Source organism: Delftia sp. WSY_16 (assembly GCF_043104415.1).
In the GTDB taxonomy this organism is placed as follows: domain Bacteria; phylum Pseudomonadota; class Gammaproteobacteria; order Burkholderiales; family Burkholderiaceae_C; genus Comamonas; species Comamonas tsuruhatensis.
In genome coordinates, this window is the sequence record NZ_JBICKS010000006.1 from 1 (window position 1) to 55,933 (window position 55,933).

Annotated in this window: 50 protein-coding genes (1 of these 50 cut by a window edge); 16 read left to right on the plus strand and 34 right to left on the minus strand. The window is 67.7% G+C overall.

Going from position 1 to position 55,933, the window contains the following annotated elements; genetic code table 11:
* The first annotated feature begins 998 nt into the window (after positions 1 to 998).
* The 3 genes from ACF8O7_RS04860 to ACF8O7_RS04870 all read left to right on the plus strand — a co-directional run bounded on the left by ACF8O7_RS04860 (position 999) and on the right by ACF8O7_RS04870 (position 5,662).
* Positions 999 to 3,068 carry an IPTL-CTERM sorting domain-containing protein gene (locus ACF8O7_RS04860; protein WP_392442605.1) on the plus strand — a complete coding sequence of 690 codons (2,070 nt, stop codon included), beginning with the start codon at positions 999 to 1,001 and terminating at the stop codon, positions 3,066 to 3,068.
* 344 nt (positions 3,069 to 3,412) lie between these two features.
* Positions 3,413 to 4,894, plus strand: coding sequence for a tyrosinase family protein (locus ACF8O7_RS04865; RefSeq protein ID WP_212645002.1), 1,482 nt, complete (start codon positions 3,413 to 3,415; stop codon positions 4,892 to 4,894).
* Positions 4,895 to 4,903: 9 nt separating this feature from the next.
* Positions 4,904 to 5,662, plus strand: coding sequence for a DUF2182 domain-containing protein (locus tag ACF8O7_RS04870; protein WP_016453216.1), 759 nt, complete (start codon positions 4,904 to 4,906; stop codon positions 5,660 to 5,662).
* 19 nt (positions 5,663 to 5,681) lie between these two features.
* Here the strand turns inward: ACF8O7_RS04870 and ACF8O7_RS04875 are convergent, their stop codons facing one another.
* Entirely contained in the window at positions 5,682 to 6,254 is a 573-nt protein-coding gene (locus ACF8O7_RS04875) for a helix-turn-helix domain-containing protein (protein ID WP_225971056.1), read from the minus strand.
* Between the two features lie 106 nt (positions 6,255 to 6,360).
* Between ACF8O7_RS04875 and ACF8O7_RS04880 the strand changes: the two genes are divergently transcribed.
* Positions 6,361 to 7,029 (plus strand): hypothetical protein, encoded by a 669-nt coding sequence (locus ACF8O7_RS04880; RefSeq protein ID WP_047326072.1) that lies wholly within the window; start codon positions 6,361 to 6,363, stop codon positions 7,027 to 7,029.
* 12 nt (positions 7,030 to 7,041) lie between these two features.
* Here the strand turns inward: ACF8O7_RS04880 and ACF8O7_RS04885 are convergent, their stop codons facing one another.
* A complete protein-coding gene (locus tag ACF8O7_RS04885; RefSeq protein ID WP_392442610.1) occupies positions 7,042 to 8,379 on the minus strand; it encodes a methyl-accepting chemotaxis protein in 1,338 nt (445 codons plus the stop codon).
* A gap of 813 nt (positions 8,380 to 9,192) precedes the next feature.
* Here ACF8O7_RS04885 and ACF8O7_RS04890 point away from each other — a divergent pair.
* From ACF8O7_RS04890 to ACF8O7_RS04900, 3 genes are all read left to right on the plus strand, one after another.
* Positions 9,193 to 9,531, plus strand: a complete 339-nt coding sequence (locus ACF8O7_RS04890) for a hypothetical protein (RefSeq protein WP_392442709.1) — start codon at positions 9,193 to 9,195, stop codon at positions 9,529 to 9,531.
* A gap of 108 nt (positions 9,532 to 9,639) precedes the next feature.
* On the plus strand, positions 9,640 to 10,263 hold the full coding sequence (gene yfcF / locus ACF8O7_RS04895) for a glutathione transferase (protein ID WP_392442612.1): 624 nt from the start codon (positions 9,640 to 9,642) through the stop codon (positions 10,261 to 10,263).
* A 23-nt stretch (positions 10,264 to 10,286) separates the two neighbouring features.
* Entirely contained in the window at positions 10,287 to 10,511 is a 225-nt protein-coding gene (locus ACF8O7_RS04900; protein ID WP_026062392.1) for a hypothetical protein, read from the plus strand.
* A 32-nt stretch (positions 10,512 to 10,543) separates the two neighbouring features.
* Here the strand turns inward: ACF8O7_RS04900 and ACF8O7_RS04905 are convergent, their stop codons facing one another.
* Complete coding sequence (locus ACF8O7_RS04905) at positions 10,544 to 11,077, minus strand: DUF2939 domain-containing protein (RefSeq protein WP_126312482.1); 534 nt, start codon at positions 11,075 to 11,077, stop codon at positions 10,544 to 10,546.
* A gap of 442 nt (positions 11,078 to 11,519) precedes the next feature.
* Between ACF8O7_RS04905 and ACF8O7_RS04910 the strand changes: the two genes are divergently transcribed.
* Complete coding sequence (locus ACF8O7_RS04910) at positions 11,520 to 13,127, plus strand: methyl-accepting chemotaxis protein (RefSeq protein ID WP_016447912.1); 1,608 nt, start codon at positions 11,520 to 11,522, stop codon at positions 13,125 to 13,127.
* Between the two features lie 100 nt (positions 13,128 to 13,227).
* Here ACF8O7_RS04910 and ACF8O7_RS04915 read toward each other — a convergent pair whose 3' ends face one another.
* The 11 genes from ACF8O7_RS04915 to ACF8O7_RS04965 form a co-directional block, all read right to left on the minus strand.
* A complete protein-coding gene (locus ACF8O7_RS04915; RefSeq protein WP_392442615.1) occupies positions 13,228 to 14,259 on the minus strand; it encodes a sensor domain-containing diguanylate cyclase in 1,032 nt (343 codons plus the stop codon).
* Between the two features lie 168 nt (positions 14,260 to 14,427).
* Positions 14,428 to 15,879 carry an ATP-binding protein gene (locus ACF8O7_RS04920; RefSeq protein WP_392442618.1) on the minus strand — a complete coding sequence of 484 codons (1,452 nt, stop codon included), beginning with the start codon at positions 15,877 to 15,879 and terminating at the stop codon, positions 14,428 to 14,430.
* Positions 15,876 to 16,550 (minus strand): response regulator transcription factor, encoded by a 675-nt coding sequence (locus tag ACF8O7_RS04925; RefSeq protein WP_017405435.1) that lies wholly within the window; start codon positions 16,548 to 16,550, stop codon positions 15,876 to 15,878. The genes ACF8O7_RS04920 and ACF8O7_RS04925 overlap by 4 nt, the downstream gene beginning before the upstream one ends.
* A gap of 197 nt (positions 16,551 to 16,747) precedes the next feature.
* The gene (locus tag ACF8O7_RS04930; protein ID WP_012203525.1) at positions 16,748 to 17,152 is read right to left on the minus strand and encodes a hypothetical protein; all 405 of its coding nucleotides are present in this window, start codon (positions 17,150 to 17,152) and stop codon (positions 16,748 to 16,750) included.
* A gap of 35 nt (positions 17,153 to 17,187) precedes the next feature.
* Positions 17,188 to 18,705, minus strand: a complete 1,518-nt coding sequence (locus ACF8O7_RS04935; RefSeq protein ID WP_392442621.1) for an ATP-binding cassette domain-containing protein — start codon at positions 18,703 to 18,705, stop codon at positions 17,188 to 17,190.
* A gap of 311 nt (positions 18,706 to 19,016) precedes the next feature.
* Complete coding sequence (locus ACF8O7_RS04940; protein ID WP_016447917.1) at positions 19,017 to 20,570, minus strand: Do family serine endopeptidase; 1,554 nt, start codon at positions 20,568 to 20,570, stop codon at positions 19,017 to 19,019.
* A gap of 95 nt (positions 20,571 to 20,665) precedes the next feature.
* Complete coding sequence (gene arsC, locus ACF8O7_RS04945) at positions 20,666 to 21,034, minus strand: arsenate reductase (glutaredoxin) (RefSeq protein WP_016447918.1); 369 nt, start codon at positions 21,032 to 21,034, stop codon at positions 20,666 to 20,668.
* Positions 21,035 to 21,065: 31 nt separating this feature from the next.
* Positions 21,066 to 22,382: a nucleobase:cation symporter-2 family protein gene (locus ACF8O7_RS04950; RefSeq protein ID WP_392442625.1), complete on the minus strand. Its 1,317-nt coding sequence runs from the start codon at positions 22,380 to 22,382 to the stop codon at positions 21,066 to 21,068.
* Between the two features lie 206 nt (positions 22,383 to 22,588).
* Positions 22,589 to 23,974: an 8-oxoguanine deaminase gene (locus tag ACF8O7_RS04955; protein ID WP_016447920.1), complete on the minus strand. Its 1,386-nt coding sequence runs from the start codon at positions 23,972 to 23,974 to the stop codon at positions 22,589 to 22,591.
* Positions 23,975 to 24,086: 112 nt separating this feature from the next.
* A complete protein-coding gene (locus ACF8O7_RS04960) occupies positions 24,087 to 24,995 on the minus strand; it encodes a LysR family transcriptional regulator (protein WP_016447921.1) in 909 nt (302 codons plus the stop codon).
* Positions 24,996 to 25,052: 57 nt separating this feature from the next.
* Positions 25,053 to 26,699: an iron ABC transporter permease gene (locus ACF8O7_RS04965; protein WP_047217489.1), complete on the minus strand. Its 1,647-nt coding sequence runs from the start codon at positions 26,697 to 26,699 to the stop codon at positions 25,053 to 25,055.
* 212 nt (positions 26,700 to 26,911) lie between these two features.
* Between ACF8O7_RS04965 and ACF8O7_RS04970 the strand changes: the two genes are divergently transcribed.
* The 4 genes from ACF8O7_RS04970 to ACF8O7_RS04985 all read left to right on the plus strand — a co-directional run bounded on the left by ACF8O7_RS04970 (position 26,912) and on the right by ACF8O7_RS04985 (position 30,555).
* Positions 26,912 to 28,009 carry an ABC transporter ATP-binding protein gene (locus tag ACF8O7_RS04970; protein ID WP_034347786.1) on the plus strand — a complete coding sequence of 366 codons (1,098 nt, stop codon included), beginning with the start codon at positions 26,912 to 26,914 and terminating at the stop codon, positions 28,007 to 28,009.
* Between the two features lie 97 nt (positions 28,010 to 28,106).
* Positions 28,107 to 29,504 (plus strand): SpoIIE family protein phosphatase, encoded by a 1,398-nt coding sequence (locus ACF8O7_RS04975; protein WP_070080642.1) that lies wholly within the window; start codon positions 28,107 to 28,109, stop codon positions 29,502 to 29,504.
* Positions 29,501 to 30,133: a DUF6272 family protein gene (locus ACF8O7_RS04980; RefSeq protein WP_016453196.1), complete on the plus strand. Its 633-nt coding sequence runs from the start codon at positions 29,501 to 29,503 to the stop codon at positions 30,131 to 30,133. The genes ACF8O7_RS04975 and ACF8O7_RS04980 overlap by 4 nt, the downstream gene beginning before the upstream one ends.
* 35 nt (positions 30,134 to 30,168) lie before the next feature.
* Positions 30,169 to 30,555 carry a DUF1987 domain-containing protein gene (locus ACF8O7_RS04985; protein WP_016447926.1) on the plus strand — a complete coding sequence of 129 codons (387 nt, stop codon included), beginning with the start codon at positions 30,169 to 30,171 and terminating at the stop codon, positions 30,553 to 30,555.
* Between the two features lie 25 nt (positions 30,556 to 30,580).
* Here the strand turns inward: ACF8O7_RS04985 and ACF8O7_RS04990 are convergent, their stop codons facing one another.
* The 7 genes from ACF8O7_RS04990 to ACF8O7_RS05020 form a co-directional block, all read right to left on the minus strand.
* Entirely contained in the window at positions 30,581 to 31,057 is a 477-nt protein-coding gene (locus tag ACF8O7_RS04990; protein ID WP_017406130.1) for a GNAT family N-acetyltransferase, read from the minus strand.
* A 14-nt stretch (positions 31,058 to 31,071) separates the two neighbouring features.
* Positions 31,072 to 31,821, minus strand: a complete 750-nt coding sequence (locus ACF8O7_RS04995) for a 1-acyl-sn-glycerol-3-phosphate acyltransferase (protein ID WP_047474755.1) — start codon at positions 31,819 to 31,821, stop codon at positions 31,072 to 31,074.
* Positions 31,822 to 31,985: 164 nt separating this feature from the next.
* Complete coding sequence (locus tag ACF8O7_RS05000; protein WP_016447929.1) at positions 31,986 to 33,281, minus strand: dihydroorotase; 1,296 nt, start codon at positions 33,279 to 33,281, stop codon at positions 31,986 to 31,988.
* 78 nt (positions 33,282 to 33,359) lie between these two features.
* Positions 33,360 to 34,322 carry an aspartate carbamoyltransferase catalytic subunit gene (locus ACF8O7_RS05005; RefSeq protein ID WP_012203510.1) on the minus strand — a complete coding sequence of 321 codons (963 nt, stop codon included), beginning with the start codon at positions 34,320 to 34,322 and terminating at the stop codon, positions 33,360 to 33,362.
* 2 nt (positions 34,323 to 34,324) lie between these two features.
* Positions 34,325 to 34,843 (minus strand): bifunctional pyr operon transcriptional regulator/uracil phosphoribosyltransferase PyrR, encoded by a 519-nt coding sequence (pyrR, locus tag ACF8O7_RS05010; RefSeq protein ID WP_013804027.1) that lies wholly within the window; start codon positions 34,841 to 34,843, stop codon positions 34,325 to 34,327.
* Entirely contained in the window at positions 34,840 to 35,298 is a 459-nt protein-coding gene (gene ruvX / locus ACF8O7_RS05015) for a Holliday junction resolvase RuvX (protein ID WP_392405929.1), read from the minus strand. The genes pyrR and ruvX overlap by 4 nt, the downstream gene beginning before the upstream one ends.
* Positions 35,295 to 35,894, minus strand: a complete 600-nt coding sequence (locus tag ACF8O7_RS05020) for a YqgE/AlgH family protein (RefSeq protein ID WP_012203507.1) — start codon at positions 35,892 to 35,894, stop codon at positions 35,295 to 35,297. The genes ruvX and ACF8O7_RS05020 overlap by 4 nt, the downstream gene beginning before the upstream one ends.
* A gap of 24 nt (positions 35,895 to 35,918) precedes the next feature.
* Here ACF8O7_RS05020 and ACF8O7_RS05025 point away from each other — a divergent pair, with 24 nt between their 5' ends.
* Positions 35,919 to 37,400: a cryptochrome/photolyase family protein gene (locus ACF8O7_RS05025; RefSeq protein WP_392442630.1), complete on the plus strand. Its 1,482-nt coding sequence runs from the start codon at positions 35,919 to 35,921 to the stop codon at positions 37,398 to 37,400.
* A gap of 89 nt (positions 37,401 to 37,489) precedes the next feature.
* Here the strand turns inward: ACF8O7_RS05025 and ACF8O7_RS05030 are convergent, their stop codons facing one another.
* From ACF8O7_RS05030 to ACF8O7_RS05055, 6 genes are read right to left on the minus strand one after another with little or no spacing between them, the layout of a single operon-like run.
* The gene (locus ACF8O7_RS05030; protein WP_392442632.1) at positions 37,490 to 43,855 is read right to left on the minus strand and encodes an Hpt domain-containing protein; all 6,366 of its coding nucleotides are present in this window, start codon (positions 43,853 to 43,855) and stop codon (positions 37,490 to 37,492) included.
* Between the two features lie 50 nt (positions 43,856 to 43,905).
* Entirely contained in the window at positions 43,906 to 46,158 is a 2,253-nt protein-coding gene (locus ACF8O7_RS05035) for a methyl-accepting chemotaxis protein (protein WP_016447934.1), read from the minus strand.
* Positions 46,159 to 46,176: 18 nt separating this feature from the next.
* Entirely contained in the window at positions 46,177 to 46,704 is a 528-nt protein-coding gene (locus ACF8O7_RS05040; protein WP_016447935.1) for a chemotaxis protein CheW, read from the minus strand.
* Positions 46,705 to 46,719: 15 nt separating this feature from the next.
* Positions 46,720 to 47,085 carry a PleD family two-component system response regulator gene (locus ACF8O7_RS05045; RefSeq protein WP_016447936.1) on the minus strand — a complete coding sequence of 122 codons (366 nt, stop codon included), beginning with the start codon at positions 47,083 to 47,085 and terminating at the stop codon, positions 46,720 to 46,722.
* Entirely contained in the window at positions 47,085 to 47,483 is a 399-nt protein-coding gene (locus tag ACF8O7_RS05050; RefSeq protein WP_016447937.1) for a PleD family two-component system response regulator, read from the minus strand. Before ACF8O7_RS05050 ends, ACF8O7_RS05045 begins: the two co-directional genes overlap by 1 nt.
* A 47-nt stretch (positions 47,484 to 47,530) precedes the next feature.
* Positions 47,531 to 47,683: a rubredoxin gene (locus ACF8O7_RS05055; protein WP_017406135.1), complete on the minus strand. Its 153-nt coding sequence runs from the start codon at positions 47,681 to 47,683 to the stop codon at positions 47,531 to 47,533.
* A gap of 115 nt (positions 47,684 to 47,798) precedes the next feature.
* Here ACF8O7_RS05055 and ACF8O7_RS05060 point away from each other — a divergent pair, with 115 nt between their 5' ends.
* Entirely contained in the window at positions 47,799 to 48,758 is a 960-nt protein-coding gene (locus ACF8O7_RS05060; protein WP_016453190.1) for a bifunctional hydroxymethylpyrimidine kinase/phosphomethylpyrimidine kinase, read from the plus strand.
* A gap of 74 nt (positions 48,759 to 48,832) precedes the next feature.
* On the plus strand, positions 48,833 to 50,149 hold the full coding sequence (gene hemL / locus ACF8O7_RS05065) for a glutamate-1-semialdehyde 2,1-aminomutase (RefSeq protein WP_370690594.1): 1,317 nt from the start codon (positions 48,833 to 48,835) through the stop codon (positions 50,147 to 50,149).
* Positions 50,150 to 50,199: 50 nt separating this feature from the next.
* Here the strand turns inward: hemL and ACF8O7_RS05070 are convergent, their stop codons facing one another.
* The 6 genes from ACF8O7_RS05070 to ACF8O7_RS05095 all read right to left on the minus strand — a co-directional run bounded on the left by ACF8O7_RS05070 (position 50,200) and on the right by ACF8O7_RS05095 (position 54,952).
* Positions 50,200 to 50,799, minus strand: coding sequence for a DNA-3-methyladenine glycosylase I (locus ACF8O7_RS05070; protein ID WP_392442635.1), 600 nt, complete (start codon positions 50,797 to 50,799; stop codon positions 50,200 to 50,202).
* Positions 50,800 to 50,801: 2 nt separating this feature from the next.
* Positions 50,802 to 51,278 carry a c-type cytochrome gene (locus ACF8O7_RS05075; protein WP_209798836.1) on the minus strand — a complete coding sequence of 159 codons (477 nt, stop codon included), beginning with the start codon at positions 51,276 to 51,278 and terminating at the stop codon, positions 50,802 to 50,804.
* Positions 51,278 to 52,876, minus strand: a complete 1,599-nt coding sequence (purH, locus tag ACF8O7_RS05080) for a bifunctional phosphoribosylaminoimidazolecarboxamide formyltransferase/IMP cyclohydrolase (protein ID WP_209798838.1) — start codon at positions 52,874 to 52,876, stop codon at positions 51,278 to 51,280. Before purH ends, ACF8O7_RS05075 begins: the two co-directional genes overlap by 1 nt.
* Positions 52,877 to 52,920: 44 nt before the next feature.
* Entirely contained in the window at positions 52,921 to 53,154 is a 234-nt protein-coding gene (locus ACF8O7_RS05085) for a Fis family transcriptional regulator (protein ID WP_016447943.1), read from the minus strand.
* The gene (dusB, locus tag ACF8O7_RS05090) at positions 53,151 to 54,221 is read right to left on the minus strand and encodes a tRNA dihydrouridine synthase DusB (RefSeq protein WP_392417782.1); all 1,071 of its coding nucleotides are present in this window, start codon (positions 54,219 to 54,221) and stop codon (positions 53,151 to 53,153) included. Before dusB ends, ACF8O7_RS05085 begins: the two co-directional genes overlap by 4 nt.
* A 143-nt stretch (positions 54,222 to 54,364) precedes the next feature.
* Positions 54,365 to 54,952, minus strand: coding sequence for a hypothetical protein (locus tag ACF8O7_RS05095; protein ID WP_392442637.1), 588 nt, complete (start codon positions 54,950 to 54,952; stop codon positions 54,365 to 54,367).
* Between the two features lie 107 nt (positions 54,953 to 55,059).
* Between ACF8O7_RS05095 and ACF8O7_RS05100 the strand changes: the two genes are divergently transcribed.
* Positions 55,060 to 55,581: a YqaA family protein gene (locus ACF8O7_RS05100; RefSeq protein ID WP_016447946.1), complete on the plus strand. Its 522-nt coding sequence runs from the start codon at positions 55,060 to 55,062 to the stop codon at positions 55,579 to 55,581.
* 38 nt (positions 55,582 to 55,619) lie between these two features.
* Here the strand turns inward: ACF8O7_RS05100 and ACF8O7_RS05105 are convergent, their stop codons facing one another.
* On the minus strand, positions 55,620 to 55,933 hold the final stretch of the coding sequence (locus tag ACF8O7_RS05105; protein ID WP_016447947.1) for a LysR family transcriptional regulator. 610 nt of this gene lie beyond the right edge of the window; the window shows 314 of its 924 coding nt (coding positions 611-924); its start codon lies beyond the right edge, outside the window; the stop codon is at positions 55,620 to 55,622.

Here is a 55,933-nt window from a genome sequence, read left to right on the forward strand (position 1 = left end):
AGTTGCTCCTGCGCATGGTGCCGCTGTGGACGTGGATCGTCGAGAATGCAGACCACTTTCGGGAAGCTAGGCAAACGTTTGACACTCTTCACCGCGATGCCGACTCATAGGCTGCTGCGGTGTTGACTAATAAAGCGGTCAGCCAAGCAGTCATTGCCAACGGCAGCTTCTGGCCGACAACTGTCCTTGTGCGAGGGCAAGCCTTTCTACGGAGCGCTAAGCGCCCCTGATGTCTCGCATAAGCCTCCCTGTAGCGGGCGGCATGGTGGCCGCGAAGTCCCCGGGAGCGCGTCACTCAGGCTCGATTTGAGCCATGCAAAAGATGCTCACCCCTCATCGCGCCAGTGAGGCAGGTCGGCCGAGTACTCGAAACCACCCCGCACAGGTCATCGCCAGAGGCTTCGCTCCTCATCCGCGCCCGACCTGGTCAAGCTCCCCTCTAGGGCTGGCCCGCCATCGTGCCACGAAGGCGGAGCTTCCCTCCCTTCGACTCCACAGAGGTCACCAGCCGAGGCTTCGGTCTCGTTCGCGCCTGATCTAGGGCAGTCACTCTGCACGGCTGGCTGATTTTGGGTGCGCTCAGCCCCACGGCCAGGGGCGCCCTCAATGCGACGTTAGGACACAGCCCGCAAGGCTGCATGGTGATTCAGCGCCAGCCTTTCGCCGGAAGTTCTGTGTGCTCCTGCAGGCCTCGCTTCGCCGCTGGGCAGCGCGGGCGCGCCCCGAAAAAACTAAAGATCAGTGGCGGAAGAACTAATGTGTTGTGGCGTTCCGCAACTCTCTCCTACCCCAGCACCTTCTGAAGACGCGCCTGGCAACGCGATCTGCTCAGACTTGCTCAGATTCAGAATGTTTCTTTTTGTTCTAATTTGTAGCAAAAGTCTCACTATGAGACCAAGGCCCAAACCTCCGGTCTAAGCAAGTCTTCTTTCCAGCCTCCCCAATCCTCAAGGCGTGCATTGCAAGCTTTCAGGGGTTTTCCTCAAAGGTGTCCACACATGATTCAGCGCCGTTCTTCGCAGCACGTCCTCGCCGCCGCTTCGCTCTCACTCATTGCCTGTGCCGTAAGCGCCGCCGATTACGCCTACATTCCCAATTCAGGCAGCAGAACAATTTCGGTCATCAATACCGCGACTGGCGAACTTTCCACCACATTAAGTCCAGCAAGCATGGACGCAACGTTAAATAATAACATCTACACTCTTGCATTGCGACCAGGCGCCAACAATGAGTCGTGGTTCGGGCAATATCTATCAAACAACAAACTAGGCGTCATTGACACGACAAACAACACACTGAAGACAGTAATCAATGGTACTGGAGGCTCTGTAGCCATAACTTTTTCTTTAAATGGCGCAATAGCTTATGTCAGTGACTACTCCGGTCAAAAGCTGCATGTCATTGACGCCACCACAAAACAGATAACGAACAGCCTGAGCACCGGATGCCAGACCATCGCCTCTGCACTAAGCGCTGATGGCGCATCGCTTTACGTACGGTGCGATTCTGGGGTAATCCAAAAACTGGACACAGCAACTAACACGTTGTCCACGTTCCCAAATACCACCACTAATGGTTATGGGTTAGCTTATGACCCCACAGGCAGCGGAAAGCTTTACGCTTCCAACAATTCAGCCCCAATTGTTTATCTGCTTAACTTATCGGATAATTCGGTTACTCAGATACCAATAACTGGACTTCAAGGTGCCGCTAGTAAAGTCGCAGTACGCAAAAATGGCAGCAAGCTGTATGTCGGAGGAGGAAATAATGTACTCCACATTGTTGACACTGCTAACACCTCAACGCAAACCTCGATCACACTGAACGGTCCAGCATCTACCATTACAGGGCTTGGTATCTCGGCAAACGATGCGGCGTTGTATGCCATTACATCGAATGGCACAGTCCATGTCATTGATGTCGCCACCGATACGGAAACCAAGACGATATCTGCCGCAGCCGGCGCCTCTTCTTTCTGGATCTGGGGTGACTTCCTCGGCAACGTCGTCGCCAGTGCCACGCCGGGTGGACCCTCGGTGGCATCGATTGCCCCGCAGGGCACACCATCAGCCAGCGCCACAAGCATCAATTTCGCAGTGACCTTCAGCGAAGCGGTCAACGGAGTGGATGGCACCGATTTCGCGCTGACCACTACAGGCACCGCCACCGGCACGATGGGCACGCCATCCAGTGCCGACAACGGCATCACATGGACTGTACCCGTCACTGCCATCAGCGGCACGGGCAGCCTGCGCCTGGACCTCAACAGCAGCGGCACCGGCATCGAGAGCACCGCAGCAGCCAAGCCCATTGCAGGGGGCTTCGCGACAGGAACCGTGCACAACGTTGATGTACAGGTGCCAGTCGCTGGCGCTTGTGGCACGGCGGCGGGCCAAGCCACGGCACTGGCCCCTGCAGCGGGCCTGTGCAGCGCGGGCACGGCTACGGCGATCTCCAGCGCCAGTGGCAAATACACCTGGCAGTGCCAGGGCTTGAACGGCGGCAGCGCCAACAGCTGCGAAGCCCCCTGGTCCACCGCTGGAGGCAGCAAGGCAATGGTCGCACTGCAGACAGCCAACGGTTGGCAGGTGAGCAACGCCAGCTTCAGCACCACGCCACCCGCGACCGCTCCGCAAGGCGTGACTTTCCCCTCTGGACTGCTCTCGCTGAATCTCAGCAGCGGCAACCTGGGCAGCGATGCAACCGTCACCCTGAACTTCAGCACACCGGTGCCTGCAGGCGCGGTATACATGAAGTACGGCCCCAGCCCTGATGGTTTCAACTGCCAAGGCGCAGCATGTGCTCAACCACACTGGTACCAACTGCCTGCCAACCGTGCTGTGCTGGCATCGGACCGGCTGAGCGCCACGTTGACGCTGACCGACGGCGGGCTCGGCGACAACGACGGCATAGCCAACCAATCCATCCAGGATCCGGGAGGCTTTGCACTGCTGGCAGCACCCGCCAGCACTGCGGCGATTCCCACCCTGTCTGAATGGGGCATCATCGCGCTGTCGTCCCTTCTGGCCATGTTCGGCATCGCAAGAATGCGCCGCCGCCAGGGCTGAAAACAAAAGCCACCTTCGGGTGGCTTTTTTCATTTCACCGACCGCGAAGCGAGCAACCGGGCTTACCGCTCTCTGCCGTCCCTCAATGCATTTCCTTGATAGCTCCATGGCAAGAACCCAGAACCCGGCTCCAACACAAAAAATCGTCGCCGTCAGCTGACTCAATGCCTACCATGGGTCAATACTGTAAATCCTCAATTCAATCCCATTGAGATGATCACAATGTGAATGCGATCTCAATATCAATTGGAATGCCCTACCCGACACAATAAAAAAACAATTCCTTGCAAAATAAAATCCGCCTTCATACACTCCAGTCTCCAACTTTCATGGAGGAGAACGCAATGACTGGAATTCGTCGTGATGTCAATCAAGGTGGAACTGTCTGGAATGAAACGCTAATCTGGTATTCCAAAGCCGTGGGGCACCTTTACTCTCTTCCCATTACGGACAGGACCAGCTGGAGATATCTTGCCGCCATTCATGGCATCAACAAGAGCGGCTGGATCAGTGCCGGCGTGCTTTCGGCCAAGGACCCCTTGCCACCCAACTCCGAAACCGAGGAGATGTGGGACCAATGCCAGCATGGCACCTGGTACTTTCTTCCCTGGCATCGCGGCTATCTCGCCGCATTCGAAGCCATTGTGGCGAAGACCGTCAAGGAGCTTGGTGGCCCTGCCGACTGGGCGCTTCCCTATTGGAACTACCTGAATTCCAGCAATCAGGCCGCACGCAACATACCCCAGGCTTTCCTGGAAGAGAAATTGCCGGATGGTTCTCCCAATTTCCTGGCCAAGGCCAGGCGCAATGGGTCAAAGCGCCTGGGACCAACGCCTGACATTCCCCGTGATATCACGCTGGGTTGCCAGGACTACCACCGCTTCACCAGCGCTCCCGGCACCTTGGAATACGGCGGTGGCATCACCGCCTTTTCCCATGACGGCAGCGACACTGGCGCCATTGAATCCAATCCGCACAATCTGGTTCACATCATGGTCGGCGGACTGCAGGAGCCCTATGGATTCATGTCAGACCCCGACTATGCCGCCCTGGACCCGATTTTCTGGGTGCACCATTGCAATGTGGACCGGCTTTGGGCCGCCTGGCTGACCCAGCCCGGCAACATCCAGGACAACAGCGCCGCCTGGAGCAACGGACCTGCCGGCCGCGGCTTCGTCATGCCGGACACCGAAGGAAAGCTGGCCTCCTATGATCCGGGTGAAACCCTGCCTGGCGGTGCGCTGGCCCCTGACTATGACAATCTGACCAGCGGCACGGGCGCCACCACGCTCACGGCCAGCACGGCAGGCCTTACACCGCAGGAGATCGACATGCCCGCAGAATTCTCGACGGTCCCGCCGCCCGCGCCGCGTGTACTGGGCTCCAATGCGGAGCGGGTCATCGTGGGCCGCACGCCGCGGCTGACCACCGTATCGATCGCGGACCCCGGTGCCGCAAAGGTCGAGTTGCTGCAGGCAGGCGCCGCGCTGCCGCGGCCACAGCGCTACTTTCTTCACCTGGAAGGCATTCGCGGCAATGCGCCCAGCGGCGTGCTGACGGTCTCCATCGGCTCGCCCGGGGCGGCAGCGCGGCATGCAGACACCGTCGCCCTGTTCGGATTGGCCAAGGCCTCGGCCAGCGACGGACCGCATGGAGGCAACGGACTGGGCGCCACCATCGACATCACCGATGCCACGCAGGCCATCCTGGACGCAGGCGGCAGTCTGGACCAGTTGAACGTGGCCATCGAACAGCCCGAAGCCGACCCCGGGCGCGAAATCACCGTGGACCGCGTGAGCGTGGTCGCACAGGACGCCACCCGCTAAGGCCCGCGTATGGACGCGCTGCTGAGAGACCTGCGGACCGCTCCCGCGCCAGCACTGATGGCCGTGTCGGGGGCAGGCTTCATCAGCCTGGCCATCAGCCCGCCTGCCACGCCCGGCCTGTCGCTGTGCGGCTCGCTGTCCTCGGTCACGCTGGCCGACCTGTCGCCGCTGGTGCTGGACGGGCACACGCTCGGCATCCTCGGTGTGGCATGGCTGGCCATGGTCCTGGCCATGATGCCGCTGCTGGCACTGCGGCAGGTGCGCCACGCCATGCGATCGAGCGTGGCCCGCCGGCGCCTGCCGGCGGCGGGCCTGCTGCTTGCGGGCTATGCGCTGGTGTGGATGGCAGCCGGGCTGGTCATGGTGCCGCTTGCCGCCCTCTTGCACGCAGCAGCGCATCCCGCGCTCATTCTTGCCTGCATTGCCGTGGCAGTCCTGTGGAGTTCATCGCCCGCAGGAACACGCGCCCACAATGCCTGCCACAGGCTGTACCCCGTGGCCGCCAGCGGCCCCACGGCCAACCGGGACAGCCTGCAGCACGGACTGCGAACCGGCGTGGCATGCGCCACGGCATGCTGGCCGTGGATGCTGGCGCCCTTCGCCTTTCCCGCGGCCTGGCACCTGCCGGCCATGGCTGTTGCTGCCGTTTTGCTCTTTGTGGAGCGCACAGGCCCATCGCTGCGGCCCGCCTGGCGCCTGCCCTATGTCCTGCGGCGCCTTCTGCACGGCAAGCCGCGCACGTCGCTGGGCCGGGCGACAAGACACTGAACCTTGTGGAGGGTGAGCCTCACCCCCGCCCGGCCAGCTCCGCCACCCCTCGCACCAGCGCGCGCCCGGCGTCCGTCGCCTTGCCGTAATGCGCCAGCAGTGCCTGTACATCGGCGTCGGGCGCATGGGAGCGCAGGGACAGCAGCACGTAGCCGATATCGACGCCGGCAAGGTGCAATTGCTGCAGCGCCGTGGCGTCGGGGACGAGGGCGCCGGACTCGAATTGCTGCAGGACCTGTTTGGCTTGGCCGGCCTTGCGGGCGAGTTCGGCTTCGCTGAGGTTCAGGCGCTGGCGTTCCTGTTGCAGGCGGGCGGCAAGGGTGGGTTCGGGGCGCTCATGCTGGATGGCGTTCGGATCAAACGAGCGGAGGCCGGTCAGCACAAAGGAAATGTCCAGGCCATGCGCAGAAATCCGTGCAAGAAACTCGGCGCTGACGGTTGCCACGTCACGCTCCCAGTCCTGATAAGTGCGCATTTTGGTGCCGCCCAGCTTGGCCATGTCCGCTTGAGACAGGCCGAGACGCTCGCGCTCCTGACGAAGGCGTTCACCAAAAATTACACGGATTTCTGCATTCATCTTGTTGACGACCACGGATTTCCGCGCAATAGTCGATGTACCTTGTAGACCTTGACTTCAAATACTACCTGACCCCTCAGGCGGCTCCTTTGCGCGCCTGTACGTTGCACGAAGGAGGTCCATGAAGCACTCCGCCGCCAAACCGTCGCGCAAGAAGCTCGCTGCGGCGTACCGCGCGCTGTTTCAGCAGGCGGCTGAAGCGCTCCGGCAGGCCGCGATGACCGCCGAAGACCACCGGCACGGCGTCGAATCCGACCGCCTGCTGCGCATCGCCAGCGGTGTGGCCCGCAGTGCCGCGCAGGCCGACTCATCGCAGGACCTGCAGGACCCGCAGAACATGGCCTTTGACGTGGCGGCCTGCATCAACGCGGCGCGCCTGGTGCCCGGCCATGCGGAATCCGCCCCGCGCTCCGGCCTACTGGCCGAGGCGGCGCAGGCGCTCTCACAGATCTCTGAAACGCCGGCGGACCACATCGTTTTTCCCCGTGACACGCTGGCCAGGCTGCAGGCGGAGAGCGTTGCCGATCCCGCGCCCGCACAGTGGCGCGAGCTGGCCCGCCAGGCCAACTACGAGGCCCAGCAGCTGGCACAGGCTCTGATGCAGATGGGCCATCGCCAGGACACGGAGACCCATGTCGTTGCGCACGGCATGGCGGCGCGCATTGCGCAGCTGACGGAGATCGTTTTCGTGGCCGCCGCCCTGCATGGCGAGCACCGTGATGGCTGGGGCTCGCCGGTCCTGCGCGACGTGCGCCATATCTTTGAAGGCGGCATGGGCCGCCTGGGATGAGCGGGGCGCGGCTCAGCTCTGGACGACGACGTTCTCCAGCCTCAGCACGGCTTCGCGCACCTCGCCCAGGCGCGTGTCCTGCGCCTGCGAGGCCTGGATGATGGTGTCCATGATGTCGCTGGCATTCACGGCAGCCGCGCGCATCTGCTTCATCATGTCGCCCGATTCATTCACACGCTCGAAGCCCAGCTGCACGCTGGCCGCAGACGCGCCGATGACGGATTTGACCTCCCTGGCCGCCTCGGCGCAGCGCTGGGCCAGGCTGCGCACTTCGCCGGCCACGACACCGAACCCGCGCCCCTGCTCGCCCGCACGCGCGGCTTCGACGGCGGCGTTGAGCGCCAGCAGATTGGTCTGGAAGGCAATGCCATCGATCAGGCCCACCATCTCGCCGATGCGACGGGAGTTGCTGGAGATGCTGGACATGGCGTCGACCGCGCTGTCCAGGGCCACGTCGCCGCGCTGGGCAATGCGCGTCACGTCCCGCGCCTGGGCATGCGCGTCATGCGCCTGGGCAGCGCTGTCGCGCACCAATTGCTGCAGTTGCTCGAAAGCCGATTGCACCAGGCGCGTGGCCTCGTAGCGCTGCGTGATGTCGGTGGCGTACTTCACCACCTTGAAGGGCTGGCCGGACTGGTTGAGCACGGGGCTGTAGTTGGCCTCGATCCAGACATCGTTGCCCAGGCGCCCTATGCGCCGAAACTGGCCCCGGTAGTGCTTGCCCTGCGAAAGGTGCGACCAGAAGGCCGCGTACTCGGCCGAGCTGCGCTCCTGCGGGGCCACGAACATGCTGTGGTGCCGGCCGACCAGCTCGTCTTCGGATGCATAGCCCATGGCCTCCAGAAAATTGCGGTTGCAGCGCAGGATGCTGCCGTCCAGACCGAACTCGATCACAGCCTGGGCCCTGCCTACCGCCGCCAGCTGGCTGCTGGCTTCGGCATCGCGCAGCACTTCGGCCGAGATATCCATGGCGTACTTGACGACCCGCAGCACCTGTCCACGGCTGTCGAGCACGGGGCTGTAGTTGGCCTGCAGCCAGACCTCACGTCCCTGGTGGTCGATGCGCCGGCACCGGCCCACAAAGGCCTGCCCGCGCGCAAGCCGTGCCCAGAAGTCCCGATAGTCCCTGGCCTGCGCATCCGCCGGATCCAGGAAGATGCGGTGGTGCTGCCCGCGCAGCTCGTCCAGCTCATAGCCCATGAGGTCCAGAAACTGCGCGTTGGCGAAGAGGATGTGGCCCTGGGGATCGAGCTCGAGGACGGCCTGGGTGCTGTACAAGGCCTTCAGTTGGGAGCTTGGGGAATCGGAACGCAGGCCGAGCCTGGACAGGATGGAGCGGATGCCGCGCATGGAAGCCCTTGTTATTCAGCGCTGAATGGGTGATTGGCGCCCGACAATGGGCTGGTCTGGCAACGATTGTATCTGTTTGCTATTTTCTGCACTCTTCGCATTGACGTGCACTTTCTGTCAGAAGATGCCTACAGAAATAAAAAAATTGCCCTTCAATTCACAATTGTTTGCATTTTCTCAAGGCATCCAATTCCCTTTTTCCACCCAAGTCTTTCAAGCAGCAAGAAACACATGTAACTAATTGATATAGAGTTCGCAGCATTCCGTCGCCTGGCGGTGTCCTCTGTCTTGTGTGCTTGAAAAATGTCTTGTGGCGTTCGGGTGATCGATTTGACTTCCAGCCTGGGCGGCCGCGCCCTGGCCAAGCTGGGCGTGGCGTACGCCCCCGGCAAGCCGCGGGTTGCCGTGAGGCTGGCGGACTCGGAAAGCGCCCCTGTCATCGACTGGGGCGGACCTCCGGGGAGGGATGAGCCGCTGTGCGAGCCCTCGGCGCCGGGCGCCTTGGTACTGCTGATCGGCCCCGGCGCCGTTCATCAGGCCAGGGAATTGTTTCAGAGAGCATTGAATGAGGCCGTGCGTTGCGTACGCATTTTTCTGATGCCAAGCGCCATCATGGAAGAAATAGCGCTCAAGCAAATGCGGATGCCGCACCATGAATCCATTCAGCTTTACCGATTACCGGACAGCAGTTCAGAAACACTTTGGTTTGTTTTGATCGAAGAGCTGCAAAAGCTCTCAGCCCGATTTTCATCCGGTGACAACACCGATTCCAGAAAAAGAGAAGTTTCAATGTCAAGCAATCTGTCCCAATCCATGCAATCCATTATTTCCATCGAAGGCGCCATGGCGGCGGCCCTGGTGGACCATCAAAGCGGGATGTGCCTGGCCCAGGCGGGCAGCGGCGTGGATCTGGAGCTTGCTGCGGCAGGCAATACCCAGGTGGTGCGGGCCAAGCTCAAGACCATGGAGTCGCTGGGACTGCGCAAGGGCATCGAAGATATCCTGATCACCCTGGGCGACCAATGCCATTTGATCCGCCTCATCCCCAACAGCCCCGGGCTGTTTCTTTACCTGGTGCTGGACAAGGCCCGTGGCAACCTCGCCCTGGCCCGCTACAAGCTGACGGATATCGAGCGGTCACTGAAGGTGTGATCGCGGGACTGCGGGCCTGGGCCTGGGCATGGCCGGCCCGGTCATCCAGCTGCCCACTCGGCTACCATCGGTGCCCCCATCCCCATGCAGTTTCCCTGGAAGGCCCTCATGCTGCTGTACGCCGATTCGCAATTCGCCTCTCCCTATGCCCTGTCCGTGTTCGTGTCGCTGAAGGTCAAGGGGATTGACTTCGAGCTGCGCACGCTGGACCTTTCGGCGGGACAGAACACCGGGGCGGACTATGTGGCCGCGTCACTGACGGCACGGGTGCCTACGCTGGTGGATGGCGATTTCAGCCTGTCGGAGTCTTCGGCGATTTGCGAGTACCTGCAGGACCGCTTTGGCGGCGCCCGGCTCTATCCCGAGGATGCGCAGGCGCGCGCCCGTGTGCGCCAGGTCCAGGCCTGGCTGCGCAGCGATCTGATGGCCTTGCGCTCGGAGCGCAGCACCGAGGTGGTGTTCTACCGCCCCACGCCCACGCCGCTGTCGGATGCGGGCCAGGCGGCGGCGCGCAAGCTGTTTTCGGTGGCCGGAGCCTTCATCCGCTCGGAGGACGACCACATCGCCGGCCCGTGGTCGATTGCCGATGTGGACCTGGCGCTGATGCTCAACCGCCTGGTGCTCAACGGCGACGCCGTGCCTGCGCCGCTGGCCGCCTATGCGCGCCGGCAGTGGCAGCACCCCGCCATCCAGCAGTGGCTGGCCCTGCCGCGCCCGCCGCTGGCAGGCTGAGCCCCCCGGGATATTGGCAGGCCATGGACAGTCTTCTCTACATGGGCGTGCGGATCACGCCAGCATCACTGCCCAGCGATGTCACGCCCGGCGCCTGGCTGCCGCGCGCCACGCTGCTGGAGGTGGCCAGCGGCAAGGCCCTGGGAGCGGTCACCGAAGACCAGGGCTGCGACACGCGGCAGGAGGCCGATGCCCGCGCACTGCGGCTGGGCAAGCGCCATGTGATGAAGGTGCTGCATCAAGGCTGAGGCGCCAGGGTGCTGGCGCCTGCCCGCGCCCCTCAATCCATCTTCACGGCCACCAGCCTCCATCCCATCAGGCCTTCACGCCTGAAGATGAAGCCGCCCGGCTCGCCGCGCGGGTGCACGAAGACCTTGGACCAGCCCTGGTACTCCACGGAGTAGTCCTTGCGCGGCGGCCCGCCCTGGGTGTCCACGCCCACGCCTGCGGCGGCCACGTCCGTGGGTTTGCCGGGCTTGCCTTTTTCCAGCATGAGCATGACGCCGTCGGGCGAGACCAGCGCCTCGGTGAACTGGCTGACCAGGCCCTGGGCCAGTTGCTGGCCAAAGCCGGCCAGGGGGTTGGAGGCGCTGTCGCCCGAGCCGCCCATCTGGGATTGCAGCCTGGCCATCATCTGGCCCTTGATGCTTTCGCGCAGCGCAGGGAAGTCCACGTAGCCGGACAGGGCCTGGGCGTCGCGGCGCTCCACGGCCTTGCCGATCTGGTGCAGGGCGATATAGGGCGATGCATAGAGCAGTCCGGCCGCAGCCACGCAGAGGGCGGCCAGCACGCGGGCAAGGGTTTTGGGTTTCATGGATCTCTTTCGTGAAGGCAGGCCAGGGGCCACGCGCAAACGCGGATTCTAGGCGGGCCCGTCCGGCGCGCGGCGCCGGCCAGGGACGGCCCCGGGCACAGGCCGTCTCTTCCTGCCGCAGCAATGGGCAGAGAACCCCTATCAGGCCAGGGCGAATACCTGAAAAGCTGGTATTGCCTGTCCCATCCGATTCATACTATAGTTTGTAACAAATAGTTTACAAACCAATACAACATGGATCGCCATTGGCCACGCAGGCCATCGGCAAGCCAGCATCGCCGTTTCCGGATGCCTGTGAGCCTTTGTGCAGACCGGGCATTTCCCGTGAATGAAATCTCATTTTCACGACCGAGTTCTTTTTGCGAGAGATGTGAGCCATCACGGGGCGGCCTGACAACGCGAGTACCCACCAACCATCCGCAATGCATGCAAAGGACGCAGTATGAATAATTTCAAGTTATCGACTCGCCTGACCGCCTTGATTGGTTTTCTCTCACTGCTCATGATCGTGATCGGCGCTTTCGGGCTTTATGGAATCAGCGAGTCCAACCGCCGATTCAAGGTGGTCTATGAAGAGCGCCTGGTCGCACTGGGCGATCTGCTGGAAGTGCAGCGCCTGCTGCTGCGCAACCGCAATGCGGTCTCGGGCGCCATTGCCGTGCACCTGCCCGAATACACGCAGCAAAAGCAGCAGGAGATACAGACCAACATCAACGACGTGAACAAGGCCTGGGCCTCGTTCCGGCAGACCCGGATGACAGAGGAAGAGGCGCAGCTGGCCGACCGCTTCGAGGCCGTGCGCGCGCTGTTCCTGCAGGGCTTTCTGAAACCGGCCCAGCAGGCGCTGCTGTCCGGTGACCTGGAGCTGGCCCGGCAGCTGCTGATCGACAAGGACGAGGCGCTGTACGCGCCGCTGCGTGATGTGATCGTGCAGCTGACCGCGCTGCAGACCCGCGTCGCCAAGGAGGAATACGAGGCCGCGCAATCGCTGTACCAGGTGATTTTTGCGGTGGCCGTGGGCTCCATCATCGGGGGCGTGCTGCTGGGAGTGCTGCTGGGCTGGTCCATCATCCGCAACATGGCGCGGTCGCTGCGACAGGCCATCCATACGGCCGATGCCGTGGCGGCGGGAGACCTGACGCGGCACATCGATGTGCGCGGCAAGGACGAGGTGTCCATGCTGCTGCGCGCACTGCAGACCATGCAGGAGGGGCTGCGCGGCGTGGTGCGCCAGGTGCACCAGGGATCGGTCAGCGTGGCGGCGGCCAGCGGACAGATCGCGCAGGCCAACCAGGACCTGTCCTCGCGCACCGAAAGCCAGGCCAGCGCGCTGCAGCAGACGGCAGCCTCCATGGAGCAGCTCAGCTCCACCGTGCGCCAGAACGCCGACAACGCGCAGATGGCCAACCAGCTGGCCCTGGGCGCCTCCACCGTGGCCGAGCAGGGCGGCGAAGTCGTGCGGCAGGTGGTCGATACCATGCGCGGCATCAGCGAATCGAGCCGGCAGATCGCCGACATCATCAACGTGATCGATGGCATTGCCTTCCAGACCAACATCCTGGCGTTGAACGCGGCCGTGGAAGCGGCACGCGCCGGCGAACAGGGCCGAGGCTTTGCCGTGGTGGCCACCGAGGTGCGCGGCCTGGCCAGCCGCAGTGCCGAGGCCGCCAAGCAGATCAAGCAGCTCATCACCGACAGCACCAGCCGCGTGCACAACGGCAGCGCGCTGGCCGACCAGGCCGGCACGACCATGGCCGAGGTGGTGGACGCCATACGCCGCGTGACGGATCTGATGGGCGAGATCAGCGCCGCCAGTTCCGAGCAAAGCTCGGGCGTGGCCCAGATCGGCCAGGCGGTCACGCAGATGGACCAGGCCACCCAGCAGAACTCGGCGCTGGTGGAGGAGATGGCCGCCGCGGCCTCCAGCCTGCGCGGCCAGGCCGGCGACCTGGTGCGCACGGTGGGCGCCTTCAAGCTGGAGGCGGCAAGCGGCCATCAGCATGCCGCCGTGGAGCTGCAGCGCAGGCAGCCCATGCTGGCAGCAGGCTGAGACGGAAAGAAACAAGAAAGAGCGCGCGCGAGAAGCCGCCAGACAGGCCAGAGCAAGGCAGCAACAGGCCCTGGCCGCCGGGCCAGTGCCTGCGGCTGGCTCAATGCAGCGCGGTGCCCCTGGCGCCGCGGCTGCGCGCCATCTTGACGCGGTACATGGCCGCATCGGCCTTTTGCAGCGCGTCGTCGGCGTCAATGGAGTCCGGCCGCAGGCAGACCACGCCCACGCTGGCGCCGCCGTAGTCCAGCGTCTTGCCATCGGGCAGCTCGACCTTCATGACCGAGGCCTCCGACAGGCGCTGCTGCAGGTCGCGCGATACGGCGTCGGCCTCGCTGCCGAACAGCGGGCCCACGCCGATGAAGACGAACTCGTCACCGCCGAAGCGCCCCAGCATGTCGGCGCTGCGCAGATGGGAGGACAGGCGCTCTCCCATGGCGCGCAGCAGTGCGTCGCCGGCCTCGTGGCCGTGCTCGTCGTTCACGTTCTTGAAGCGGTCCAGGTCGATGAAGCCCACCACCACGCATTCCTGGCTGCGTGCGCAGCGCGCAATCAGCCGGCCCAGCTCGTCGGTGAGGCAGCGCCGGTTGGGCAGGCCGGTCAGCGGGTCCAGCAAGGCCAGTGCCGCCAGCTCCTGGTTGGCCTTGCTCAGGCTGGTGATGAGCTGCTCGCGCTCCACGCGCTCGGCGATGAGGTTGGCGAACAGGCGCAGCAGGCCCTGGGCCTCGGTGCTCAACGCCTGGGAGGTCTTGCTGGCCGCGCACAGCGTGCCGTAGAGCTGGCCGTCGGAAAAGCGTACCGGGGCGCTGGCGTAGGTGCGAATGCCCAGTTCACGCGCGGCCTCGGAGTCGCCCCAGCAGGCACCGACATCGGGCGTGTACATGCGGCCTTCGTCCAGGGCGCGCTTGCACAGCGTGTCGCCCCAGGGGACGACCAGGCCTTCGGGAATCTGCATCTCGCTCGCGTTGCGCGCGTACAGCACGCGCTGCTGGCCCTGTTCTTCGTTGATGGTGGTGAGATAGGTGGACTCCAGATGCGTACTCTCTTCGAGCATTTGCAGCAGGGGCCGCGTCAACTCTTCCAGAGAATGCGCCTGGGTCACGGACTGGGACAGGCGCTGGACAAGGGACTCCATGAAATACCTCTCGAAATGACGACGGAAGCAGACTGCCCGCGCGCCTGATGAGGGAATGGGAAGGCAGGCGGGCCGGCACCAATTTGGGGATTGTGACCCGGCCAGACGCAGGCGGGAAGCATCCCGGCCGCGCTGCAGGCCGATAAGCCTGCGCGCCACGCGCCGCTGTCAGCAGGCCGACACAGGCGGCCATATCACCTGCACGCGCAGGCCACCCAGCGTGGGCGAGCGGTCGAGCAGCAGGCGTGCTCCATGCCGCTGGGCAATGGTCTGCACGATGGCCAGGCCCAGTCCGCTGCCCTGCGCCTGCTGGCCCGCAGAAGCCGCTGAAGGCCCGCGCACAAAGCGCCGCAGCACCAGTTCGCGCTCGCTTTCGGCAATGCCGGGGCCCGAGTCCTCGACCACCAGCGCGCGGCCCTGGGCATCGCTGCGCCAGCCGACATCGACGCGGCCGCCTTGCGGAACGTACTTGACGGCGTTGTCCAGCAGGTTGCGCACCAGCATCTGCAAGGACTGTGCGTCGCCCGCCACGGCAAAGGACTGCCGCAGTTGCGGGGACTCGCTCAGGCCCATGTCCAGGCCATGCTGCTGGGCGGCCACGGCCTGGTCGGCCAGGGCCTGCTCCACCACCTCGCGCAGGTCCACGTCGGCAGGTGCGGCCGTGGCAGCGTCGTGCCGGCCCTGCATGCCTTGCACGCCGGGGGCCGTGCCTTGTACCGTGCCTTGGGCTTCCTGCCGCGCCAATGTCAACAATTGTTCGACGAGCCGTGTGGCCCGGTCTATGCCGGCCGAAAGACGCTGCACGGCCTCGTCATGCGCGGCCACATCGGGCGCGCGCTGCAAGGCCACCAGTTGCAGCTTGAGCGCGGCCAGCGGAGAGCGCAGCTCGTGCGCGGCGTCGGCCACGAAGTGCTGCTGCGCTTCGAAGGCCTGGCCCACGCGCTGCAGCAGCGCGTTGAGCTCGGCCACCAGGGGCCGCACCTCGTCGGGCAGGCCCTCGGCCGGCACGGGGGCCAGGTCCTGCGGGCGGCGCGCGGCCAGCTCGCGGCGCACGCGCTGCACGGGCGCCAGCGAACTGCGCACCACCCACCACACGGCCAGCGCCAGCACGGGCGCCAGCAAGGCGATGGGCAGCAGGCTTTGCCAGGCGGCATCGCGCGCCAGCGTGCGGCGCACGCGCATGTCCTGCGCCACCTGGATCACCTGCGAGCGCGTCTGCAGCGAGAACACGCGGTAGACGGTGCCGCGCGCGGGCACATCGGCAAAGCCCAGCACGGCCATCTGCGGCAATGCCGCACCCAGCGCGGACTCGAAAATGCGCAGGCCCTCGTTGGTCCAGACCTGGACGATGAATTCGTGGTTCTCATCCTCGGGCGGCGTGCCCTGGGGCCTGCCGCGCGCATCCACCGGCAGGCCGGCGCGCAGCGCAAAGGCGGTCTGCTGCATCTGGTAGTCGAACAGGGTGTCGGTCTGCAGCAGCGCGTTGCGGTAGGCCAGCAGGCCCTGCAGCAGCGCGGTGAGCACGATGGCCGCCCCCAGGAACAGGAGCAGCCGCGTGCCCAGTGCGCCGGGCAGGCGGCCGCGCAGCCGGGCGATGACAGAGGAAGCCGGCGCCGTCATGGCTTGGGCACCATGTAGCCCACGCCGCGCACATTGAGGATCAGCCCCGCGCCCAGCTTCTTGCGCAGGCCGTGGATGTAGACCTCGATGGCGTTGCTGCTGACCTCGTCGCCCCAGCCGTAGAGCTTGTCCTCGATCTGCTGGCGCGACAGCGTGCTGCCCGGGCGCGCCAGCAGCGTCTCCAGCACCGCCCATTCGCGGCCCGAGAGCACCACGTCGCGCCCCTCGACACTGGCCTCGCGCGTGGCGGGATTGAGCCGCACGCCTTCGCGCTCGTATAGCGGATCCATTGCGCCCGACGCCCGGCGCGCCAGCGCACGCAGCCGCGCGAGCAGCTCGTCCAGGTCATAGGGTTTGACCACGTAGTCGTCGGCCCCCGCATCCAGCCCGGCAATGCGGTCGCGCACGGCATCGCGCGCCGTGGCCACCAGCACCGGCGTGCGGTCGCGGCGCCCGCGCAGGCGGCGCAGCACCTGCAAACCGTCCTGCCCCGGCAGGCCCAGGTCCAGCAGCACCATGTCATAGCCATGGCCGCCACCCGGGCCGGGGCACAGGGCCGCATCGGCCTGCAGGCCGTCACGGACCCAGTCCACCGCATGGCCCTCGCCGCGCAGCAGGGTCTGCACGGCCTCGCCGATCATGGCGTCATCTTCGACAAGCAGTAAGCGCATGGCAGAAGAATAGCTCCCTGGACGGCTGGCTCAGTTCTGAGGCACATGCCGCCCGAAACTGGCGCGCTCAAACGTCGGGGACAGCGAGCAAGGGCCTAAGCCGGCCGCGCCGCCCCGCCGCGAGGCTGTCGTCCCCCTCCTTCGCTAAGCGATTAGAGAGGGGGAAGGCGCGCAGCGACTCAGGGGGTGAGCGGCGATCACACCGCCGCTTCAATCTTCGGCATGGCCATGCGGGCCTTGGTCAGCGCCATGCCCAGGTTGGCCGTGCGCCGGCAGACGAAGACGGCCACGTAGTCGGGCATGAGCTTGCCGCGCAGGAAGACGTGGATGAGGTTGTCGCTGTTGACGATGAGTTCCTGGAAGTAGTGGTGGCCGTCGTCCTTGAGGCCGCGCGACTTCTTAAACAGGCTCTCGATCATCGAGACGTTGGGGCCGTTGAACAGGTCGGCCGTGGCAGCGGCCACGAGATCGATGACTTCGCGCGGATGCGAGTCCACCGTGCGGATGGCCAGCAGCATGCCGGAGGCGGCATCCACATAGCCGATGGCCAGACATTCGGGCACCGAACCGGCCACCTCGCTCAAAACGTTATCCAGGCTCATTGCAGCTTTCCTTTTTTGTGAATGGATGTGATCGGTCAGCCCATCTTCAGCAGCAGTGCCACTTCGTACGCATACAGCAGGTCCTCCTGGGCCTGGGACTGCACGTACTGGGCATCGATGAGGCGCACGCGGCGCAGCGCCTCGTCGGCGGTGAGGCCCTCGCGCACCAGCCATGCGGCCAGCACCGTGCCCGTGCGGCCCAGGCCGGCCAGGCAGTGCACGGCCAGCACCTCGCCCGCGCGCAGCATGGCCGACATGCGCGCCAGCAGCATCTGGATCTGGGCCACCGACGGTGATTCGTGGTCCCGCACCGGCAGGTGCAGGTTGCGCAGGCCATGGCGCTGCAGCGGCTCCTGCGGCAGGTCGTTTTCGGTCAGCGTGATCAGCACGGTGACGCCGCAGCCGCGCAGGGCCTTCAGGTCGAAGTCCATGGACTGCACCACGCCCGGTTGCGGCGCGCCCGCCAGCCGGCCCGGCACCAGCCAGGCAAAGCCGCTGGGGCCACGGCTGGCCGGCACGGCCTGCGGGTCGGCCACCAGCGGCTGCCAGTCCACCAGCACGGAGGGATTGACGGCGCGCGGCCGGGCTGCGGCAGCGGGTGCAGGTGCGGGCGCGGGTGCTGGTACCGGCGCAGGGACGGGTGCAGGCGCGGGTGCAGGCGCGGGCGCAGATGCAGGCATGGGTTCGGATGCAGGCTCGGCGGCCACTGCGTCCGACAGGAATTCGGAGATCGCGGCCACGGCCGCTGCAGGCAGCGGAGGAGGCAGGGGCACGCCCTCCTCCAGGTCTTCGGCCCGCGCATCGGGCGAGGCCACGGCACAGCTGCCGGTGCGCAGGAACTGCTGGCCCGCCAGCGACAGCGGCGCACGCTGGAAGGCTTCCATGGATTGCGCCTCGGCAATGCGGCCGCCGGCCAGCAGCAGCATGCCCTGCGCCACGGCCTGTGCGTGCTGCTGGTGGTGCGTGCTCATCAGCACGGCCGTGCGCTGGGCCACCTGGCGCAGCAGCTCCAGCAGCACGAAGGCCTCGTAGCCCTCAAGCTCTGCCGTGGGCTCGTCCACCATCAACAGGGCCGGCTCGGCCAGCGCTTCGCGCAGGATGGCCACGGCACGCTGCTGCACGGGGGACAGCTGCAGCGCCGGCTGGTCGAACATCAGCGCAAGCTCGGGAAAGCCGAAGGCCTGCACCTGCGCGCGGCACCAGTCGCGCAGCGCATGCGGCACGAGCTTGAGGCGGGGCCGGGCCAGCTCGACGATGGCGTCGAAGGTGCTGGCCATCATCAGCCGGGCCTGCTGCTGCACCAGGCGCGGCGCCTGCATGGCGCCGGTCCATTCCTGGCCCGCGTAGCGCACGCTGCCCCAGCGGCGAAAGCGCGGATTGGCGGCATTGAGATCGGCCAGCGTGCGCAGCAGCGTGGACTTGCCCGAGCCGCTGGGGCCCAGCAGGGCCGTGATGCCGTGGGTGGGCAGCGTGAAGTCCACCTCAGCCAGGATGACGCGCGCGCCGAACGATGCGCCCAAACCCGCCGCCTGCAAGCTGTAGTCCTGCTTCAAAGCATGCCCTTCCTGTTTTGCCATGGGCCCTTGCGGGCGCTTCTTCCTGAAACCAGAACGGTGCACGCCCGCCTGGATGGGCCGGCAGTCTAAGCGTATTCGCTCTATCTCAAATCGTCACAATTTGAAACACCGCTAACGCAAAAGGACGCGAATTCACAGAATACAACCATCACATTGCCGCACGAATGCAGGAATCGCCAGCCACTGGCCGGTTGAATTCCCCATGCAATAAGCCCCGGCACATTCGTGCCGGGGCTGTGCGATCAATTCAGTGTGCAGGTGCTTTTCAGTCCCTTACCTCCTTTCGCTTACCCGAGACGTACGGGAACAAATATCCTGTTGCCATCGCGCCAAATCAGCACGGCCACGGTCTTGCCGGCCTTGGCCATGGCGGCGCGCACGGCCTCGATATCTCCGGCAGGCGAGCCATTGATGGACAGCAGCACATCGCCCTGCGTGATGCCGGCCTCGGCCGCCGGGCCTGCGGCGTCGGCAACGACCAGGCCGTCCTTCACGCCGATCTGCTGCTTTTCCTCGGGCTGCAGCGGGCGCAGGGCCAGGCCCAGCTTGCCCTTGCCGGCGTCGGGCTTGTCCTTGGCCACCTTGGCGGCCTTGTCGCTGGCATCGCCCAGCACGGCGCTGAGCGTGCGGGCCTCGCCGTTGCGCCATATCTCCAGCGTGACCTTCTGGCCCGGCAGCGCCTGGCCCACAAAGGCCGGCAGATCGCCCGAGCCCACGATGGGCTGGCCATCGATCTTGCGCACCACGTCGCCGGGCTCCAGTCCCGCCTTGGCGGCAGGGCCGTTCTTGTCCACGCTGGACACCAGGGCGCCTTCGGGACGGTCGAGCTTGAAGGAATCGGCAAAGGCCTGGTTCACCTCCTGCACGGCCACGCCCAGCCGCGCATGCTGCACCTTGCCCGTGGCCACGATCTGCTGCTGCACGCGCGTGGCCACCTCGATGGGAATGGCGAAGGACACGCCCTGGTAGCCGCCCGAACGCGAGTAGATCTGGCTGTTGATGCCCACCACCTCGCCGCGCGCATTGAACAGCGGGCCGCCCGAGTTGCCGGGGTTGATGGCCACGTCCGTCTGCAGGAAAGGCACGAAGCTGTCGTCCGGCAGGGTGCGGCCCTTGGCGCTGACCACGCCGGCCGTCACGCTGCTCTCGAAGCCGAAGGGCGAGCCGATGGCCAGCACCCAGTCGCCCACGCGCAGATCGGCCGTCTTGCCCAGCGACACCGTGGGCAGGTTCTTCGCCTCGATGCGCAGCACGGCCACGTCGGTCTTGGGATCGGCGCCCAGCACCTTGGCGCTGAACTCGCGCCGGTCGGTCAGCTTGACGGTCACTTCCTTGGCGCCGCGCACCACGTGGGCGTTGGTCAGGATCAGGCCGTCGCTGGAGACGATGAAGCCCGAGCCTTCGCCGCGCGTGGGCACGTCGCGCTGGGGCTGGCCCTGGCCCATGCCCGGCATGCCGGGCACGCCGAAGCGGCGGAAGAATTCAAAGAACGGATCGTTGGGGTCCATGCCCGGCACGCCCTGCTGCCCCTGGCGCGCTGCGGCCTCGTCGCCGTCCTCGCCCATGGCACGCGAGCTGCCGACCACGCTGATGTTGACCACGGCCGCGCCATTGCGCGCCGTGATGTCGGCAAAGTTGGGCGCCGCCACGGCGCCGGCGGGAGAAGCAGGAGAAGCGGCAGAAGCAGGCTGTGCTGCAGGCGCAAACAGCGACGTGGCGGCACGCGCATCGCCATGCACCACACCAACCAGACCGGCGCCCGTGGCGCCCAGGGCGCCGATGGCACCTGCGGCCACCAGGGCCAGCACCAGACGGCGGGGAGTCGACAGAATCTTGTTCATGGCAGACCTTTCCTCAAAAGCAGCGTTCCTTGCTGCGTTGGGGAGAAGTCTGAAGGGGCAGACTTAGGCGAGGCTTAGAAGCCTCGCCGTGCCTCTCAGATCAGCGCCAGCACCTTCTCCGGCGGGCGGCACAGCGCCGCGCCCTTGGGCGTGACGACGATGGGGCGGTTGAGCAGCACCGGGTGCTCGGCCACGGCGGCGAGCAACTGCGCATCGCTGGCCAATGCATCGCCCAGGCCCAGCTCGGCGAAGACGGCTTCCTTGCTGCGCAGCAGCTCGCGCACGGGCATGCCCAGCTGCCGGACCAGGGCCTGCAGTTGCTCAGCGTCCAGGGGCTGGGCGATGTAGTCGACGATGGTCGGCTCTATGCCGTTGTCGCGCAGCAGGGCCAGCGCGCCGCGCGAGTTGCTGCAGCGGTTGTTGTGGTAGATGGTGATGTCGGTGCGGGGGGCGGTGGTGTTCATGGGCCGCAGTGTAGGCCCATGAAAATGCGTCTCAGGCCACGGCTTCCTCGGGATGGGCATCGACCTCGCGGCCGGGCAGCAGCAGGTTCAGCCCCACCGCGACCAGGGCGCCGACGGTAATGCCCGAGCCGAAGACTTCGCGCACGAAGGCAGGCATGCGGGCCAGCAGGTCCGGGCGCACCGTGACCGCCAGGCCGCAGCCCAGCGAGACCGCGATGATCAGGCTGGCGCGCCGCGAGTGCTCGGCGCCGCTGAGCATGCGGATGCCGGCAGAAATGATCATGGCAAACATCATCAGCCCCGCGCCGCCGAGCACGGGCTGCGGAATCGTCACCACCAGTGCGCCCAGCACAGGAAAGAGTCCGGCCAGCAGCAGCATGACGCTCGTCAGCATGACCACGTGGCGGCTGGCCACGCCGGTCAGCGAGACCACGCCCACGTTCTGAGCGAAGGTGGACAGCGGAGGGCTGGACATCACGGCCGCGAAGGCCGAGCCCACGCCGTCGCACAGCATGCCGCTGGACAGGCGCTTGCCGTCGATGCGCGTCTGCGTGGCCGCGCCCAGGGCCATGAAGGTGCCCGTGGTCTCGACGATGGTCACCAGAAAAGCGATGGACATGGCGACGATGCCGGCCACCGGGAACGTCATGCCGAAGGTCAGCGGCTGCGGGATGGCGAAGACCGCGGCCTCGCTCACCTGGGTGAAGTCGATCAGGCCCAGCGCCAGGCACAGCACATAGCCGCAGGCGATGCCCAGCACCACGGCCGAGGCAGAGACGATGCCCCTGCCCCACTGCACGAAGCCGATCACCAGCACCAGTACGAAGCCGGCGATGGCCAGGTGGCCGATCGCGCCGTAGTCGCTGCGGCCCACGCCGCCCGCAGCCCAGTCCACGGCGACGGGGGTCAGCGACAGGCCGATCATGGTCACGACCACGCTGGTCACGGTGTGCGGGAAGAAGCGGCGGATCACGGGCATGAAGTAGCTGCCCACGATCATCACCAGCGACCCTACCAGCGAGGAGCCCAGGATGCCGGCCACGCCATGCTCCAGCCCCACGCTGATGCCCGCGCCCACGAAGGCGAAGCTGGTGCCCATGACGCAGGGCAGCCGTATGCCCACGGGCCCCACCCCCCTGCACTGGACGATGGTGACCACGCCCGAGCCCAGCAGCGCTGCATTCACCAGCGCCACGATCTGGTCGGCCGGCAGCTTGAGCGCCCCGCCGAAGACCAGGGGCACGGCGATGATGCCGCCCAGCGCCGCCAGCAGGTGCTGCAGCGACAGAAGCACCGTGGTGATGAGCATTGGCGGACGGTCTTCCACCTTGTAAAGCAGTTGTTCCATTGTCTTGTCTCCTTGTGTCCTGGCCGTTGGCCTCTTCAGAGGCGCTTGTATGTATGTCGGGGCAGTGGTGCCGGAAAAGGGTGGGGGTCCTGAAAGTGCTGTCCGGGTCTTCGAGCCTCCTGGAGATGCTTCGGGGAAATGGCGCAGCGCGGCAGGTCGGCACCCGCGATGGCCTGGGTGCCGGCCTGCCGCGCTGCAGGGAGATGTCAGTGGCCCGCTGCGCGCTCGAACAGCGTGCGGGCCAGCTCGCGGTGGCGGGTCAGCACGCGCGGCAGGTCGGCGGTGAGCAGCAGCCCGTCGCGGACCACGACACGGCCGTTGATGACGCTGGTGGACACGTCGGTGGGCGTGCAGAACACCAGCGCGGCCACGGGGTCATGGCCTGCGCCCGCGTAGCCCACGCCCGACATGTCGAAGGCCACGAAGTCGGCCGACATGCCCGGCGCCAGCGCGCCGATGTCGTCGCGCCCCAGCACGCGCGCGCCGCCCAGCGTGGCGATCTCCAGCGCCTCGCGCGCGCCCATGGCGGCAGGGCCGTGGCCCACGCGCTGCAGCAGCAGGGCCTGGCGCGCCTCGCCCAGCATGTGGGCGCCGTCGTTGGAGGCGCTGCCGTCCACGCCCAGGCCCACGGGCACGCCCGCATCGCGCATGGTGCGCACGGGTGCGATGCCCGAGGCCAGGCGCATGTTGGAGCACGGGCAATGCGCCACGCCCGTGCCCGTGCGCGCGAACAGCGCAATGCCCTCGGCATCGAGCTTGACGCAGTGGGCATGCCAGACATCGGGGCCGACCCAGCCCAGGCTTTCGGCGTACTGCGCGGGGGTGAGGCCGAATTTCTCGCGAGAGAAGGCGACGTCGTTGTCGTTCTCGGCCAGGTGGGTGTGCAGCGACACGCCATGCGCACGCGCCAGCACGGCGGACTCGCGCATCAGCTCGCGCGTCACCGAGAACGGCGAGCATGGCGCCAGCACCACGCGCAGCATGGAGTGGCGTGCGCTGTCGTGGTACTGCTGGATCAGGCGCAGGCTGTCGCGCAGGATGGCTTCCTCTTCCTCCACCACCGCGTCGGGCGGCAGGCCGCCCTTGCTGCGGCCCAGGCTCATGGAGCCGCGCGCCGCATGAAAGCGCATGCCCATCTGCTGCGCCGCGGCGATGGAGTCGTCCAGCCGAGCGCCATTCGGATACAGGTACAGGTGGTCGCTGGTGGTGGTGCAGCCCGACAGCATCAGCTCGGCCATGGCGGTCTGGGTGGAGACGTGGATCATCTCCGGCGTGAGGTGCGACCACAGCATGTACAGGTTGGTGAGCCACGAGAACAGCTCCGCATCCTGCGCGGCCGGCACGGCGCGCGTGAGGCTCTGGTACATGTGGTGGTGCGTGTTGACCAGGCCCGGCATCACCACGCGGCCGCGCATGTCCAGCACCTGGGCCGTGCCGTCGTCCACCATGCGGCGGTACTGCGGCGGCAGATCGGCCGTGGCGCCCACCCATTGCACGGCCGGGCCGTCGGCCACCAGGGCGCCGTCGCGGATCTCGCGGCGCTGCGCATCCATGGTGACGAGTACATCGGCGTTCAGTGCGATCAAGGTCATGGCGTTCTCTTCTTCGAAATGGAAAAGCCGCCAGTCTAGGAAGGACAAGCCATTGCCGATAGCGCTGAATTCCGCCCGATGTGTCCACAAAAAGTGGACAAGTGCCTAAGACTCACCGCCCCCCGGCAAACAGCCTTGCCAGCGCCTGGCCGATGGACTGGGCCATCAGCTCCCCCGCCGCGCTCAACTGCCCCCTGGCCCGGCCGGTCAGCACCAGCGTCTGCCGCCGCAGATGCGCATCGCGCAAAGGCACGAAGACCAGGGCATTGCGGCTGCGCTCCTCCATCACGTCCAGCGGGTTGAGCAGGGCAATGCCCTCGCCCAGCATGACCAGGCGCTGGATCAGCGCCATGGAGGTGGACTCGGCCACGGGCGTGACCTCGATGGCGTTGCGCGCAAAGGCTTCGTCCAGCAGGCTGCGGATGGACAGCGGCGGCGCGGGCAGGATGAGCGGATGGCCTATGCACTCGCTGAGCAGCACCGACGATTGACGTGCCAGCGCATGCCGGGGCGGCACGATGGCGCCGATCTGCCATTCGCTGATGGCCAGCGCGCGCAGCGCGGGGCGTTCGGACAGGTCGTAGGCCAGGCCCAGGTCGGCGTCGCCGCCTTCCACGGCAGCCGCGATGTCGCTCAGGGGCAGGTCGATGATGCGCACCACGATGCCCGGGTGGCGCTGGCGGAATTCATGCACCAGCGAGGGCAGCAGCGAGCCGGCCAGCCCCGTGGTCGCGGCCACGGTGATCTCGCCGCTGCGCGCGCCCTGCAGTTCGGCAATGCGCTCGCGCAGCGCCGCATGCTCGCGCAGCGTGGCGCGCACATGGGCCAGCACCATCTCGCCCGTCGGGGTGAGGCGCAGGCGCTTGTGGATGCGCTCGAACAGGGGCGTGCCCAGCTCGGCCTCCAGGTCGAGGATCTGGCGGTTGACGGCCGTGGGGGCCACGTGCAGATGTTCGGCCGCCTTGCGGATGGAACCGCGGCGGACTACTTCGTCGAGATAGCGCAGGACTCTGGCGTGCATGGCGCGAGCGTAGCGGGGTTTGCCGGGCCGCGCTTTGCAGCGCCCGGCAGCCCAGGCTCAGCGGGCCGTGCCCGGGCGCTCGGCGCGCAGCGTGCGGCTGAGCATGATCACGGGGATCAGGCCCACCAGCACCAGGGCCAGCGACGGCAGGGCGGCCTCGCCCAGGCGTTCGTCGCGCGCGAGCTGGTAGGCCACGACGGCCAGGGTGTCGCTGTTGAAGGGGCGCAGCACCATGGTGGCGGGCAGCTCCTTCATCACATCGACGAAGACCAGCAGCGCCGCCGCCGCCGTGGAGCGCCTGAGCAGCGGCCAGTGCACGCGCGACAGCATGCCCCAGGCGCCCGTGCCCAGCATGCGGGCCGAGTCGTCCAGGCTGGGCGCGATGCGCGCATAGCCGCTTTGCATGGACTGCAGGGCCACAGCGCAAAAGCGCACCAGGTAGGCCCAGACAATGCCCACGGCGGTGGCCGTGACCAGGCCGGCAAAACCCCATTCGGGCCGCACCTGCTGCACCCAGCCCACGGGCAGCAGCAGGCCGACGACGACGACGGCGCCCGGCACCGCATAGCCCAGGCTGGCCAGTTGCACCACGCCGCGCGTGACGGCCGACTCCTTGTGGCGGCGCACGGCAAACGCCAGGGCCACGGCGATGATGACGGCCAGCACCGAGGTGATGGCGCCCAGGCGCACGCTGTTGAGCGCCCAGTCGAGGAAGCGGTCCCAGGGCAGCACCGACCAGTCGGCCGCCAGCGGGCGCAGCATGAAGAACACGGGCGCCACAAAGCCCATGAGCACGGGCAGCAGGCACACCAGCCAGGCCAGCGCGCAGCGCCAGCCGCGCAGGCGCAGCGGCTGCGCCTCGGCCGAGCCGGCACGGCCCGCGCCGCCGGTGACGAAGCGCATGCGCCGCTGCGCGCGCAGCTCCAGCTGCAGCAGCAGCACCACCAGCACCAGCAGGAAGGTGGCCAGCTGCGCAGCGGCAATGCGGTTGTCCATGGACAGCCAGGCCTTGTAGATGCCCGTGGTGAAGGTCTGTATGCCGAAATAGCTGACCACGCCGAAGTCGGCCAGCGTCTCCATCACCACCAGGGCCACGCCAGCGGCCACGGCCGGGCGCGCCAGCGGCAGCGCCACCGACCAGATGCGCCGCGACAGCGGCGCGCCCATCAGGCGCGCGGCCTCCATCAGGTGCGCGGCGCGCTCGCCCAGCGCGGTGCGCGCCAGCAGGTAGACATACGGGTAGAGCGAGAAGATGAAGACCCAGACCGCGCCGCCGAGGCTGCGCACCTCGGGCAGGAGCCGGCCTTCCAGGCCATAGGTGTCGCGCAGCCAGGTCTGCAGCGGGCCGCTGAACTGCAGGAAGTCGGTATAGGCATAGGCCGTGACATAGGCCGGCATGGCCAGCGGCAGCAGCAGCAGCCATTCCAGTTGGCGCCGGCCGCGGAAGTCGAACAGCGTCACGGCCGCCGCCGTGCCCGTGCCCACGATGGCCGCGCCCAGCGCCACCAGCAGGCCCAGCCAGACCGTGGTCCACAGGTAGCCGGGCAGCACGGTGGCGGCCATCTCGCGCAGGATGGAGCCGGCCAGGGCATCGCCCTGCCCCAGAGGCAGCCAGGAGCCGAGCACGGCCAGCACGGGCAGCATCAGCACCAGGGCCAGCAGGAGCAGGGGAAGGGAGCGGAGTACGGACGACAGACGGCGCAAAGCGGAGGTCTCGGCTAGAGGATGAGGGGGAGGATCTGGCTGCCGGGCTATGGAACGGGCCGGGATCCGCGGCAGCCACCGGCCTGTGGGCCGAGGTGCCGCCGAGACCGGACGTGCCTGCGGGCTGCTGGAGTCGGCGGGCTCCGGGCATGCCCCAGGCCCGCCAATGCAAATGCGAATTCTATTCATTTGCGCGGTTCTACAATCGCCGCATGTTTTTGACCGTCTCCCAACTCGAGGTGCGCTACCCGGGCCGCGACAGGCCTGCCGTGCAGGGCGTCACGCTGAATCTGGCCGCTGGCGACATCGGCGTGCTCATCGGCCCCTCGGGCTGCGGCAAGACCACGCTGCTGCGTGCCGTGGCGGGCCTGGAGCCCGTGAGCGGCGGCGAGATCCGCATCGACGGCCAGCTCGTGGGCAGCGCGGATTTCTCGCTCCCTCCCGAGCAGCGGCGCATCGGCATGGTGTTCCAGGACTATGCGCTGTTCCCCCATCTGAACGTGGGCCGCAACGTGGCCTTCGGCATCCACCATCTGCCCAAGGCCCGCCAGGCCGAGCGCGTGGCCGAGGTGCTGGAGCTGGTGGGCCTGGCCGGCAGTGCAGGAAGGTTTCCGCACGAGCTGTCAGGCGGCCAGCAGCAGCGCGTGGCGCTGGCCCGCGCGCTGGCGCCCAGCCCGCAGCTGATGCTGCTGGACGAGCCGTTTTCCAACCTCGACGTGGACCTGCGCGAGCGCCTGGCGCATGAGGTGCGCGGCATCCTCAAGGCAGCAGGCGCCACGGCCCTGTTCGTCACGCACGACCAGCTGGAGGCGTTTGCCATCGGCGACATGATCGGTGTGGTCCACCAGGGGCAGCTGCAGCAGTGGGACGACGCCTATTCGCTGTACCACCGGCCGGCCACGCGCTTCGTGGCGGACTTCATCGGCCACGGCGTCTTCGTGCCGGCCACGCTGGCCCACAGCGGTGCCGGCGGCGTGGTGGCGCGCACGGCGCTGGGCGATCTGGTCGATCCGGCCACCTGCCCGCTGCCTGCGCAGTTTGCGGACGGCGAGTGCGATGTGCTGCTGCGCGCCGACGATGTGGTGCACGACGATGCCTCGCCCGTGCAGGCGCGCATCCTGCGCAAGGCGTTTCGCGGCTCGGAGTTCCTCTACACGCTGGAGCTGGCCAGCGGCCACAGCGTGCTGGCCCATGTGCCCAGCCACCACGACCATGCGGTGGGCGAGTGGGTGGGCATACGGCTGGACATGAATCACGTGGTCGCCTTCCCGCGCGAGAGACAGGGCACTGCGCAGACCGCAGCGGCCTGAGCAGGCGGCCGCCGCCGCGCCGTCCAGGCCTTTGTCATCCGACGGTCATGGGTGAAACCCAGAATCTGTCACATCTTGTGACAATTCAAGGCCACCCATGTTTGCTCTGGACCCCTCCTCCACGCAGCACGCTGCATCTGCTCCGACACCGGTTCCGGCGCTTGCCCCTGCGCCCGCCGCGCCACGCCTGCTGGCCCGCGCAGGCCAGCTCAGCCAGCCCACGGCGCCGATTCCCCCCGACACCAGCAACGAGGACGTGCACCGGCTGTTCAGCGAGCAGCCCCTGCTCGAAACCCTGGCCGTGGTGGCCGACGATCGGCCGCTGGGCCTGATCAACCGCCAGCGCTTCATGGAGCAGTACGCGCGGCCCTTTGCGCGCGACGTGTTCGGCCGCCGCAGCTGCCTGGTATTCACCGACACCGCGCCCATGGTGGTGGCGGCCGGCCTGCCCATCGACCAGTTGGTGCAGCAGGCGCTGGCCAGCGGCAGCCGCGTGCTCAAGGACGGCTTCATCACCGTCGAGGAAGGCCGCTATGCAGGCATAGGCACGGGCCACGCGCTGATGGCCGCCATGTCCGACATCGAGGCCGACAAGACGCGCCAGCTCATGGCCAGCATCGACTACGCCAGCCTGATCCAGCGCTCGCACCTGGTCGAGTCCGACCGCGTGCTGGCCAGCCAGCTGGCCGACCACGGCCTGCTGTGGGAGCCGCGCGACGTGGTGGGCGGCGATGCGTATTTCTTCCGTGCCACACCGCAGGGCCTGCTGGGCTGCATGTTCGACTGCACGGGCCACGGCGTGCCGGGCGCCTTCATGACGCTGATTGCGCTGTCCTTCCTCGAACAGGCCGTGGCGCCTGCAGGTATCGGCACCAGTACCGGCACCGGCGCCGCCATCGACCCCGGCGCCCTGCTGGGCCAGATGAACCGCTACATCAAGCGCGTGCTGCAGCAGCGCACCCGCGACGCCCAGCCGGCCTGGGGCGCACCAGCGGCCCCCGCCGACGGCCTGCCGGCGGAGAAGACCTCCAGCGACGGCCTGGACGCCGCGCTGTTCCTGCAGTCGCCCTGCGGCACGCAACTGCGCTTTGCATCGGCCCGGCTGGACCTGCTGGTGGCGCCACCCGGCGTGCAGGAGGCGGCCCAGGTGCAGATCCATGCCGGCGACAAGCTGGGCATAGGCTATGCGACCACGCCCGACGACGCGGCCTGGAGCACGCAGGTGCTGGAGGTCGCGCCTGGCTCGCTGCTGATGGTGGCCACCGATGGCGTCATCGACCAGTTGGGCGGCCCGCGCCAGATCGCCCACGGCAGAAAGCGCCTGGCGCGCTTCCTGCACGAGCAGCAGGACCGCCCCGCCGCCCAGGCCTGCGCCGAATTCCGGCAGGCCTTCGCCCAGTGGCAGGGCACGCAGCGCCGGCGCGACGATGTGTCTCTGCTGGTCTGGCGCAACCAGGCCCTGCAGCCCGCCACCTGCGTGCAAGGCCAGCCATGAGCCCGGCCGAATTCGCTCAGCTGCGCGCCCAGGCCGAGCACAACGGCCTGCTGCTGTACTACGCGGGCACCTTCAACCCCCACGTGATCCAGGCGGCGGCCGACACGCTCAAGAGCCGCCTGGCCAGCGAGGACGGATCGAGCAGCGCCAAGCGCAAGCTGTTTTCCACCTTCATCGAGATGGCGCAGAACGTGCTGCACTACGCAGCGCCCCTGCCTGCGGCCGACACCGGCCCCCGCCAGGCGCTCAGCGCGCCCGTGCCACAGGGCGCCATCGGCGTGGGCCGCATCGATGCGCTGGCCTGCGCCCAGGAGGCGGGCGCCGAGCCGGCGCCGGCCCGCTTCTGGATCGCCTGCAGCAATGCCGTGCGCAGCGAGCATGTGCCGCGCCTGGCCGCCAAGCTGGATGCCGTGCGCGCCATGAGCCACCCCGAGATCAAGGCCGCCTACAAGGCCCAGCTGCACAACACGGACCACGGCACCAGCGACGACATCAGCCGGGGCGCGGGCCTGGGCTGGCTGACCATTGCGCGCGATGCCTCGGCACCGCTGCAGTACCACATCGCCACGGGAGAGGACGCCGCCGAGACCGCGCCCCATGCCGTATTCCACGTCAAGGCGCTGATCTGAACGCCGGGCGTCCTTCAACGAACCGACCTGCCGCCATGCAAGCATTGAAATCCGAACGCACCTCCGTCACGCCCGAAGTGGTCTTCTCGCCGGCCGAGCAGCTTCTGCGCATCGAAGGCGAGTGCTATCCCGAAAACCCCCTGCCCTTCTTCAACCCCATCCTGTCCATGCTGGGCCGGTATTTCGAGGCGAGCCAGCCCCCTCGCTTCGTGGCCGAGATGAAGCTGCAGTACATCAACAGCGCCTCCACCATGGGCCTGCGCTCGCTGTTCGCGCTGCTGGACCAGGCCGGGCAAAAGGGCACGGACATCCGCGTGGTCTGGGCCTTTGACGAGGAGGACGACGCCATCGAGGAACTGGGCGCCGACCTGGTGGAGGACTTCGCCAACCTGGTGCTGGAGCGACAGCCCTACAGCAACTGAGGGCAGGCCTGCTCCGCCCTGGCCTTCAGGCCAGCGGCTTGCCCATGAGCACCGTGGTCAGGCCGCAGTCCCATTCCTCGTCGGGATAGGTGTCCAGCGTGGCATATCCCTGCGCCGTGTAAAAGCCCAGGGCCTGGGTGTTGAAGCTGTCGGTCTCCAGCCGCACCTGGGCGTGGCCGTCGGCGCGCATGGCCTGCTCCGCGTGGGCCAGCAGCGCACGGCCCACGCCGCGCCCCTGCCAGGCCGGCAGCACATGCAGGGCGCCGATGAAGTCATCCACGCGGTCCACGAAGCCGGCCACCACGCCATCGCACTCGGCCACCCAGAACAGGTGGCCGCGCGACTGCACGTACTGCGCGGTGCGGCCCGAGGCGCGGAACCGCGCATCCTTGTCCGCCGTCAGCTGGGGCTTCCAGGTGCTCTCGTAGGTGGCCCAGAGAACGGCGTTCAGGGCAGCGGTGTCATCAGGCCGCGCGGGCCGGAGCGTGAGAGTGTCAGTCATGTCGCTGGCAAGGTTCAGGCCTGGCGCAGCCGGTCCACCTCGGCATGCAGGTCCTGGGCCCAGACGCGGCGGTCGCGGCCATCGGCCGTCTGCGGCTGGCCATAGTGGACGGCGGCGACCAGATCGTCGGCACACAGCGTGCGCCAGATGGAGCCCAGCAGGGTTTCATCGCCCTCGTAGCTGGGCGCGTGGCTGATCTGCCCGGTGGCGCCGTCGATGAAGCGCAGGCCCACGGGCAGCACGGGCGCACCGATCTGCACGGCCGCCTGCAGCAAATTGGCATGGAAGGGCAGCAGCTTGCGGCCATCGCCCGTCGTGCCTTCCGGGAAGATGGCCAGGATCTCGCGGCGCTGCAGGGATTCCTCCATGCTCTGCACCATGCGCCGCGCATCGCGGCGCGAGGTGCGCTCGATGTACAGCGTGCCCGCCGCCGTGGCCAGCGTGCCGATCAGCGGCCAGCCCTTGACGTCGGACTTGGAGATGAAGCGGCAATGCCGCGCCGCATGCAGCACGGGAATGTCGAGCCAGGAAATATGGTTGCTGACCATGAGCATGGGGCCCTGGCTCGGCGGCTCGCCCTGGATCTCCAGGCGCACGCCCGCATGGGCCAGCAACTGCAGGGCCCAGGCCTGCACATGGGCGTGCTGGCGCTCCTCGGGCAGCTGCGGAAAGCGCAGGGCCACGATCCACAGCCCCTTGCACACATGGCCGAACAGGCGCGCTGCGCGCAGCGTGGCGCGCCCTCCATTACGCAAGCGTTTCATTTCAGCCATTCAGAGCGTTTGGCAACGCCCATGCCCGTGAAACAGGCACGCTCCATCTCAGGGACACCGAGGAAGGGCCGCCCCGCACCGAGGGTGTCGTCCCCCTCCCTCGCGTAGCGAGTAGAGAGGGGGAAGTCGCGAAGCGGCTCAGGGGGCGCTTCATTTCAGCGGCGTTCGTAAGCGATATGGCCGTCGACCAGCGTGCAGCGCACGCGGGCCGGCAGTTCGTAGCCGCCGAAGGGCGTGCTCTTGCCCTGGCTGGCCAGCTCCTGGGGCTTGACCGTCCAGGCCGCCTGCGGATCGACGATGCACAGGTCGGCCACGCCGCCCTCGGCCAGCCGGCCCAGCTGCCCCTGCAGCTCGCCCAGAGACGAGCCCAGCACCTGCACGGGCGATGCCGTGATGGCGGCCAGCGCACGGTTCAAAGGCACGCCACCGTCCTGCGACCACTTGACGGCCAGCGACAGCAGCAGCTCCACGCCCGTGGCGCCGGGCTCGGCCTCGGCAAAGGGCAGGACCTTGGCATCCTCATCGACGGGCGTGTGGTCGGAGACCAGGGCGTCGATGGTGCCATCGGCCAGCGCGGCAGACAGCGCATCGCGGTCGCGCTGCTGGCGCAGCGGCGGCGTGACGCGGGCGCTGCTGTCGAAGTAGCCGATATCGGTATCGGTCAGGTGCAGCGAGTTGATGGACACGTCGGCCGTGACCTGCAGGCCTTCGGCCTTGGCACGGCGCACCAGTTCCACGCCTGCGGCGCTGGACAGGCGGCACAGGTGCACGCGCGCCTGGGTGCCGCGCATCAGCTCGAAGATGGTGTGCAGGGCAATCGTCTCGGCCGCCACGGGCACGCCGGACAGGCCCATGCGCGTGGCCAGCGGGCCGCTGGCGGCCACGCCCTTGCCCAGGTACAGCTCCTGCGGGCGCAGCCACACGGTGTAGCCGTAGGTGGCCGCATACGCCAGGGCGCGCTGCAGAGTCTGGGTGCTGGTCATGGGCACCTCGGCCTGGCCGAAGCCGATGCAGCCGGACTCGGTCAGCTCGGCCATTTCGGTCAGCACCTCGCCCTTGAGGCCCAGCGTCAGCGCGCCCAGCGGGAACAGGCGCGACTGGTGCAGCTTCTCGGCGCGGAACTTGAGCATCTCCACCAGGCCCTGCTCGTCGAGCACGGGATCGGTATCAGGCGGGCAGACCAGGCTGGTCACGCCACCGGCCACCGAGGCGGCCATCTCGGACTGCAGCATGCCTTCGTGCTCGTGGCCGGGCTCGCGCAGGCGCACGGCCAGATCGACCAGGCCCGGCAGCACCCAGCAGCCGGCGGCATCGATCTCGCGTTCTGCGGCAAATCCCTCGGGCGCCTTGCCGATGGCCAGCACCTTGCCGCCGTCGATGGCCACGTCGGCCTGCTGGTCCAGGCCCCGTGCCGGGTCCATCACTCGGCCGTTGCGGATGAGTATCTTCATGGTTTGCTACCCCGTAGACCGCAGGCGGCGCATGGGCTGCGGCCTGCGGCGATCAAAAACATATGCGTGTGTGGAGGCTCAAGCCTCGTTGCCGGCGACGATGGACATGACGGCCATGCGGACCGCGATGCCGAAGGACACCTGCGACAGGATCACGGCCTGCGGGCCATCGACCACTTCGGAGTCGATCTCCACGCCGCGGTTGATGGGTCCCGGGTGCATGACGATGGCGTCCGGCTTGGCCAGGCGCAGCTTCTCGGCCGTGAGGCCGAAGCTCTTGAAGTATTCCTGGCTGGACGGCAGCAGGGCGCCGCTCATGCGCTCGTTCTGCAGGCGCAGCATGATGATCACGTCGCAGTCCCGGATGCCCTCTTCCAGCGTGTGGAAGACGCGCACGCCCATCTGCGCCAGGTCCGGCGGCACCAGGGTGCGCGGGCCGACGACGCGCACTTCGGCCGCGCCCAGCGTGGTCAGCGCATGGATGTCGGAGCGCGCCACGCGCGAATGCAGCACATCGCCCACGATGGCCACGCGCAGGTTGGCGAAGTCCTTCTTGTAGTGGCGGATGGTGTACATGTCCAGCAGCCCCTGCGTGGGGTGGGCGTGGCGGCCGTCGCCGGCATTGACCACGTGGACATGGGGCGCCACATGCTGGGCGATGAGGTAGGGCGCGCCCGACTCGCTGTGGCGCACGACGAAGATGTCGGCGGCCATGGCCGAGAGGTTGGCGATGGTGTCCAGCAGCGACTCGCCCTTGCTGGCCGAGCTGCGCGCGATGTCCAGGTTGAACACGTCGGCCGACAGGCGCTTGGCCGCGATCTCGAACGTGGTGCGCGTGCGCGTGCTGTTCTCGAAGAACAGGTTGAACACGCTCTTGCCGCGCAGCAGCGGCACCTTCTTGACCTCGCGGTCATTGACGCTGACGAAGTTGGCCGCCGTGTCCAGGATGTGGGTGAGGATGTCCTTGGACAGTCCTTCGGTGGACAGCAGGTGGATCAGTTCGCCGTTCTTGTTGAGCTGGGGATTGCGCTTGTACAGCACGGTCAGGCCTCTTGGATGCGGAATTGGAAGACGCCGGCGTCATCGCGCGCCAGCGACAGCAGGCGGTCGGCCGGCAGCGCGATGCGCGCGGCGGCAAAGTCGGCCTGGAAGGGCAGCTCGCGCCCGCCCCGGTCCACCAGCACCGCCAGGCGCACGCAGGCCGGGCGGCCGTAGTCATAGAGTTCGTTGAGCACGGCGCGCACGGTGCGGCCGGTGTAGAGCACGTCGTCCAGCACCAGGATGTCGGCGCCGTTGACGTCAAAGTCGATCTGCGTCTGGGCGCTGGTGGCCATGCCGCGCTGCGCGAAGTCGTCGCGGTGCAGGGCCGAGGACAGCACGCTGGGGTTGCCGGGCAGGTTCAGGTCCTTGTGCAGCCGCTCCACCAGCCAGGCGCCGCCCGAGGTGATGCCGGCCAGGCGGGTTTCAGGCCCCATGAGGCTGCGCACGCCGCGCAGCAGTTCGCGGTACAGGGCCTCGGCGTCCAGCACCAGGCTGCCGGCTCCCGCAATGGATTCACTCATGGAAGACTCCTCAAAAACTGTTCAAGAATGATGCAGGCCGAGGCCGCATCGGCATCCCTTGCGCCACCGGCCAGGGCCTCGGTGGTGCTGTAGCGCTCGTCCACCTCGTAGACAGGCAGGCCGAAGCGGCTCTTGAGCTGGCGGCCGAACTTCTTCGCCCGCGCCGTGTTCTCGTGCGCGTTGCCGTCGGGGTGGTAGGGCACGCCGATGACCAGGGCATCGGGCTGCCACTCCTTGATGCGCTCGCCGGCCTGGGCCAGGCGGGCCTCGCCGGCCTCGGCGCGGATGGTGGGCAGCGGGTTGGCCGAGCGCAGCAGGCGCGTGCCCACGGCGCAGCCCGTGCGCTTGGCCCCGAAATCGAAGGCCACGAAACTCTGGAAATGGGAGGGAACGACGGGCGGCACGGCCGTGCCGGCTGCCGCTGCTGCCTGGGGCTCGGGAGCGGGAAGGCTCATGCGCGCCCCGCTTCGGGCGAGATCATCCAGCGCTGCAGGCCCAGCAGGCCCAGGGCGCGGTCATAGCGGTCGTCGACCGGGGTATCGAAGATGACGTTGGCGTCGGCGCCCACCGTGAGCCAGGCGTTTTCGGCCAGCTCCGACTCCAGCTGGCCCTCGCCCCAGGAGGCATAGCCCAGGGTGACCAGCAGGCGCTTGGGGCCTGCGCCGTCGGACAGGGCTTCGAGCACGTCCTTGGAGGTGGTCATCTCCAGGCCGCCGGGAATGGTCATGGTCGAGGCGTAGGCGGACTCGTCGTCGGGCGCGCCTTCGATCACCATGGGATCGTGCAGCACGAAGCCGCGATCGGTCTGTACGGGCCCGCCGTTGAAGACGCGGTTGCCGCGAAGGTCCTCGCGGCCCAGGGCCAGATCCACCTTTTCCAGCAGGCCTTCCAGCGTAAGCTGCGAGGGCTTGTTGATAATCAGACCGAGCGCACCGCGCTCGCTGTGTTCGCACAGGTAGATCACACTGCGCGAGAACGCTTCGTCTTCCAGGCCAGGCATGGCAATCAGGAAGTGGTGCGTCAGATTGATAGGCGCAGTTTCAGCAGACATAACGACGGATTTTACCGGCGATCCATGCCACCTTCTTACCCTGTGGGCTTGGTCTGGCTGCGGCGCGACCTGCGCCTGTCCGACCATGCCGCCCTCTACCATGCGCTGCGCCAGTGCCGGCAGGTGCATTGCGTGTTCATCTTCGACGACGACATCCTCGCCCCCCTGCCCCGTGCCGACCGGCGCGTGGAGTTCATCTGCCAGAGCCTGGCGGGCCTGGACGATGCGCTGCGCGAGGCCTCGGGCCGCGCCGACACCGGCCTCATCGTGCGCCGCGGCCGGCCCGCTGAGCAGATCCCGGCCCTGGCCCGGCAGCTCGGCGCCCAGGCCGTGTTCTGCAACTGGGACGACGAGCCCGACGCACTGGCCCGCGACGCCCGCGTGCGCCAGGCCCTGGCCGCCGAGGGCGTGGCCCTGCACAGCTTCAAGGACCACATGGTCTTTGCGCGCGACGAGGTTCTGACCCAGGCCGGCGCGCCGTTCTCGGTGTTCACGCCGTACAAGAACGCCTGGCTGCGCCAGGTCACGCCGTTCTTCCTGTCCGCCTACCCCAGCGAGCGCGACCTGCCCGAGCGCCTGGCGCCACGCCCCGAAGGCGAGCGCCGCGCCGTGCCCACCGCAGCCGACCTGGGCTTCGAAGCCGGCACGCTGGACGGCCTGCGCCTGCCCACGGGCTGCGCTGGCGCCGAGGAACTGCTGGCCGACTTCCTGCCGCGCCTGCCGCGCTACAAGCAGGCGCGCGACTTTCCCGCCGTCAAGGGCCCCAGCTACCTGAGCGTGCACCTGCGCTTTGGCACGGTCTCCATCCGCCGCCTGGCAAGGCTGGCCTGGGAGCAGACGCAGAGCCAACCCCATGATGCCGAGGGCGCCGCCACCTGGCTGTCCGAGCTGGTCTGGCGCGACTTCTATTTCCAGATCCTGGCCCACCATCCGCACGTGGTGCACGCCAGCTTCAAGCCCGCCTACGACGCCATCGTGTGGGATACCGGCCCCGAGGCCGATGCGCTGTACGCCGCCTGGTGCGAGGGCCGCACCGGCTATCCGCTGGTCGATGCCGCCATGCGCCAGCTCAACACCACGGGCTACATGCACAACCGGCTGCGCATGGTGGCGGCCAGCTTCCTGGTCAAGGATCTGGGCATAGACTGGCGCCGGGGCGAGGCCTGGTTTGCGCGCCAGCTCAACGACTTCGACCTGGCGGCCAACAACGGCGGCTGGCAGTGGGCGGCCTCCACGGGCTGCGACGCCCAGCCCTGGTTCCGCATCTTCAACCCGATCACGCAAAGCCAGAAGTTCGATGCCGACGCGCGCTTCATCGAGCGCTACGTGCCCGAGCTGGCCCGCCTGCCCGCCGCGCTGCGCCACGCGCCCTGGCAGGCCCGGCCGCTGGAGCTGGCCGAGGCCGGCGTGGTGCTGGGCACGGACTACCCCCACCCCGTGGTGGACCACGCAGCCGCGCGCGAGCGCACGCTGGCCCGCTACGGCGTGGTCAAGCAGGCGGGCTGAAGGAAGCCGGTGCAAAGACACCGGAGCCAAGAAAAAAGGAGCAGCGCTGGCTGCTCCTTTTTTGCGGGGCGAGGGCTGGCCGCCGAGGCTCAGGCCTCTTCGCCCAGCACCTGCGTCTCCGTCTGCAGTGACAGCGGCGCAGGCTGGGTGCTGTTCCCTTGCAGGGAATAGTGCTGGATCAGGCCCAGCAGCTCCTCGTCCGAGTAGGGCTTGCCCAGGTAGTGGTTGGCGCCCAGCTGGCGCGCCATCTCGCGGTGCTTCTGGGCGATGCGCGAGGTGATCATGACCACGGGCAGGTCGCGCAGGGCCTCGTCGGCGCGGATGTTGCGCAGCAGGTCGAAGCCGTCCATGCGCGGCATCTCGATGTCGGACAGCACCAGGGTCGGGCGCTCCTCGGCCAGGCGTTCCATGGCCTGCAGGCCGTCGGCCGCCAGGGCCACGCGGTAGCCTTCGCGCTGCAGCAGGCGCTGGGTGACGCGGCGCACGGTGATGGAGTCGTCCACCACCAGCACCAGCGGCACCGAGACCGGTCCCGCGCTGGCCGGCACGGCTTCGCCGTCGCCCTGGCCGGCGGCACGCTCGGCCTCTTCGGTCCGGGCGCGCACCTCGTCGCCATAGACGTTGGCCAGCGCCACAGGGTTGTAGATCTGGACCACGGCGCCCGAGGCCAGCACCGACATGCCGGTCAGGCCGGGCAGGCGGGCCAGTTGGGGGCCGAGGTTCTTGATCACCACTTCCTGGTTGCCCAGCACTTCGTCCACGTGCAGCGCAATGCGCTGCGACGCACTGCGCAGGATGACCACGGGCCGGGTGCGGCCCACGGTTTCCTCGCTGCGCAGGGAGGACTGCCACAGCGCGCCCGCCCAGTAGAAGGGCAAGGTCTCGCCGCCATCTTCAAAGCCGTGGCTGGCATAGGCCTGCTGCAGCAGATCCAAGGGCGCACGGCGCACGATTTCCACCAGGCTGGCCGGCACGCCGACCAGCAGCCGGCCCGCGCGCAGCATGACCACCTGGGTGACGGCCGTGGTCAGCGGCAGCACGAGGCGGAAGGCACTGCCCCGGCCCGCTTCGCTGTGGGTCTCGATGCGGCCGCCCAGCGCGTTGACCTCGGAGCGCACCACGTCCATGCCGATGCCGCGCCCGGCCACGCCGGTCACCTCGGTGGCGGTGGTGAAGCCGGGCTCGAAGATCAGGCGGCCGGCGTCCTGCTCGGTCAGCGTCTGGTCCTCGGGCCACAGGCCCTGGGCCACGGCCTTGTCGCGGATGCGCTGCAGGTTCAGGCCGGCGCCATCGTCCTCCACCGACAGCGCCACGTCGTTGCGCTCCTGGCTCAGGATGATTTCGATGGTGCCCATGGCCGGCTTGCCGGCAGCGGTGCGCTGCTCGGGCGGCTCGATGCCGTGGGCCACGCAGTTGCGCAGCAGGTGCTCGAAGGCCGGCATCATGCGGTCCAGCATGCCCCGGTCCATTTCAATGGTGCCGCCGAGGATGTTCAGCCGCACCTGCTTGCCCATTTCCTTGGAGGTCTGGCGGACCACGGCATACAGGCGCTCGGCCAGGGAGTCGAACTCCACCATGCGCGTGCGCAGCAGGTCGCGCTGCAGCTCGCGCGCCTGGCGGCCCTGGGCGACCAGGTCGTCCTCGGCGCCCGCCATGTCGCGCTGCAGGTTGCGCTGCACGGTGGCCACGTCGTTGACCGACTCGGCCATCATGCGCGTGAGTTCCTGCACCCGCGTGAAGCGGTCGAACTCCAGCGGGTCGAAGCCGGCCGCCGAGTCCTTGGACAGGGCCAGGCGCGACTGCATCTGGCTCTCGGCCTGGACCTCGATGTCGCGCAGCTGCATGCGCAGGCGCTCCAGGTTGCCGGCCAGCTCGTCCAGCGAGCCACGGGCCTGGGCCAGGCGCGCATCGACACGCGAGCGCGCAATCAGCACCTCGCCGGCCTGGCTGATCAGGCGGTCCAGCAACTGGGCGCGCACGCGCACCGTCTGGTGGGCGCCCGCACGCAGCGGCGCGGTGACAGGAGCCGGCTGTGCGTCGGCCGGCGCCGGGGATGCGCCAGCGCCCGAGGCGTCGGAGGCCGTGGCGTCAGAAGACACCGCAGAGGCGGCAGGCTCGGCCTGGTCCGGCCCATCGGCCAGGCCCAGCGGCCCATCCTGCACCTGTTCGCCCGCAACGCGCAGTACGTCGAAGCCGGCCTGCAATGCGTCGAAGTTGCCCAGCAAGGGCTCGATCTGCTCGGCCGTGGGAGATTCGCTGTCGACCCGCTCGACGGCGGATTCCAGCCGGTGGGCCATTTCGCCCAGGCGCATGGCGCCAGCCAGTCGGGCACTGCCCTTGAGGGTGTGCAGGGCGCGCAGCGTTTCGTGGCGCGCCTCGTCCAGGGAAGGCCGGCCATGCCAGCGACGCAGCGCAGCGCCCAGGCGGGGCAGCAGCTCGATGGCCTCTTCCTCGAAGATGGGGAACAGGTCGGGGTCCACTTCGTCCAGGGCGTCGATGTCGTCGTCCAGGTCGTTGCCCACGGCCACCGCATGGGCGATGGCCTCATCGATGCGGCGCTGCAGCTCGGCTTCCTGGCGTGCGTCGTTGACCAGGGGGCGCATGGAATAGGCCAGCGGCGCCACGTCCTGTGCCTGGGCCTGCGCATGGGCGCCGGCGTCGAGCACGGCATCCGTGCCAGGCTGCGGCAACGGCTCCGGCAGCAGCGCATCGAGCCGGCTGTCCGGAGCGTCCGCGACTTCGATATCCAGCGCCAGCAGTGCCTGCAGTGCTTCTTCCACGCCCGGCTGGGGTGTCTTGAGGAAGCCGGCCGCGAACTGGTGCAGCAGGCGCTGCACCTCGTCGGAAGCCGCAATGCAGGCGGCGACCTGCTCAGGCGTGCCACAGCGCTGCGGCTGCAGATGGGCCAGCGCATGCTCCAGCAGGCGCGCCAGGTCCGACAAGGCCTTGAAGCCCACGGTGGCCGAGCTGCCGGCCAGCGAATGCGCGAAGGCGATGGCGTCATCGGGCACGGGCTCGCCGGGCTCGGTCGCCCATTGCTGCAGCGACAGGTCCAGGCGGCGCGACCATTCGTCGGCCTCGTTGAGATAGACGTTGTACAGCGGCGCGCTGATGCGCAGGCCGTCCACGACCTTGAAGCCATCGGCATCGACGCCGGACGGCTCCTGTGCGCCGGACTCCTCAGCCACCGCAGGCGCCTCATCGGCCACGGATTCGGTATGCAGTTCCTGCGGGGTTTCCGCCTCGGAAGCTTCTACGGCTTCGATGGCCTCGGCAGGTGCGGCTGCCGGAGTCAGGTCCAGATCCAGCCCCTCGAAAGGCGCCAGCGGCACGGCGGCGTGCGGAGCCTGCTCTTCGGCTTCAACTTCGGCTTCGGCTTCGGCTTCGGCTACAGCTTCTGCACCTGCTTCTGCTTGCAGCGCGGGCAGCGCGTCGGCATGTGCCTCGGGCACGGTCTCTGTGCCGGGCAGCGCGGGCTGGTCGCCCGAGACAACGGCCAGGGCTTCCTGCTCGCTGTCGCGCATGGCCGCCTCGAAGGCGGCGAAGTCCAGCTCCTCCACCGCGTCGGTGGCCAGCGCAGCGGGTGCCTCGGCGGTCTCCGGCTGCGTTGAACCCTGCGACTGTTCGGGCACGGCCGCCGCAGGCTGGGGGTCCAGGTCCAGCAGACCGAAGTCCAGCGCAATGTCCAGGTCACCGGCGGTCCCGGCGGTCTCGGCGGGCACGGCCGGCTCGGGGGCTTCCCGCTGCTCGGCCTGCAGCTGCTGCTCCACTGCGGCGAAGGGCTCCACCGGCGCCTCGACCGCGGCAGGCTCGGCCTGCGTGCGGCGGTCGGCACGCGGCACCAGGGCCACGTCGGCGCGCACGCCTTCCAGGCGCATGGCATCGGCTGCGGCGCGGAAGGGCGTGGCCAGCCAGGCATCGGCCTGCTGGCGCTCGATGGCCGAAGCCCAGGCGCCAAAGGCGCGCAGCGCGTCGCTGGCCAGCTCCTGCATGGGCTGGGGCATGGGCTTTTGCTCGGCCAGCCAGGCATTGAGCATTTGCTCCATGGCCCAGCCGGCTTCGCCGAATTCATCCAGGCCGACCATGCGCGAGCTGCCCTTGAGCGTATGGAAGGCGCGGCGCAGCGTGGTCTGTTCGCTGAGGTTGCCGGGCTCATCGGCCAGGGTGCGCAGCGCCTGCAGGCCGTTGTCCACGACCTCGCGGGCCTCTTCCAGGAAGATGCTCAGGATTTCGTCGTCGGAATCATCTTCCGAGACGGTCAGACCGGCCAACGGGGGAACGGGTTCAGGCAAGGGTTCGGGCTGAGCCGTGGCGGCAGCGGCAGCAGGGCCGGGCACCGGTTCGGCCGCTTCAGCCACGTCAGCTGCTTGAGCCGCTTCGGCGGGTATCTCGAGCGCCTTGGCGAATTGCGCCAGTTCGGCATCGTCGGCCAGCGCTTGCTGCCCGGCGACAGTCGCCTGCGGCAGGGGCTCGGGCACAAGATCCACGGAGGGTGGCGGCGGCGCCGGCACCGACGGTGCTGCCGCAGTGGGTTCGGCAGGCAGGTCGTGTGCAGTCTCGGCGGGCTGGATCTGGGGCACGGGCAGCGGCTGGGCCACGGCAACGGCTTCGCGCTGCGGCGGCACGGCGGCGGTGTCCAGGGCCGGCAGCTGCTCGGGCGCCTTGCCCGCGTCGTCGGCGCGGTGGCCACGGCGGCCCATCAGGATGCGCAGACCGCCTTCGGCCTCGTCATAGACGAAGAGCTTGCGCGCCATGCTGCGCTGGTAGCTCAGCATGTCGATCAGGAAACCCATGGCGCCCAGGCTGTTGCCCAGCTTGTCGAAGACCTGGGCCCGTTCTGACTCGGCGATCTCGCCCAATACCAGCCGCTCCACGGTTTCGCGCATGCGCTGCATGGCCTGGGTGGCCTGGTCCAGGCCCAGCACGGACAGCACGCCGCGCATCTGCGCCATCTGGCCAGACACCGGCGCCAGCACGGTGGCATCGGCGGGGTTGCGGAAATACTGGTCCAGGTGCCGCTCGGCCTCGGCCAGCGTGGCACGCAATTCGCCCACGACCGAGCCCATGGTCTGGTGGTCGCTGGCCTGGCGGTACAGCTCCTCCATCCACGGCTCCAGCGGCCGGGCGGGCGCGCCCTGCAGGGATTCCTCCAGGCGCTGTACCAGGTTGGCGGATTGCTCGGCCAGTTCCTCGTCGCCCATGTCCATGGTGGCAAAGGCCGCCTGCAGATAGAGCACGGAGGTGGCCACTTCCATGGCCAGTTCCGCCGGCGGCGGCTCGCCGATGCGGGCCACGGTTTCGGCCACCTTGATCAGCATGCGCGCCAGGCCATGGCTGGCCGGGTGCAGCTTGACCAGGGATTCGGCCACCTGGGCGAACTGGTCCACCACGATCTTGGTGCGCGCACGGTCGCCGCCTGCCAGGGCGGACCAGGTCTCCGCCGCCGTGGTGATGCGCTTGCGCGCCTGCACCAGCACGGCCGGGTCGTAGCGGCCAAAGCGGGTCTGCTGGTAGTCCACCTGCGGCTGGGCCTGCATGCCGTAGGCCTGGCGCACCGCCTGCAGGGCGGCGCCGGCCTGCTCGGCCGGGCGCGCCTGGGCGCAGAAGAACAGCAGGTCCTGCAGCAGGCGCGCAGGCGGCGTGCGGTCGCCCTTGGCCATGGCAGCGTACTGCAGCAGCACGCGCGAGGCCATGCGTTTCACATAGAGGTCGACAACGATCAGGCCGCGCGACTGCGCGTCGAAGAAGCCAGCGGCCACCTTCCAGAAGCTGCGTGCGGTGACATCCTCGGTCTGGGCCACGGCAAAGCGCAGGCACAGGTCACGCATCTGGGCGGCGGCCTCGCGGTCATCGCTCTTGACCATGCGCAGCACCACGCCGTCGAGCAGGGCACGGGCATCGGGCCCGTAGGCCAGCGGCTCGGCCTGGCGCGCCCATTCGGGCTCGCGCGCGCGGCGCTCGGCAGGCCACAGGTCGGCCGGATGCACCTTGTCGTTGCCGGCCAGCGCCTGGGTGTCGCGGTATTGGGGAAACAGGGCCACGGCCGAGACGGTCTTGCCGGCCAGCACGGTTTCCAGGTATTCGATCAGGGCAAAGCTGGCGCGCTCCAGCGTGGCGGCAGCCTGGTCGGTGCACAGCTCGGGGCGCTGCACGAAGCGCTGCACGGCGCTTTCCATGCCGCGCAGCACCAGGGCCGGAGAGCCCAGGCCCACCATTTCGAGGGCGCCGCAGGCCTGGTGCAGCTGCTGGCGGGCGATGCGCAGGGCCGAGGTGTCAAGCTCCTCAAGGTCCGAGGCGCGCGCCGCATCGGCATCGCGCACGAAACGCGCCACGGCCTTGCTCGCGCCTTCCAGCGACTTGCGCAGCTCATCGAGCACCCAGGCCAGCGGGCCCAGGTCCTGTTCGGTGTGCGCGGCCTGCGCCGCGCCCGTTTGCGATTCGTCAACCACTGACATGGACAGTTCCCCAAGCCCCTAGGGCCTGTGCATAGCTATGTTGGACCGGGTCAGGCAATCTTGAAACGCGCCACCGACTGGCGCAGTTCCTCGGCCATGTGCGAGAGTTCGCGCACCTGCTGCGCCGTGGTGCGTGTGCCTTCGCCCGTCTGCTCCGTCACCGCGAAAATGTGCTGGATGTTCTCGGCCACGTCGTTGGCCAGGACGGCCTCGCGCGAGGTGGACGAGGAGATCAGCTCGATCAGCTCGGCCAGGTGGCGCGACACGGTATCGATCTCGGTCAGCGCGGTACCTGCGGAGTCGGACAGTCGCGCCCCCTCGACCACACCCTGGGTGGAGCGCTCCATGGCGGCCACGGCATCCTGGGTGTCGGTCTGAATCGCCTTCACCAGCGCCGCGATCTGGCGCGTCGCATCTGCCGAGCGCTCAGCCAGGCGCTGCACTTCTTCGGCCACCACCGAGAAGCCGCGACCGGCTTCACCGGCCGATGCGGCCTGGATGGCGGCGTTCAGCGCCAGCACGTTGGTCTGCTCGGTAATGTCGGAAATCAGCTCGGTGATTTCACCGATCTCCTGCGAGGATTCGCCCAGCCGCTTGATGCGCTTGGAGGTTTCCTGGATCTGGTCGCGGATGGAGTTCATGCCGCCGATGGCGTTCTGCACGGCCTTCAGGCCCAGGTCCGCAGCTTCCAGCGACTGGCGCGCCACCTGGGCAGATTCCTGCGCCTGGGTCGAGACCTCGTTGATGCGGCCTGCCATGTCCAGCACGGAGCGGCCGGTTTCGCGGATCTCGCGAAGCTGTTCGGTCGACGCGGCCAGCAGCTCGGTGGAGTTGGCATCCACCTCGGCCGTGGTCTGTGCCACGCGCGTTGCCGTGTTCTGCACGCTGCCCACCAGGGCGCGCAGCTCTTCCACCGTGTAGTTCACCGAGTCGGCAATGGCGCCGGTGATGTCCTCGGTCACGGTGGCCTCCTGCGTCAGATCGCCTTCGGCCACCGATTGCAGTTCGTTCATCAAGCGCAAAATCGCGGCCTGGTTGGCATCGTTGATGCGCTTGGCTTCATGCTCCTGCACGCGGGACTCTTCCTGGCGGCGTTCGGCCGCTTCCTGGCGCAGACGGCTGTCGAGCAGCTGCACGCGGGACAGGCCCACGCCGCACAGCAGCACCAGCACGGTGGCCAGCGCCAGCAGGCCCATGGGCAGCGAGCCGATGCCGGCGCCGCTTTGCAGCTTGTTCTGCAGGTCTTCCAGATGGCGGCGCAGCGGTTCGCTGTCGGCGTTGATGGCGGTCTGGGCTTCGCGGGCGGACACCAGGCCCTGCAGGTTGCCCAAAATGGCGCTGGCCTCGCTGCGGGTCTCTTCGTAGAGCTTGATCAGCGCCTCGATCTGCTCGCGGGTCTGGGCGTCGCGCGTGGGAGGCAGGCGCAGCTCGCTGCTGCCGCTCAGCAGGCTTTCGGAGATTTCCTTGAACGAGTTCAAGTCCTTGCCCAGCAGGAACACGGCCTCGGGGCTCACGCCTTCGGCGGTCTGGAATTCGTTGGCCGACTTGCCGATACGCTGGGTCAGCATCACGAGCTGGCCGGCAGCGGAGATTTCCGCCGGGCTGGCGCCCTGCTGCAGCTTCAGCGAGGAGATGGTTTCGGCGATCTCCAGCAGGTCCGAGGACTGCCGGTTGATGGTGCGCAGCGCGTCGCCGACCTGGGTCAGGATCTGCTTTTGGTCCATCACCACCTTGGCGCTTTGCTCGGCGCGCTCCATCAGCGGCGTGATCTGGGCCAGTTCATCGGCATAGGCGCCGCCCAGCGGGCGCACGCCCATGGAGTCGTCGCCCGAGGCAATGGCGCGCACGTTGCGCGCCAGCACGCCGGAGCTGTCCTGCACGTCCACAAAGGAGGATGCCGCGCCCGTCAGCGCCTGCGAGACCGACTTGGCCAGACGCTGCGACTGCATCAGCGCCTGGCCGGTGGCGGCCAGCTGCTGCGCCGAGCCGTCGGCCTGGCGCAGGGCCCAGGCCGCCGCCAGCACCAGGGCCAGCACCGACACACCCAGCAAGGTGGACAGCGTGCGCTGGTGGCGCGCGGCAGGCGCGCGGCCCAGCAGCGGCAGGGCCACCATGTCGTGGTCAACGGCTGCGCCGCCGTCGCGGCCCGGCATGGCGTCGGGGGCGCCCTGCACGGTCAGTGACGCATCGAGTGCGTACATATCCTGGGAGACGGTGTCTCCGAGCATGCTGTTGTCCGCACCGGAGCCGGCGTCGGCCGGCTTGCGTTGGAAGCGATTTGCAAGACGTTGCAAGAATGACATGGGACGACCTTCAGAAACTCAGGCGCGAATGCTCAGAAACTCGGAGGTTTGGGACAGGCGCTGCAGTTGCAGCTCCTGCCAGCGGTGGCCCGCTTCATCGATATGCACGGGACCGAAAAAGGCGGGAGAGTGCTCGGGCGCAGGCTCGGTGCGCACGAATGCGTCGGCGCTGCGCAGGCCCTGCAGGCGGTCCACGAGCAGGGCCGCATTCACTTCCAGCGCGGCATTGAACGCCAGCAGGCTGGACTCGGCCAGCGCCGGTTCGCTGCGTGTCACGCCGTGGCCCAGCAGGCTGGCCAGGTCGATCACGCCGGCCAGGGTGCCGCGCAGGTTGGCAATGCCCAGGAACCAGGGCTTTGTATAGGGCACAGGCTGCACGCCGGCCCAGGGAAAGATCTCGCCGGACTGGCCCAGCGGCATCAGGTAGTTGCGCCCGCCGGCCTGGACGGCCAGCCAGGCCGCCACCTTGACGCCTTCGCTGCGTGCGGCCTGAAGGCGGCCAGCCAGACGGGACTGCAGATCGCGCAGTGCTTCACGGTTCGCCATGGGCAGCGCACCAGATCAGTTCAGCGCCGCGATCTTGGCCTGCAGCTCATCGGCATCCACAGGCTTGGTGATGTAGTCCCGCGCACCCTGGCGCATGCCCCAGACCCGGTCGGTCTCCTGGTTCTTGCTGGTGCACATGATGATGGGCAGGTCGGCGTACAGCGGGTCGCGCGTGATGGCACGCGTCAGTTGAAAGCCGTTCTGGCCGGGCATGACCACGTCCATCAGGATCAGGTCGGGACGGTCTTCGGCCAGGCTGCGCATGGCCTCTTCGCCATTCTCGGCCGTGCGTACCTGCAGGCCCTGCTTTTGCAGCATGTCGGACAGAAACATCAGTTCGGTCTTGGAGTCGTCCACGACCAGGACTTTGCGGATGGGCATCAAAGTGCTCCTATGGTTTGCTTGCCGAACTGCTCCACGGCCTGCAGCAGCTGGTCTTTGGTGAAGGGTTTCGTGAGGTAGTCCTGGCAGCCCACCATGCGCCCGCGCGCCTTGTCGAATACGCCGTCCTTGGACGAGAGCATGACCACAGGCGTGTCAGCAAAGCGCGCGTTGCGCTTGATGATGGCGCAGGTCTGGTAGCCGTCCAGCTTGGGCATGAGGATGTCGCAGAAGATCAGCTGGGGCTGGTAGTCGTTGACCTTGGACAGTGCGTCGAAGCCGTCGTCGGCCAGGAGCACTTCGTGCCCGCCCTGCTTGAGGAAGATTTCTGCGCTGCGGCGGATGGTATTGCTGTCATCCACCACGAGTACGCGCAAGGGTGCGCCCGATGTCGTCACTGAGAAACCTCCCGGAAATGTATGAGTCGGCGCGGGTGGTCCCGCGCTCAGATTTCGACCATCTCAAAGTCTTCTTTACGTGCTCCGCACTCGGGACAGGTCCAGTTCATGGGCACGTCTTCCCAACGCGTCTGGGGTGCGATGCCATGCTCGGGGCAGCCTTGCGCCTCGTCATAGATCCACCCGCAGATCAAGCACATCCAAGTTTTGGGGTCGGTCACAGCTTAAAGGGCCTTCACATAGAATGCAACGATTGTATCTAGTCACAACCACCCGCCACGGCCTTCGCTGGCGGGGCGCACACTGGGCTGAGCCATGGCATTGAACCCCTCCAACTCCCCCAGTCCCGACACCGAGCCGATGGACGAAACCGCGCCCGTCTGCGTGCTGGTCTTCAACGCCAGCGACCCCAGCGGGGCGGGCGGCCTGTCGGCCGATATCGCCACCATCGCCTCGGTCGGCGGCCATCCGCTGCCCGTGGTCACGGGTGCCTACGCACGCGATTCGGCCAAGATCTTCGAGCATTTTCCCTTTGACGACGAGGCCGTGGCCGAGCAGGCGCGCGCCGTGCTGGAGGACATTCCCGTGTCCGCCATCAAGGTCGGTTTCGTGGGCAGCCCGGGCAACCTGGCAGCGATTGCCGAGATCGCCTCCGACTACCCCGACATCCCCATCGTCTGTTACATGCCCGACCTGTCGTGGTGGGAGGAAGACCCGCTCGACCAGTACATGGACGCCCTCAAGGAACTTGTTCTTCCGCAAACGTCTGTGTTGGTTGGAAGCCACAGTACGCTGTCGCGCTGGCTGCTGCCCGACTGGACCAACAGCCGCAGCCCCACGGCGCGCGACATCGCCATGGCGGCCGAGGCCCTGGAAGTGCCCTACGTGCTGGTCACCGGCATTCCCCTGCCCGACCAGTTCGTGGACAACGTGCTGGCCACGGCGCAGTCGGTGCTGGGCAACAGCAAGTACGAGATGTTCGACGCCACCTTCACCGGCTCGGGCGACACCCTGTCGGCCGCGCTGACGGCCCTGGTGGCCAGCGGCAACGACCTGGGGCTGGCCACGCAGGAGGCGCTGGAGTACCTGGACCGCAGCCTGGACAGCGGCTTTCGCCCCGGCATGGGCCACTACATCCCGGACCGCATGTTCTGGGCCCAGCCCGAGCCCGAGGATGAAGATGCCGAGGCCGCCGCCGAGCCCCTCGCCGAACTGGACCCCGACACCCAGGCCATCGAAGGCTTCGTGATGCCCCCTCATGACACCAAGCATTGAGGCAGGCCACCGCCTGAGCGGCTGCGCGGCCGGCACAGGCCCTTGGCTTGGCACCTCTGGCTTGTCCCCCGCACATGGCAGACTCCTGCACTATGACCACTGACCTGAATATTCCCCTGTTCGAACGCGCCAAGGCCGTGATCCCCGGCGGCGTGAATTCGCCCGTGCGCGCCTTCAACGCCGTGGGCGGCACGCCGCGCTTCGTGCGCCGTGCGCAGGGCGCGCATTTCTGGGACGAGAACGCCCAGCAGTTCACCGACTACATCGGCTCCTGGGGTCCGATGATCCTGGGCCACGGCCACCCCGAGGTGATGGCCGCCGTGCAGGCCGCCGCGCTGGAAGGCTTCTCCTTCGGCGCCCCCACGGAGCGCGAGGTCGTGCTGGCCGAGAAGATCCTCTCGCTCATGCCCTCCATGGACATGGTGCGCATGGTCAGCTCGGGCACCGAGGCCGGCATGAGCGCGCTGCGCCTGGCGCGCGGCTTCACGGGCCGCAACAAGATCATCAAGTTCAACGGCTGCTACCACGGCCATGCCGACGCCCTGCTGGTCAAGGCCGGCTCGGGCCTGGCGACGTTCGGCGCCTCCTCCTCGGCCGGCGTGCCGCAGGACGTGGTCAAGGACACCGTGGTGCTGGAATACAACGACGTGGGCCAGCTCGAGGAGGCCTTCGCCCAGTTCGGCGACCAGATCGCCTGCGTGATCATGGAGCCCATTGCCGGCAACATGAACTTCGTGCGCGCCAGCGTGCCCTTCACGCGCCGCATCCGCGAACTCACGCGCGAGCATGGCGCGCTGATGGTCTACGACGAGGTGATGACCGGCTTTCGCGTGGCCCTGGGCAGCGCCCAGAGCCTGTACGCCCAGCAGATCGAAGGCTTTGCGCCCGACATCACCGTGCTGGGCAAGGTCATCGGCGGCGGCATGCCCATGGCGGCCTTCGGCGCGCGCCGCGAGATCATGGAAAAGCTCTCGCCCCTGGGCCCGGTCTACCAGGCAGGCACCCTGTCGGGCAACCCCATTGCCACGGCCTGCGGACTCAAGACGCTGGAGCTGATCAGCGAGCCGGGCTTCCACGACGCCCTGCACGCGAAGACCGGCCGCCTGATGGCCGGCTTCAAGGCCGAGGCCGACGCCGCCGGCGTGCCCTTCAGCGTGGACCACCAGGGCGGCCTGTTCGGCTTCTACCTGCTGCCCGAGCTGCCCAGCACCTGGACCGAGGTCATGAAGACCGATGGCGCACGCTTCAACCGCTTCTTCCACGGCATGCTGGAGCGCGGCCACTACTTCGCACCCGCCCTGTACGAGGCCGGCTTCGTGAGCGCCGCGCACACGGACGAGGACATCGACAAGACCATCGAAGCCGCGCGCGAAGTGTTCAAGACGCTCTGACGCTGGCCCGTACCTGCCGATCGAGCCCGCCCTTGCGGGCTCTTTTCACGTCAGGGCCGAAGAAAAGCCTGGCGCGCCTGTTCGACCTCATCGCGCACGGCACAGCCCTGCGCATGGTCGTTGACCAGGCCCATGGCCTGCATGAACGAGTAGACAGTCGTAGGCCCCACGAACTTCCAACCGAGCTTCTTCAGCTCCTTGGACAGCGCCCGGGACTCGGCCGTCTCGGACACGGGCCCGCCACCGGTCACGGGCTCCGGCGCATGGCGCCAGAAGAAGGCCGACAGCGAGCCTTGCGCCTCCACCATCTCCAGCGCCCGCTGCGCGTTGTTGATCACGGCCTCGATCTTGCCGCGATGCCGCACGATGCCCGCATCGCCCAGCAGCCGCAGCACGTCGTCTTCGGTGAAGCGCGCGACCTGGTGGAAGTCGAAGCCCGCAAAGGCCGCGCGGAAGTTCTCGCGCTTGTTGAGGATGGTCAGCCAGCTCAGGCCGGACTGGAAGCCTTCGAGGCTGAGCTTCTCGAACAGGCGCCGGTCGCCGGTGACGGGAAAGCCCCATTCACGGTCGTGGTAGGCCAGGTAGCTGTCCGTGGCCGCGCACCAGTGGCAGCGCGGCCGGCCGTCGGGGGCGGTGAACAGGCGGGACATGGTCAGGATTTCCCGGGTTCGGGAGAAGGGAGGGACAGCAGCCAGGCCGCCATCTGCAGGGATTGCGCCGTATCGATGTGCGGGTGGCGCGGCATGATGGCGCGACCCCATTCGCCGGCCCCGCCCTCGCGGATCTTGCGCGCCAGGTAGTCGGCGGCATCTTCGCGGCCCCGGTAGCGACCGGCGATCTGCTGGAAGGACGGGCCCACGTAGTGGCGCACCAGGCCGTGGCAGCGCAGGCAGTCATTGCCTTCCACCAGGGCCTTGCCGGCGGCCAGCTGCGCGTCGGCTGTCACGGCAGCTGCGGCCGCCGCCGTGGTGGCCCCGACAGCCGGCCCGCGCATGATGCGCCAGCCGATGTTGAAGACACCCAGCGCCACCAGCAGCATGAAGACCACGAGCGCCCAGCCCAGCCAGCGGGGCCGGTGGGGGGCGTCGTCGCCCTCGTCGTCTGCGCCAGGAGGCAGTTGGCCGGCCATCAGTGGCGGAAGTGGCGCACGCCGGTGAAGACCATGGCCACGCCGCGCTCGTTGGCGGCGTCAATGACTTCCTGGTCGCGCATGGAGCCGCCGGGCTGGGCCACGCAGGTGGCGCCTGCGTCAACGACCACGTCCAGGCCGTCGCGGAAGGGGAAGAAGGCATCGCTGGCCACGACCGTGCCCTGCAGGCTCAGCTTGGCGGCCTCGGCCTTGATGGAGGCGATGCGCGCCGAGTCCAGGCGGCTCATCTGGCCTGCGCCCACGCCCATGGTCATGCCGTTCTTGCAGAACACGATGGCATTGCTCTTGACGTACTTGGCGACCTTCCAGGCGAACAGCAGGTCCTGCAGTTCTTCGGGCGTAGGCTGCTTGACGGTGACGACCTTGAGGTCGGCCAGGGCCAGCTCATGGTTGTCGGCGGTCTGCAGCAGCAGGCCCGAGCCGACGCGCTTGGCGTCCACGGCGTTGCGGCCCTGGTCCCAGGCGCGCTCGCCGCCGGCCGGCAGGGCGATCTTCATGAGGCGCACATTGACCTTGGGCTTGAAGATTTCCAGCGCCTCGGCCGTGAAGTCGGGGGCCATCAGCACCTCGACGAATTGCTTGACCACGGCCTCGGCCGCCGCCTTGTCCACCGTGCGGTTGAAGGCGATGATGCCGCCGAAGGCGCTGGTGGGGTCGGTCTGGAAGGCCTTGGCATAGGCTTCGTGCGCGTCCTTGCCCACGGCCACGCCGCAGGGGTTGGCGTGCTTGACGATCACGCAGGCCGGCTGCTCGAAGCTCTTGACGCATTCCCAGGCGGCATCGGCGTCGGCGATGTTGTTGTACGACAGCTCCTTGCCCTGCAGCTGCTCGCCCGTGACCAGGGAGCCGGGAGCCGGATACAGGTCGCGGTACAGGGCGGCCTGCTGGTGGCTGTTTTCGCCGTAGCGCAGGTCCTGCACCTTGGTGAAGTGGCCGTTGCTCTGGCCGGGGAAGGGGCTGCGCTCGGGCACGTAGGCTTCGGAGAGCTTGTCGTCCTCGAACTTCACGCTGGACAGGTAGTCGCTGATGGCGCCGTCGTACTGGGCAATGCGGTTGAAGGCGGCCACGGACAGCGCAAAGCGCAGCTTGTCGGACAGCTTTCCATTGGCCTTGAGTTCGGCCAGCACGGCCTCGTACTGGCCGGCATCGGTGATCACGCCCACGTCGGCCCAGTTCTTGGCGGCAGAGCGCACCATGGCCGGGCCGCCGATGTCGATGTTCTCGATGGCGTCGGCCAGCGTGCAGCCGGCCTTGGCCACGGTGGCCTCGAAGGGGTAGAGGTTCACCACCAGCAGGTCGATGGTGTCGATGCCGTGCTCCTTGAGGGCCGCCATGTGGGCGGGCAGCTCGCGGCGCGCCAGCAGGCCGCCGTGGACCTTGGGGTGCAGGGTCTTGACGCGGCCGTCCAGCATCTCGGGGAACTGGGTGACTTCGGCCACCTCGGTCACGGGCAGGCCGGCCTCGGCCAGCAGCTTGGCGGTGCCGCCGGTGGACAGCAGCTTGATGCCCAGGGCGTGCAGGCCTTGGGCGAATTCGACAATACCGGTCTTGTCAGAGACGGAGAGCAGGGCGTTCATGGGCGTCGGTGCAGGGAGTTTGAAAAAAGGGGAATTCGTGCCGCTCAGAGCATGTCGTGCTCGAGCAGCTTCTTGCGCAGCGTGTTGCGGTTCAGGCCCAGCCAGTCGGCGGCGCGGGACTGGTTGTTGTCGGCCTGGCTCATCACCACTTCCAGCAGCGGCTTTTCGACCAGGTGGATCAGCATGTCGTACATGCCATTGGGCTTTTCGCCGTCGAGATCGCGGAAGTACCCCTCCAGGCTTTCACGCACGCATTGTTCGATGTTCTGGTTGCTCATACTGTCATTCCTGCGAGCTCTGCGAATTCGGCGCTTGTGGCGCCGGCATCGATGGCGGCTGGTATCCGGTCCATCTGCGCGCCCAGGGCGTCCAGATAGTCGGCCACGGCCTGCCATTGCACCGCGCAGTCCTCGATGGTGTTGATGTGTTGTCTGAATGCCTCGCCGCCCGGCAGGCTGCGCAGGTACCAGGCGATGTGCTTGCGCGCACTGCGCACGCCGGTGCCTTCGCCGTACAGGCTGTAGTGGTCCTGCAGATGCTCCAGCAGCAGCCGGCGCAGCTCGGCCACCAGGGGCGGGGCCATGTGCTCGCCCGTGGCCAGGAAGTGCGCGATCTCGCGGAAGATCCACGGCCGGCCCTGGGCGGCGCGGCCGATCATCACGGCATCGGCGCCCGTGTAGGCGAGCACGTCGCGCGCCTTCTCGGGGCCGGTGATGTCGCCATTGGCCACCACAGGCACGCGCACCGCCGCCTTGACGGCAGCGATGGTGTCGTACTCGGCAAAGCCCTTGTAACCCTGCTCGCGCGTGCGGCCGTGCACGGTGAGCATCTGTATGCCCACCTCCTCGAAGCGGCGGGCCAGCACCACGGCGTTCCTGTGCGCGTCGCACCAGCCGGTGCGCATCTTCAGCGTGACGGGCACGCCGTGCGGGGCGCAGGCCTCTACCACAGCCTGGGCAATCTCCACGGCCAGGGCCTCGTTCTGCATCAGGGCCGAGCCGGCCCATTTGTTGCAGACCTTCTTGGCCGGGCAGCCCATGTTGATGTCGATGATCTGGGCGCCGCGGTCCAGGTTGTAGCGCGCGGCCTCGGCCATCATCTCGGCGTCCGTGCCCGCGATCTGCACCGCGATGGGCCCGGGCTCGCCTTCATGGTTGGCACGGCGCGAGGTCTTGAGGCTGTTCCACAGGTCCTTGCGCGAAGTCACCATCTCGCTGACCGCATAGCCCGCGCCCAGGGCCTTGCACAGCTGGCGGAACGGCCGATCCGTCACCCCCGCCATGGGGGCGACGAACAGGCGGTTGGCCAGGGCATGGGGGCCTATGGACAGGGGAAGGGAGGACATCGGGAAAGCCGGAGAAAACGCGCGCGCCGATCACAAAACGGGCGGCAACAAAGGACCAAGATTGTACCTGCCCAAATTTTCAGCAGGGCTAAAACCGGGCCGTCAAGGCGGCCAAGCGGCGAAAACAAGACAGCGCAGCGGTTTCATGGTGTGGGAACGAAGGTACGCACCTGGCCCGGAACGGCCTGCAGCCCGTAGGCACCGAGCCGGCCCTGCCACCAGCGGCGGTTGAATTGCACGTCAGGAGAGACCTGGTCGTCGGGCATGGGACGCAGGCCGACCTTCTGCAGCCCGGCTTTCTGCTGCCCAGCCTCAAGCCCCAGGTCCAGCGCCTCGCCGTCGGCCAGCGGGCCGCGCACCACGGCCATGGCCTTGCGCCCGTCGGTCACCCAGGCGTCCAGCACCAGGGCCGGGCGGAGCTCGGGACCGGCCAGGCTCACGCAGCCTTGCAGACGCGGCTCCAGGCCCAGCGGCTCCAGCTCGCGCTGCAGCTGCTCCAGCCTGTCGGCCACGGCCGGGTCCGGCAGGGTGCAGCCCTTGGCCTGCAGCGCCTTGCCCCAGGCCGAGGTCGGTGCGGTCTCCTGGGTCGGTGGCGCCTGGGCAGTGGCCTGTGCCACCACGGTGGTGTCCTTGCCTGGCGATGGCTGCAACGCGGCGCAGCCGGCCAGGCCGGCTGCTGCCATTCCCAATGCCGCCCATCCCGCCCATCCTGCAATCCGCCCTGTCTGCATGACGCCCCCTGTTCTTTGTGGTTCCGGACCAGGCCCCACGATAGCTTCAGGCCGACAAGGCGTCAGCCAGCGCAGACCTACACTTGGCAGCACCTATGGAAGTCTGGATGCATCAATTGCTGGGCTGGCTGGCGCTGCCGCAGTTCGGCCTCAGCACCGTGTTCATCGTGGCCCTGATCTCGGCCACGCTGCTGCCGCTGGGCTCGGAGCCTGCGGTGGTCGGCCTGCTCCAGCTCAATCCCGACCTGTTCTGGCAGACGGTTTTCGTGGCCACGGCCGGCAATACGCTGGGCGGGGCCATCAGCTGGTGGATGGGCCTGGGCGCGCACAAGGCCTGGCGCGCGGCACGCGAGCGGCGGCTGGCCGGGCTGCCGCCTGAACGGGCCAAGCCGCCGCGCAATCTGTCACGCCACGAGCGCCGCGCCCGCGTCTGGCTGCGCCGCCTGGGCGCAAAGGCCTGCCTGCTGAGCTGGCTGCCCGTGGTGGGCGATCCGCTGTGCGCCGTGGCCGGCTGGCTGCGCCTGCCGTTCTGGCCCTGCGTGTTCTACATGGCCATCGGCAAGTTCCTGCGCTATGTGGTGATGACGGTGGTGCTGCTGCAGCTGCTGCCGGCCTCCTGGGCCAGCTGAGGCCGAAGCCCCCCACCGAAGCCCTCCCCTTTTGCGATCTACGCCTGCGGCTCGCGCGCCCAGGGCGCCAGCGCGAAATGCGCGGCCAGGAAATCGATGAGCGCCTGCACGCGCGCCGGCCGGGCGCGCCCCGGCGGCGTGACGATGTGCAGGGCGATGGAGGGCACCTGCCAGTCGTCCATGCAGGTCTGCAGCGCACCCGATTGCAAATCCTCCCAGGCCAGGAATTCGGGCTGCAGGGCCAGGCCCAGCCCGGCGCGCAGGGCCGGCGCCAGGCCCTCGGCATTGTTCACGCGCATGGCCGTGGGCACGACCTGGGCGAACTCGCCGCGGCGCGCATGCACGAAGCGCC

Bases quoted from the DNA above. Each gene is read 5' to 3' on its own strand.
- ACF8O7_RS04860 (WP_392442605.1), top strand. From the start codon at position 999: ATGATTCAGCGCCGTTCTTCGCAGCACGTCCTCGCCGCCGCTTCGCTC.
- ACF8O7_RS04865 (WP_212645002.1), top strand. From the start codon at position 3,413: ATGACTGGAATTCGTCGTGATGTCAATCAAGGTGGAACTGTCTGGAAT.
- ACF8O7_RS04870 (WP_016453216.1), top strand. From the start codon at position 4,904: ATGGACGCGCTGCTGAGAGACCTGCGGACCGCTCCCGCGCCAGCACTG.
- ACF8O7_RS04880 (WP_047326072.1), top strand. From the start codon at position 6,361: ATGAAGCACTCCGCCGCCAAACCGTCGCGCAAGAAGCTCGCTGCGGCG.
- ACF8O7_RS04885 (WP_392442610.1), bottom strand. From the start codon at position 8,379: ATGCGCGGCATCCGCTCCATCCTGTCCAGGCTCGGCCTGCGTTCCGAT.
- ACF8O7_RS04890 (WP_392442709.1), top strand. From the start codon at position 9,193: ATGCAATCCATTATTTCCATCGAAGGCGCCATGGCGGCGGCCCTGGTG.
- yfcF (WP_392442612.1), top strand. From the start codon at position 9,640: ATGCTGCTGTACGCCGATTCGCAATTCGCCTCTCCCTATGCCCTGTCC.
- ACF8O7_RS04900 (WP_026062392.1), top strand. From the start codon at position 10,287: ATGGACAGTCTTCTCTACATGGGCGTGCGGATCACGCCAGCATCACTG.
- ACF8O7_RS04905 (WP_126312482.1), bottom strand. From the start codon at position 11,077: ATGAAACCCAAAACCCTTGCCCGCGTGCTGGCCGCCCTCTGCGTGGCT.
- ACF8O7_RS04910 (WP_016447912.1), top strand. From the start codon at position 11,520: ATGAATAATTTCAAGTTATCGACTCGCCTGACCGCCTTGATTGGTTTT.
- ACF8O7_RS04915 (WP_392442615.1), bottom strand. From the start codon at position 14,259: ATGGAGTCCCTTGTCCAGCGCCTGTCCCAGTCCGTGACCCAGGCGCAT.
- ACF8O7_RS04920 (WP_392442618.1), bottom strand. From the start codon at position 15,879: ATGACGGCGCCGGCTTCCTCTGTCATCGCCCGGCTGCGCGGCCGCCTG.
- ACF8O7_RS04925 (WP_017405435.1), bottom strand. From the start codon at position 16,550: ATGCGCTTACTGCTTGTCGAAGATGACGCCATGATCGGCGAGGCCGTG.
- ACF8O7_RS04930 (WP_012203525.1), bottom strand. From the start codon at position 17,152: ATGAGCCTGGATAACGTTTTGAGCGAGGTGGCCGGTTCGGTGCCCGAA.
- ACF8O7_RS04940 (WP_016447917.1), bottom strand. From the start codon at position 20,570: ATGAACAAGATTCTGTCGACTCCCCGCCGTCTGGTGCTGGCCCTGGTG.
- arsC (WP_016447918.1), bottom strand. From the start codon at position 21,034: ATGAACACCACCGCCCCCCGCACCGACATCACCATCTACCACAACAAC.
- ACF8O7_RS04950 (WP_392442625.1), bottom strand. From the start codon at position 22,382: ATGGAACAACTGCTTTACAAGGTGGAAGACCGTCCGCCAATGCTCATC.
- ACF8O7_RS04955 (WP_016447920.1), bottom strand. From the start codon at position 23,974: ATGACCTTGATCGCACTGAACGCCGATGTACTCGTCACCATGGATGCG.
- ACF8O7_RS04960 (WP_016447921.1), bottom strand. From the start codon at position 24,995: ATGCACGCCAGAGTCCTGCGCTATCTCGACGAAGTAGTCCGCCGCGGT.
- ACF8O7_RS04970 (WP_034347786.1), top strand. From the start codon at position 26,912: ATGTTTTTGACCGTCTCCCAACTCGAGGTGCGCTACCCGGGCCGCGAC.
- ACF8O7_RS04975 (WP_070080642.1), top strand. From the start codon at position 28,107: ATGTTTGCTCTGGACCCCTCCTCCACGCAGCACGCTGCATCTGCTCCG.
- ACF8O7_RS04980 (WP_016453196.1), top strand. From the start codon at position 29,501: ATGAGCCCGGCCGAATTCGCTCAGCTGCGCGCCCAGGCCGAGCACAAC.
- ACF8O7_RS04985 (WP_016447926.1), top strand. From the start codon at position 30,169: ATGCAAGCATTGAAATCCGAACGCACCTCCGTCACGCCCGAAGTGGTC.
- ACF8O7_RS04990 (WP_017406130.1), bottom strand. From the start codon at position 31,057: ATGACTGACACTCTCACGCTCCGGCCCGCGCGGCCTGATGACACCGCT.
- ACF8O7_RS04995 (WP_047474755.1), bottom strand. From the start codon at position 31,821: ATGAAACGCTTGCGTAATGGAGGGCGCGCCACGCTGCGCGCAGCGCGC.
- ACF8O7_RS05000 (WP_016447929.1), bottom strand. From the start codon at position 33,281: ATGAAGATACTCATCCGCAACGGCCGAGTGATGGACCCGGCACGGGGC.
- pyrR (WP_013804027.1), bottom strand. From the start codon at position 34,843: ATGAGTGAATCCATTGCGGGAGCCGGCAGCCTGGTGCTGGACGCCGAG.
- ruvX (WP_392405929.1), bottom strand. From the start codon at position 35,298: ATGAGCCTTCCCGCTCCCGAGCCCCAGGCAGCAGCGGCAGCCGGCACG.
- ACF8O7_RS05020 (WP_012203507.1), bottom strand. From the start codon at position 35,894: ATGTCTGCTGAAACTGCGCCTATCAATCTGACGCACCACTTCCTGATT.
- ACF8O7_RS05025 (WP_392442630.1), top strand. From the start codon at position 35,919: ATGCCACCTTCTTACCCTGTGGGCTTGGTCTGGCTGCGGCGCGACCTG.
- ACF8O7_RS05030 (WP_392442632.1), bottom strand. From the start codon at position 43,855: ATGTCAGTGGTTGACGAATCGCAAACGGGCGCGGCGCAGGCCGCGCAC.
- ACF8O7_RS05035 (WP_016447934.1), bottom strand. From the start codon at position 46,158: ATGTCATTCTTGCAACGTCTTGCAAATCGCTTCCAACGCAAGCCGGCC.
- ACF8O7_RS05040 (WP_016447935.1), bottom strand. From the start codon at position 46,704: ATGGCGAACCGTGAAGCACTGCGCGATCTGCAGTCCCGTCTGGCTGGC.
- ACF8O7_RS05045 (WP_016447936.1), bottom strand. From the start codon at position 47,085: ATGCCCATCCGCAAAGTCCTGGTCGTGGACGACTCCAAGACCGAACTG.
- ACF8O7_RS05055 (WP_017406135.1), bottom strand. From the start codon at position 47,683: ATGTGCTTGATCTGCGGGTGGATCTATGACGAGGCGCAAGGCTGCCCC.
- ACF8O7_RS05060 (WP_016453190.1), top strand. From the start codon at position 47,799: ATGGCATTGAACCCCTCCAACTCCCCCAGTCCCGACACCGAGCCGATG.
- hemL (WP_370690594.1), top strand. From the start codon at position 48,833: ATGGCAGACTCCTGCACTATGACCACTGACCTGAATATTCCCCTGTTC.
- ACF8O7_RS05070 (WP_392442635.1), bottom strand. From the start codon at position 50,799: ATGTCCCGCCTGTTCACCGCCCCCGACGGCCGGCCGCGCTGCCACTGG.
- ACF8O7_RS05075 (WP_209798836.1), bottom strand. From the start codon at position 51,278: ATGGCCGGCCAACTGCCTCCTGGCGCAGACGACGAGGGCGACGACGCC.
- purH (WP_209798838.1), bottom strand. From the start codon at position 52,876: ATGAACGCCCTGCTCTCCGTCTCTGACAAGACCGGTATTGTCGAATTC.
- ACF8O7_RS05085 (WP_016447943.1), bottom strand. From the start codon at position 53,154: ATGAGCAACCAGAACATCGAACAATGCGTGCGTGAAAGCCTGGAGGGG.
- dusB (WP_392417782.1), bottom strand. From the start codon at position 54,221: ATGTCCTCCCTTCCCCTGTCCATAGGCCCCCATGCCCTGGCCAACCGC.
- ACF8O7_RS05095 (WP_392442637.1), bottom strand. From the start codon at position 54,952: ATGCAGACAGGGCGGATTGCAGGATGGGCGGGATGGGCGGCATTGGGA.
- ACF8O7_RS05100 (WP_016447946.1), top strand. From the start codon at position 55,060: ATGCATCAATTGCTGGGCTGGCTGGCGCTGCCGCAGTTCGGCCTCAGC.